We start from the raw sequence: 54,415 nt of genomic DNA on the forward strand, positions 1-54,415 counted from the left end.
CAATCACTTCACCTCCAGCGCCAGCAACTGCGCATCCTCGAGGTAGCCTTCAACTTCATCGCCCACCACCAGTTCGCCTACACCTGCGGGCGTACCGGTGAAAATAAGGTCGCCGATATTAATGGAGAAGAATTGCGAGATATAGCTTACCAGGAAATCGAAGGAAAAGATCATTTGAGAAGAGGCGCCTTTCTGTACCTGCTCCTTGTTTTTGAACAGGCGGAAAGGAATATCCTTACGATTCTTGATTTCGGCAATGGGTACCCATTTGCCGATGGCGGCCGAGTTGTCCCAGCTTTTCGCTTTCTCCCAGGGCAGGCCTTTTTCTTTTAATTGCGCCTGAATGTCGCGGGCAGTGAAATCGATGCCAACGGTAATGGCATCGTAATATTTATTGGCGAACTTCTCCTGGATGTATTTACCGTTTTTGCAGATGCGCAAAACCAGTTCACATTCGTAGTGCAGTTCGTTGGTAAATTCGGGGTAGTAAAAAGGCGTATGCGGTTGCAGCAACGCGCTTTTTGGTTTCATAAAAATAACGGGTTCTTCGGGTACGGCATTACCAAGCTCTTTGGCATGCTCCGTATAGTTTCGTCCTACGCAGAAAATTTTCATTACAGTAGTGGTTTAGAGTAAATACATTGGATACCAACTAGGTTAGGGTCGTTAATCCTATATATTCAATGGTTCGTCTGCTCACCAGTATTGGTGTTGGCACGCTAAAGTAAGTATTTACACTCACTTGTCATACCGCAAACTCAACATTATTGATCCGGTTCATAGTGGCGGGCAAACCCACCGTAGCTAAGCTTTCTATGGTTTCTACAGCCTTCCCGATCTTCAGTTTTACCAACGGCTGCTCTTCAGCCGTCCATTTGCCCAACACAAAATCTACCTGTCTGCCTTTGGCAAATTCATTGCCGATGCCAAAACGGAGCTTGGGGTAATTGGTGGTACCCAAACTTTCCTGGATGCTCTTCAGGCCATTGTGTCCGCCATCCGAACCGCCGGGCCGCAGCCGCAACTTGTTCAGCGGAATAGCCAGGTCGTCAAAAATCACCAGGAGGTTTTCAAGGGCGATCTTTTCCTTGTCCATCCAGTACTTCACTGCCTTTCCGCTCAGGTTCATAAAGGTAGTGGGACAGATGACGATGAAAATACGTCCTTTCCACCGTATTTCGGCTACCGATGCCAGGCGGTCGGAGCGAAACTGGCCGCCGTGCTTTTGTACAAATGCTTCGGCTACATCAAAACCAATATTGTGGCGGGTATGAGCATACTCGGCGCCGATATTACCGAGGCAGGCGATGAGGTATTTCATAAAACGGTTTTTGGTTGGTGGTTTTTAGTTTTTTGTTTTTAGTAAACCAGGCTCATGTACAAAAACAAAAAAACCAATAACTAGAAACAGAAAAGGCCCACCATAGGCGGGCCCTCTCATAAAATAGCATCACTTACTTCTTGCCTTTGGCAGGAGCGGCGGCCGCTTCTTCCTGACGGAGGGCACGGGTAGTAACTACAGAAGCGATGGGAATACGGGGGGAGTTCAACACCTCGTAGTTCTCAGATTTCACATCTTCCACGCGGATGTTGTCGCCAACATTCAGGTGTTCGATATTCACTTCGAGTTGTGCTTTCAGGTACTTGGGGAAGGTTTTCACCTTCAGGGTCTTCATTTTGGTTTCCAGACGACCACCGGCACGTACACCAGCAGGGGTACCTACGTAAGCCAGGGGAATGTCGGCTACTACTTTCTTATCTTCAACCAGTTCCAGCAGATCTACGTGGATCAGTACGTCGGTTACTTTGTCAAACTGAAGGTCTTTCAGGATGGTACGGTAAGTTTTACCGTCCAGGGTAACTTCAGCGATCTGGAAGTTAGAAGTGTAAACCAGGCTACGAAATGCTTTTGCAGGAGCAGCAAAGCTGATTTCCTGGGCACCGCCATAAATTACACCAGGCACCAGTTCCTGAGAGCGCAGTTGGCGGGTGGCTGATTTGCCAAAGGCGGTCCTCAGTTGTCCTTCGATTGTAATTGTTTTCATTGTTTGTTATTGAAATAGAAAATAAAAAAACTCGTACCCCTATCCCCCTAATGGGGAGACTTAGGTCCAACAAACCGGTTTGTTTTGAAGCTATTCAAAGCATCCGGTTGCTGAAAATATTTTAAGTAAAAGCTATCAAGCTTAAACCGCATTGTTTGTAAAAGAACATATCCCCTTCCAAAGTAACTCAGACCTAGGTTCCCCCTTTAGGGGGACAGGGGGTGTGCTATTTATCTCTGCGCTGCGAATGAATAAAGAGGTTGTTGATGCTCTTGTTTTCATGCGCATTGCGGATAGCTACTGCAAAAAGGTCAGCGATATTCAGCACTTTAACCTTTTCGGGGGCGCCGGGTTTCAGCGGAATGGTATCGCACACCACCAGTTCTTCCAGCACGCTGCCCGCGATGTTTTCGTAGGCCTTGCCGCTCAGTACGGGGTGGGTTACCAGGGCACGCACACTGCGGGCACCTTTTTCCTTCAGCAGTCCGGCTGCTTTTGCCAGGGTTCCGGCCGTATCGGCAATGTCGTCGATGATCACAATGTCTTTATTGGTCACATCGCCAATCACCACCATGGAGGCGATCTCGTTGGCACGCTTGCGGTGCTTGTCGCAGATCACCATTTCGGCGTTAAAATAGCTGGCAATTTCCCTGATGCGGTTGGTAGCACCCACGTCAGGGGCCGCAAAGGTAAGGTTTTCCAGCTTTAGTTGCTGGATATAAGGAATAAAAACGGCAGACGAGTCGAGGTGATCCACCGGGATGTCGAAATAACCCTGGATCTGGGGGGCGTGCAGGTCCATGGTGATGACCCTGTCGGCGCCCGCGGCGGTAAGCATATTGGCTACCAATTTGGAGCCAATGGCTACACGGGGTTTGTCTTTTCGGTCCTGGCGCGAGTAGCCGTAGTAAGGCAAAACAGCCACGATCTTGTAAGCCGATGCCCGGCGGGCGGCATCAATCATCAGGAGCAGCTCCATCAGGTTGTCGGCAGGAGCGCAGGTGCTTTGCACCAGGAAAACCATGCTGCCCCGGATGCTTTCTTCAAAAGTGGTCTGAATTTCACCGTCGCTGAAACGTTGAATTTTAATGCGGCCGGGTTCGCAACCATACCTTTCGCAGATCTGCTGGGTAAGATGTTGGGAGCCGGTTCCGGAGAAGATTTTAAGGGAAGGCTGCATGACAGGTTGAATGTGCGGCGAAGATATGGCTTCACCGCACATGATGGTTCAGCCTTTGCCATTTTCAATGGCTGCTAACCGGCAGGCTTGCATGCGCAATATCGGTAGCCGCACGCCCCTGTGCTACCAGCATGCTACCGCTGCCTGGATTGAGGTGCGCATAAAGGGCGTTGCCTATAAAAAAAGCCATAAAAAGGGTGATGACACAAACAACGAGGAAGAATAATACGGGGTGCATAGCGCCCATAAAGGACCGGCGTGAGTAATAGCTCATAGGGATTGGGTTTGGACGGTTTTGAAATAGGATTAGGGACGTATTGACAAGCCTAAAATTATTGCTTAGTATTAGCGCATGCAAGCGCAGAACTACTCTATTAAGCAATGGGCAAAAGACGACCGGCCACGCGAAAAACTACGTACCAAGGGTGCCACGGCCCTCTCCGACTCCGAGCTGCTGGCCATCCTGCTGCACCACGGCACCCGTGAAAAAAGCGCGGTGGACCTCGCTAAAGACATACTGCTGCTGGGTAAAAACAACCTCTCTGAACTGGGCCGCCTGTCCATTGCCGACCTTTCGCGCATCAAAGGTATTGGCGAAGCTAAGGCCATCACCATTATGGCCGCACTGGAACTGGGCCGCCGAAGGCAGGCCAGTGCCTCGCTCGATAAACCCATCATCGCCTCTTCGGGCGATGTAGCCCGCTATCTGCAAAGCCTCCTGCGCGACCACCGGCACGAAGTGTTTGCCGTGCTTTTTCTCAACCGCGCCAACAAGATCAACCACTTCCAGGTGGTGAGCCAGGGCGGCATTACCGGCACCGTTGCCGACCCGCGCATTATTTTGAAAAGAGCTTTGGAAGAAGATGCCGTCTCCATCATCCTCTGCCACAACCACCCCTCCGGCGCCCTGAAGCCCAGCCGCGCCGATGAAGAGCTGACCCTTAAAATAAAAGAGGCAGCCCGCTACTTCGATATCAAAGTACTGGACCACCTGATTGTAAGTGAAGAGGGGTATTTCAGTTTTGCGGATGAGGGGTTAATATAAACCCCCTGTCCCCCTGGAGGGGGAACTTAGGCCGGAAAGCATGATTATGAATAAAATCTCTTTAGCACAAAGCTTTTTGTATGAAAAGGAATATGTTTTCGGGGGCAGAAAGAGGCATATTTGAAAGGGCTAAAGCGTTGCGAAAACAGCAAACACCGGCCAAGGAAATCTTATGGTCCTTTTACGGCAAAAGCTACTGGGCTGCAAGTTCAGCAGGCAACATCCTTTTGGTATTTACATTTTGGATTTTTATTGCCATCAACTTCATTTAGCAATAGAAGTTGATGGCAATATTCATTTACTGGAATCGGTACAGAAAAACGACAAAATGAGGGAAGAGACTTTGTCAAAGCTGGGGCTGCAAATCCTGCGATTCACAAACGAAGAACCTACCCATAAACAAGCAACAGTTTTCCAGTCCATCACCCACTTCATCCTCCAACAGCTTCCAACCTCACCAGGTATCCCGACCTAAATCCCCCCTTTAGGGGGACAGGGGGTGGGTTTACGCCTGACCCGCCGGCCCAAAAGTAAGCGGCAGTGCAATCTCCTCCAGGTCTTTGATGGGGCCGTTGGCGGCTTCGTAGCGCTGTACGTTTTCGGCCAGGGCATTCATGAAGCGCTTGGCGTGTTGGGGGGTAACAATGATGCGGCTCTTTACCTTGCTTTTAGGGGTGCCGGGCATCACGTTTACAAAGTCGATCACAAACTCGGCGTGCGAATGGGTAATGATAGCCAGGTTGGCATACTGTCCTTCGGCCACTTCTTCCGATATTTCAATATTGAGTTGATTCTGTTGTTGCTGGTCGCTCATCGTTTTGTTTTGTAACAAATGTAAACGGAAAAAGGCAGCGCCTGCTGCCTGCCGCCCTATTTACCCGTTCCAGGTTTAGCGTTGCGCATCGGCTTTTGCCACCACCTGTAACAATGCACGCATATCGGCTGCCTGCGTAAAGTTCACAGGATGGCTGTCAAGGTAAGCCTGCACCGAGGGGCGCAACTCCGATCGAACGGCCTTGAGCAACTGCTTGCGCGAATCTATTTCTGCCAGGCTTCCCTTATGCTCGATCCAGAAGTGCGGCATGGCCTGCATTTGGGTGCGGCTTTTATAATTGCGGCTTACGTAAACACCGGTAACCGTATTGCTTACTTCGTTGTTGGCTTTTTGCACGATGCCTCCATGATCAGCAGTTGCGGTAAGGGGTACCAATTTGCCGGCATAGGTGGCCAGCAAATGGTAAGGGCCCTCGGTGGCTACCAGTTCGCACACCCTGGTACCAACAGGCAGAAACCTGCGGCCCTGCAGGTAAACGGTATCTACAAGTTCCAGCCCGGTGAGCAGGAGGTACTGCCTGTTCTGGATAAAGACAATATTCTGCTGTTCGATATTATAGTTCAAAGGAGTCGTTTCCATTGCCCCATTTTTCATCAATACTTTACCGGTAACAAATTCAGGGAATAAAAGCATCTCGCGGTTGATGCTATCAGAGGTGGATTGGGCATTGGCACTGTGCAAAAAAGAGCCGAAAAACAGCAGGATTCCGATACGTAAGAAAGCAGTCATGAGCTTGGTTTGTGTATTGAAAATAACAAAGGCCGCTGATTAACTCAGCGGCCTTTGTTATTTGAAAATTAAATCAGCGTTGCCCTTTATAGGTAAACTTCTCTTTAAAATAAGTGCGGGGAGCGAAAGGGCTCGCTACACTTTGTGTCATGATATAGCTCACTTCAATCTGTTTAACCGAACCATCAGCGTTGAAGGTAATTTTGTTTACGCCTGTTGGATCCAGCATGCCGGAACGCTTATTACCACCTGACTCCTGACCATAGTAGTTGCTTACGCTGGTTACTTTGCCACTTGCATCAAAGGTAAAAATTGGCGAAAAGCTACCATAGGCAGATACGCTTGTACCACCACTTACAATTGGATGGAAGTAGTTTTTAGAGTAAACACCATCGGCATCAAACAAAGCCACTGAATTTCCCGAATAAGTAATCAAATACATATTCAAGGGATAATAGCCGGTGAGTGCAGCACTGGTCACATCAACCATAGGTCCAGTTGCTTCCATTACGTACAAACCATCATACTGGTTACGTGCAGAAAAAGAATACACTGCTTTACCCAAGTTGGAGCTGATAGCACCACTCGAAGCACTGGTTATCTTCAGGGGAAGCGCGTAGTTTTTGTTGAAATCAAAGCTGGCGTTATTGGTAACTTCAACTTTAACCTGTGTAGTACGCGTTCCTTTTTTAATTACAGCTGTTGCTGGCAATTTGAAAATAGAAGCATCAGGCACAACATAGTTGGTTCCATTTTCTGAATTGAATTGGGTTAACACCTCAGTATCTACCGCCAGGTTAAGTGTAATATCTGCAGGTGCCTCATTTTGCCCCATATAGCTCACATTTACAGGGAAGCTTACCGTCTGATTTGCTTTAAGAGATCCAAGGTCAGAGGTAAAACGAGAGTAAACAGAAGAGCTACCTGCTACATCATCGCCGCTGTAGGTAAAACCCAACATGTTGGCCACGCCTTTTGCAGGGTCGATGTTCATATCACGCTCTTTGATACAGGATACCAACGTAGTGGCAACTGCAGCAAAAAGGAATAGAGATTTTATTGTTCTTTTCATTGCTTGTATAGTTTGGTAATTAGCGAGCCCAGAAGATCTTGGAAGTGTACACATTGATGTTCTGCGGAACATTAGCAGTGTTGTACGAAGCTTCTGTTGTTGGATACAGAATACGGGTAGGCAGCTTATCTGGTGCGGTAGACTGCGAAACAGACGAAGCGAAGGTTTGTGTGCCAGTAGCACCAGCAGTGTTAACAATAGAAGGATAGCCGGTACGCCGGTAATCGTTCCATGCCTGATCTGCATTCACCATATTCAAGGCGATGTACTTCTGGGTGACGATTGCTTCAATTTGAGCCTCGGTTGAAGCAGCCAATGCAAAGTTTACCAACGGGCTGGTAGCATTGTCGGTAAGATACAATGCAGCATCGGCAGCAGGCGTACCTATAACAGAGCCATCAGGCTTGGTATATAAATAGGTAAACGAAGCTTCGATGCCCTTGTTGAACAAGGTAGCAGCACTACCACCAGTAATGATACCACGCACAGCAGCTTCAGCCTGCAGGAAGAAGCTTTCAGCAGCTGTGATCAGCGGGAAACCGGCATTGGGTCCTTTCAGCACACCGGTGGCATCGCCAGCCGATTTACCATCGCGGTTGGTGCTTGGATACCAGAAGCTACCCGAAGGGCTCGAAGCAATGTTGTTGCTTTCTACACCCAAACGGTTGGTGGGTGTGCTGGGGTATTGATAGTAGATGGCTGCACCACGCTTGGGATCACTCAACTTTTCACCATGATAAAAACCAAAAACAAAAGTGTTGGGCATCCAGCTTTTGGTTGCATCCGAACCAGTGTAGCTAAAGCCCCAGTTGCTCCACTTTGGGTTCTGGCGGTTGTTGTCGCGGGTATAACCAGGATTGATGAGCGCGTCTTCGGTAAGGAAGCCGGCAGCATCAAAGGTTTGGTTGCTGAACTGTACTTTACCATTACCACGTACCAGAACACGTAGTTTAATGGTGTTAGCCAGTTGTTTCCACTTGGTCATGTTGCCTTTAAATACCACATCGGAGTTGCCTATAGGAGTGATACCGGGAGTAGTAGCACCTGTGTTGATAGCAGCAATAGCCTTATCCAGCTCGTCGGCCAGGCTCTTGTAAATAGCTTTTGCGTCATCATAAACGGGCGTCAGGTTATCGGCGCCTTTCAGTGCCTGTGTGTAGGGCACATCGTTGTAGGTATCTACCAGCAGCTGATAGCTATGTGCTTTCATAATGCGGGCAGCTGCATTGAAGTAAGCCAGCTCGGGTTTTCCTTCGGAGCTGTTCAGGATGGTCTGGTAGTCTTCAAGGTTATCGAAAGTGGAAGACCAGCGGCCCGAAAAATCACCAGCAGAAAAATTGTAGGTGATAGAGGTACCGAAACCACCAAATCCTCCGGCATTGGCCATATAACCTACCAGCTGTGCTCCGTAGGAGTTGAAGCCGTTGAGGTTGGAAGCGGTAGTAGTAAGCGCCTGCGGCAAAATGAGCGCCGGCGTTGCGGAGGTGGCCGAGTTGGGGTTCTGGTTGATATCCAGATATTTCTCGCAGGAGGTACCCAAAAGCGTTACCCCCAGTAATAAAAAGGATGTTATCTTTTTCATGTTCAATTATTTGTGGATGCTGTTGGCACCAGGTGCTGCTACAGCATTTCAATGTTTAGTTCAGCCGATCATTAAAACTTCAAAGACAGGGTAGCACCATAAAAACGCGAAGGAGGCGTTTGGCCAATACCGGTCAAACCAATACCGTTGCTGTCGTTACCGGCATCACTGTACTCAGGATCGGTGTAGTAGTTATCCTTAGCCATCCACATAAACAGGTTACGACCCTGTACGCTGATGCGTGCACCTTTCAGGAACTTGGTTTTTGCAACCAGTGCCGTGGGCAGCTGGTAGCTAAGCGACAGTTCGCGGAGCTTCCAGAAAGCACCAGAAGTAACATAGTTCGAAGTAACATCGCGGTTGATACCATCGGTCCAGAAACCGTTGTTACCATTACCATTTTTGATCATTACGTCTTTGTTCTCTACGTACTTATCACCTTCTTTATACACAGAATTGGGGAATACAAAAGACTGGCGATTGTATACGGCAGTACGGTAGCCAGTACCCGACCAGTCGAGTTCAGAACCCATAGCATTGAACACCTGGTAGCCACCGCGGTATTCGAACAGGCCACTCAGGGTCAGCCCCTTGTAGCTTACCGAAGCGTCGAGGCTCAAACGGTGCTTGGGGGTAGCGGTACCAAGTATAGAAAGGGTATCGCTCTTAGTAGGCAAACCGGTCAGCTTGTCAACAATTACACGGCCTTGGGGGTCGCGCTGGTAATCGAAGCCAAGGATGGCGGGAAACACCTGGCCAGGTACTGCATAAGAACCAACACCGCTACCATAAGTAGCCAGCGACAGGCGGGGCAGTGCGGCAGAGATGAAGTTTACTTTGTTGTCCAGGTAAGTATAGTTACCACCAAAGGTTACGTTCCAATCGCGGCTGCGGAGGGGTGTAACGTGAGCGGTAACTTCCAGGCCTTGGCTCTGTGTTTGACCAGTGTTGGTACGCAGGGTAGTATAACCGGTAGTGCTGGATACGCTGGTAGCTACAGTCTGGTTGTCCGTCTTGGTGCTGAACAGGGTAACAGTAGAAGTAAAGCGGTCCTTGAACAGGTTCAGGTCAAAACCACCTTCGTAACCTTTGGTGATCTCAGGACGCAAGTTGTTCGACACCAGGGTATTGTCCACAGTGTAACCGGGCAGGCTGCCGTAAGGGAAACCGCTGGCTGAAGCACTGTAGGTAGGCAGCAGGTAGTAGGCACCAAAGTCGCCGGAGCCACCCAGGTTCACCTGGCCAACTTTCGACCAGCCGCCACGGAGCTTCAGGTAGCTGATTACATTGCTGCTCTTGATAGCAGAAACGGCGTCGCTGGCAATAAAGCTCAGGTCAACAGCGGGATAGAAGAAAGAACGGTTGGCAGTAGACAGTATAGAAACCCAGTCGTTGCGACCCTGAACGGTCAGGTAAACAAAATCTCTGTAACCAAAGGTGGCTTTACCATAAGCACCAATGGAGCGGCTCTTGTAGTTGCTTTCGCTTACCGAAGGCGTACCTACACCGTTGCTAACGTTGTACAGGTCGGGAACAACAAGGCCGTTGGCAGTTACACCCAGGTACTTGGCCTGGTTTTGTGTCCACTGGCCACCGCCAATTGCGTTTACGCTAAATCTGCCGAACCTGTTGATGTACTGTGCAAAAAGGTCGCTCAGCAGCTGGGTCTTGTAGTTGGAACCATCCGATACAGAAGCAGCGATATCCGACTTGGAGCTGGCTTCGGTATGCTTGGCATATTCTGTAAAGTTAAAGGCACCCACGGTATTCTTATTCGAATAGTTACGGGTGGTAATACCCTGGCGGGCAACCAGGTCCAAGCCTTTCAAAGGCGAGAAGTGCAGTTCCACGTTACCGGTCAGGTAATCGTTGCGCTGGAGGCTGCGGTAGTTATCAGCAGTGAAATAGGGGTTCTGGTACCAGGGGTTGTAATAACCGTTGGGGTTAGCCATGGGGTCAGTACGCCAGTTCTTGTACCGGGTAATATCTACGTTGGAGGGCATGTTCAGCATATTGGCGTACATGCTGCCTGTTTGGGTAGTAGTGTTGTAACGGTTTTGGGTGTAGCCCAAGGAGTAGGTGGCGTTGATCTTTTGATTGAACTTACGGGTACCGTTTACACGCATAGAAGTACGGTTGTACTTATCGCCAGGAGTGGTACCGGTAACATCGGCATACTGAGCCGACATGTACAGGGTTGAGTTATCGTCACCGCTCGACAGGTTGATGTCGGTTTGGTTGGTCAAACCTTTTTCCCAAAACTTGAAGTGACCGTCGTTATAAGCATAAACGGCAGAGTCCTGAGTGCCATCTTCCAGGGGCGCACCCAAGGGGCGCTTGGTACCGTCGAAAGCAGGACCATAGCTCTGGTTCTCGAGGTAAGAGAACGGTGCCTGGCCATTGACATCCATGCCATAAGCCGAACCACCCGCACCAAAACGCTTTTGAATTTTGGGGAAGAAAGCTACGCTTTCCAGGGTAGTGGTATGCGAAATACCAATATTGGTTTGTCCACGGCGGCCTTTCTTGGTAGTAACAATCAGGGCTCCGTTGGAAGCCTGCGAACCGTAGAGGGCGGCAGCACCAGCACCATTAAGTACTACTACTTCTTCAACATCTTCGGGGTTGAGGTTACCCAATACGTCGTTAGGAACGATTACGTTGTCCAGAACCAGCAAAGCCTGGTTGTTACCGGTGAGCGAACGCTGACCACGCAGTACCACGCGGAAGTTGGGGTTCACACCGCCTGAGGTAGCATTGATCTGCATACCGGCAACTTTGCCTTGCAGGCCACCGGCCACGTTTACGGCACGGCCAGTAGTGAGGGCTTCCGCCTTGATCACAGAGTTGGCAGTACCCAGTTCTTTACGCTTAGCCTTGATACCACCTGCAGTAACAATCACTTCATCCATGCTCGATACGGTGCTTTCAAGTGCGATGTCGTAAGCAACACGGTCATTGATGGATACTTCCTGCTTTTTAAAGTTAACGGCGGAGACCACCAGGATGGCGCCCTGGTTGGTGTTCAGGGTAAAACGGCCATTCTGATCGGTAGTAGTACCGGTTTTCTTGCCAGCCTCGCTGATGGAGGCAAAAGGAACAGGATTACCATTCGAATCCCGGATCACACCCGAAACCGTACGGGCCTGACCAAATGCCAATGCACTGGTGAGCATCAGCACTGGAAGCAGTGACGCGACTTTTCTCATGTAAACAAAAAAGGTTTAAATAAATAAAAAAGCTTCGGGCTCATTTTTAAGAGCAGGTCTCTCTGGGAAAGAAAACACCCTTAAAGCAGAGCTTAAGCCCGGCTAATTTAACTTTCTTTTTTGTTAAGTGCCAACCTTTGTTTTACGCATCAATACAAGTATTCATACAAATAACTTCTTATTTCACCACTTTTTTGGGAATGAGTTGATTATCAATCAAATTTTCTTTCAGCTTGGCCATTACTTATAGCCATAAACACAATAATTACTACATATATATTTTAATATAATAAAATTTTTTTGCTTCATATTAGCGTTTAAACATTGTATGGGCAAATTTCTGCACACTCCTCCCCTAACCATAGCTGCCATTTTCGCAGCATTGCAGGATTTTCTCTTCAGAATGAATAGTCCTAAAATAAGTTGACAGTTTTTAGAAGAAGTCCCGGTTGCCTCAGGTGGCCGGGATTTTTGTTTTATGCACCTGATCCGGTGTTTTCATTTTCAGGGCCAAGTGTGGACGTTTGCTGTTGTATAAAGCTATGGATTCTGAGAGCAGGTGGCGCAACTGCTCCTTGCTATTCAGGGTTCGGTCCATACCAAACTCCTCCTTGATGGTGCGGTTCATGCGCTCAGCCAGTGCGTTTTCATATGGATCACCGTTTTGAGTCATGGACAGCAAGACATTGTTTGTACTACTCATAGCCACATACTCCTTGCAACAGTACTGTACCCCCCTGTCGGAGTGGTGGATGGTTGGCTTTTGCGGGTTCCTGCGCTGCGCAAGGGCCATCTGCAAAGCTTTGATCATGGAATTGGTTTCCATGTTCTCAGCAACTGCATAGCCTACAATACGGCGCGAAAAAGCATCGGTAACCATGTTCAGATACATCGTGCCTTCTTTTGTTCTCAGGTAAGTAATGTCGCTAACCCAGACTTCATCAGGACCCTGCACCGCTTTGTCCTTCACGAGGTTGGGCCACTTGTGCAGCCAGTGTTTGCTATTGGTGGTTTGTACATACCTGCGCCGGGGTTTGATCAGCAGCCCGTAGTGCCGCAGGAGCGAAAACAAACCATCTCTGCCCATCTTCAACCCTGTACACTGCAACTCCTTTGCAATAAGATGGTGCAGCTTACGGGTGCCCACTTTAGGCAGTACCTTACGCTGCTGGTCCACCAGGGCTTTTACCCTTTGCTGCCTGTGCCGCTGTGCGGCCTCGCGTTTGGGTAGTTTGTAGGCGTACTGGCGGCTGTAACCCAGCGTAGCTGCTATTGTTCCGACTGGCTGCCTGCTTGCCCCTGGCCTGCGGAAGCTGCTTGTGACAGGGGCAAGTACTTTTTTCTGATCTCGGTTTGCAGCATGCCATCAGCAATGTCAATGGCACGGTTGAAGATATCCTTTTCCGCTTCCAGACGCCTGATCTTTGCCTCCAGTTGCTGAATCTGTGTTTTAGGCGGTGCTTTCTTCTTCATGGGTGCTTTGCTCCTCCAGTCCAAAGATCCGTGTTTACGTAACCACACCAAAACAGTGCTTCTGCCCTGGATGCCGTACTTGACCTGCGACTGCTTCCAGGTGAGCTGCCCTTTTTCGACTTCATCTACTACCTGCAACTTGAAGGCTAAACTATAATCCTTCTGAGTCCGCCTGCGATAATCCTTAACACCAGTGTTACTCATATAAGTCAACTTTTGTGTCAACTTATTTTAGGACGAGGCAGAATAGTGCATAAAAAAAGGGCCTCTTTGCAGAGGCCCTTTTTTTATGCTGTATCAACTGTTTAAAACTTATCCCAGAACAGCTTTGTTTCCACCACATCGCCACCAATTTTGGAAGAGGCAGCTGTATAGTTGGTACCGTTCAGCTGTTGCTCGTTGGCAGGATAGGTAAGGCGGTTGGGAAAACCCGATTTAGCCAGCGTGGGTGCAGGCAGTGCCGGGTAATCGTAGCGGCGTACTGCTGTCCAGGCATCATAAGGACGGTTGTACAGCGCAATCCAGGATTGTAGCCCGATTTTCTGCTTGAAGGTGCCGGGAGCAGTAGCATAAGCCACTGCAGGCTGGGCCAGGTAAGCAGTAGCCTGTGCATCGGTACCACCCCAATACAGGATGGAAGCACGAACGGCATTGTTGTAATGATCGGCAGCAGTACCAGCCACATTGAATCCACGTTCTTTTGCTTCGGCACGCAACAGCTCCAGTTCATCGTAGCTCAGCAACAGCGCTGGCAAGGCGGGATCTTCCAGCTTGGTGCCAGGCTTTGCAAACAGAGAATAAGTGTTGGTAGAGCCAGCTTCACCACCCACATACACACCGGCATCATTAGCCTTGAAGTACTGCGCTGTGCGGGGATCGTTCAATCCGTTAAGCGTATTGACAAAAGTGGCAGCGGCCACAAAGTCCTGGCGCTTGCTCTGGATCAGATCGGCCCAGATGGGGTTGTTGTTGGGCGTAGTAGCAAAGTACTTGATCACGGCATTATCCGCAGCGGAGCTAAATGAACCCGCATCGGCTGCCTCAACAATAGCCTTGCTCTTGGCAGCATCAGCATCGGCCAGGATGATACCCAGCTTAAACTTCAGGGTATTGGCAAACTTTACCCATTTGGCCACACTGCCGCCGTACAGGATATCGGCATTGGCCGTAAAACCTGCTGAAACAGGATTAAGGGCTGCAATGTCCGCATCGATACGGGTGAGCAGGTCGTTATAGATGGTTGCCGCATCATCGTACTTGGGAAACAGCTTGTTGTAATCGAGCGCCTCGGAATAAGGCACGTCACCAAAACTATTCACCAGCACGCTATAAGTATACACCTCCATCAGGTCGGCAATGGCGATCTGGTTTTTCTTTACGTCCTCCGCAATGGTGTTATCTGTTGGAATGAGCCGCTTCGACTCTTCCAGATTGGCCAGCACATCGCGGTACAAACGGGTCCAAAAGGTTTGGGGAATGTTGCGGGTGGTAAAATCATAACGGGGCTCATCCGTATACGTGGTGGTAGTCCAGTGCTGAACGGTGAGGCGCAGCACGTTTACGTTTACGCTGGGGCTTGCCAGGGCATCGCTCAGGTTGCGCACACCGTTGGAAAACAAGGTGCTTGCGGGCACTTTGGCGGCAGCCTTGGTTTGCTCGTTGAGCGTTTCAATATCCTTGGTGCAGCTGGTAAGGGCCAACAGTGCCAGGGATGGTATAATCAGAAACTTCTTCATGTTCAATTTCCAGTTTAGAATCTAAGTTTAAGGTTAACACCCATACTGCGGGTAGTAGGGTAAGCACCACTCTGGTAGCCCTGGGCATTGCCCGAGCTCAGGTTTTCTTCGGGATCGGCAAAAGGCAGGTTCTTGTGGATGATCCACAGGTTGCGGCCAACTACCGAAAGGTCGATCCCCTTGAATGCACGCAGTTTGCTTACAATGGACTGGGGCAGCGAGTAGCTGAGGTTCAGTTCGCGCAGCTTTACATAGCTGGCATCGTACACAAAAGCGGCTGCGGGGTTGTAGGCATAGCCATAAGTACCGTAAATATTCTCTACACGGATCGTGTTGGGTTTACCATCGGCAGTAACACCGGGCATGATCACACCGCCGCCATTGGCAATGGTATTGCGCGAAGGATTGCCTTTATCGTTGAGGGCAACGGTTTCGGGCGACACACCGGTAGCCAGGCCGTAGTAACGGTCGAGCGAGAACACATCGCCACCCTGCCTGATGTCAACCAGGAAGTTGAGGCTAATGCTTTTGTACTTCAGGGTATTGGCGACACCACCAATCCAGTCAGGGTTCATATTACCGATCACGTTGTTGGTAGTGGTAGAAATGGCATAGCGGCCATCGGCATTTACCAGTTTCTCACCGTTCTGCATTACCCATGTTTTACCCTGGATGGTGCCATAAGGCTGGCCCACGGTAGCGTTAACTGAAACACCACCCTGGTAAGAGGCGATCTGCAGGTTCTTAGAACCTTCGTACAGCGACAACACCTCGTTGCGGTTGCGGGTCCAGTTTACGTTTACATCCCACGAGAAGTCGCGGGTACGTACCGGGGTTGCATACAGCGATACCTCAAAACCTTTGTTCTGGATGGTACCGGCGTTTACAAACTTGCTGCTGTAACCGGTAGCAGTAGAAACGGCTACGGGGAAGATCTGGTCGTAGCTATTGGTGTGGTAGTAGCTCACGTCAAAACCCAGGCGGTTCTTCAGGAAAGCCATTTCCAGGCCCAGCTCCTTGGAGCGGGTACGCTCAGGACGCAGGTCGGGGTTGTTCTTGGTGGTAGGCAGCGAGAACAGGTTGGCTGTTCCAAAAGGAGTAGGCTTGCTGTAAATATCGCTGGTAGCACCAAAAGGCGCACTGTTACCCACTTCGGCGTAGTTGGCGCGGATCTTACCACTGCTCAGCCAGCCATACTGGGGCAGGAACTTGGAGAACAGGAAGCTGGTAGAAACCGAAGGATAGCCAAAAGCATTATTGCTCTTGGGCAGCGTAGAGCTGCGGTCCAGGCGGTAAGTACCGTCCAGTGTCAGAAACTCCTTGTAAGTAAGGGTAGCACCGGTGAAGTAACCGTCAACCGCTACCTTCTGGGCAGTTTCGGTAGGTGCGTTGATGGGGTTTACCGAGTTGGAGATGGCGTACAAACCGGGAACCACCAGGCCACCGTTGGTTTCCGCATAAATAGCGTTGATGGTGGTGCGGCGCAGGTTGGTACCCACAAGGGCACGCAGGTTCAGGTCGTTGGACAGATCCTTGGTAACCGAAGCGATCAGGTCGTAGTTCAGCTCGCGGAAGGTGCGGTTGAAACGTGAGTAGGCAGAAACACGGTTGCTGCCCACTGCAATACGCTCTTCCTGCAGTTCGTCGTAGGAGTCGAGTGAAATACGGCCCAGGATGTTCAGCCAGGATGTGGGATTGTATACCAGCGACGCATTGCCGAAATACCGGTTGCGGCTGTCGTTCTGGTAATTTTGGTAGCGGGTCCAGTAAGGGTTGTCGGTGTAAATAGGATACAGGCCCGACTCCTTGCTGGGATCAGCCCAGTTCCAGGTCATGTTCTGGCCGCTACGGAAATAAGCTTCCTTCAGTTCCTGCATGTCTACGTTTACAGGCCACCACTGGCGGAAGCCCTGGTTTACGTTGCCACCGCTGTAACCCGTACCATAACGGCCCAGGCCAGTGATGCCGGAGAAATTGATGCTCGCATTGGCGGTCAGCTTCTCGGTGATCTTGTGGGTAGCACCAAAGTTCACCAGGTTCTTGATCAGTTTTGAGTTGGGCAGAATGCCACGCTCATCGCTGCGGGTATAACCTAGTTTAAAGGTGCTCTGTTCGTTGCCTCCATCCAGCATAATGCTGTTGTTGGTAGAAACAGCAGTTTCAAAAAATGAAACCGGCGTATTGGCAGCAGCCACCCAGGGGCGGGCAGTTTTATAATAAGGCGAAGTGCGGTCAAACGCATCCCAATGGTAAACCATCAGGCTGGGGTCGAACTTCTGGCCATAAGAGGCATCCTCAGTTGTAGGCGTTACCAGGTCTTTTACACCATCACCATTCACGTCGAAATACATAAACCCGTTATTGGGCGCAGGGGCACCATAGCTGGAAGAGTAGCCCATACCATACTGGTTCTGGTACTTCACATAAGTGCTCTTGTCAATTTTACCAACGGTTACACCCGAGTTAACGGTAACACCCAGGCCTTTGCGCCCTCTTTTGGTGGTAATTACCACCACACCATTGGCGGCACGGCTACCATACAGGGCCGAAGCGGCAGCGCCCTTCAGCACAGTGATAGAAGCAACATCATCGGGGTTGATATCAGCGGCGGCATTACCATAGTCGTAACCACCCCTACCCGTTTGCTGGTTGGCGCTGTTGGTATTGGAGTTGTCCACCGGCACACCATCCACCACAAAAAGGGCCTGATTACTGTAAGAAAGCGATTTGTTACCCCGGATTACCAGGTTGGTAGAAGCACCCAAAGCATTACCTGTTTGTACCTGCACACCCGAGAGTTTGCCCGACAGGGCGCCCACCAGGTTGTTGGTACGGCTTTGGGTAACGGCATCGCCGCTGATGGTTTGTGCGGCATAGGGCAGGGTATTTTTTTTACGTTGAATACCCAGGGCCGTAGTTACGGTAACCTCGCTGAGGCTACCCTGGCCACTTAAAGAAACTGCAACTGAGGATTGATTTCCGGCAGCAACTTCATAATTCTGAAAACCGGCGGCACTTACCACCAGTACGGAATTGGGTTCTGCCTGAATACTGAAATTACCATTCTGATCGGCGGAAACGCCTTTGCGGGCGCCTTTTAAAGAAACCGAAGCATAAGGAACGGGATTGCCCTGAGCATCGGTTACACGGCCGGTAATGGTCCGGGCCTGACCAAATGCCAATGCACTGGTAAGCATCAGCACTGGCAGCAGTGACGCGACTTTTCTCATGTAAACTTTTGTGTTTTAAAAATGTAAGGCGCTACCCGGCAGTAAGCACCATTGATTATTAATCTATAAGTAGAAATACTGCCGAACTTAAGCTCCGCTAATATATGGCTTTCGTATTATTTAAATAATAAATAGATAATATAAATCATACACAATAAAGTACTATTCATTCCTGTAAATGGATCGAAAACCATTGCGTATCAGCCAAAACGATGCAAGTCAAATCTTATTTTGGCCTTTACCTTATAACTTAAAAAAATATACTACAAAGATTTACCGGTTTCAGCCCCCTGCACAATGACCAGTTGATCCCACTTGCATACCTGACAAAACATAAATAGTATCACCAACCTGGAATGTTCGGGTACTGCCTGAGCAATTTTCAATGAGCAAGGATCACATTCAAAACGAGCAGCTGCCATAAAAAAAGGCTGTCGCAAGGACAGCCTTTAAAAGTACAATCAAGAAGTTGGGTAATCAACAAGATACCTTGCCGGTATTACCGGTCCTTTACAAAACGCCAGGTTTCGTTAAAGCTTGCCCTGATGTTTGGCGGTGCAGGTACAGCACTAGGCTGCAACATGAAGTATTTGATATTGATGGTCTTGGAGCTGGCATCATACTGGTTTGCACCGGTAGGATCCAGTTGTGCAGAACGGGTATTAGATGCGGGCTGTCCGTAATAATTGGTAACGCTTACGATCTTATCCGTTACCGGGTCAAAATTCACCAGAAGGCCGAAATTGCCGTAATAAGAAAAGGAACCAGAACCAGCTGCGGTTTCAAACAAAAACCCGGGAAAACCAAGATTTACATTATCCACTACCATACACTGGTTAGGGCCTGTTGTTTGCAGTTCCCATTCATAAGGGTATGCGGCAACAAAGGCACCGTTGGTTGCATCCACATAACTTCCGGTTACCTCGTAAATACCATCATACTTGTTTTTAACCGCCAGGAACACCATCACATCGCGCTTGCCTTCGGTAATGTTCAGGCCGGCAGAATCTGCAATGGTAAAGGCCATGGCATAAGAATGCGACAGGTCCCATTTAGCGCCGTTCAGCTTAATGGAAAACTCCTTGGCCGCCTGGCCTGCAGCCAGGTCAAACTTATACTCAGTGGCCGACACCTTTGTTGCGGGGTCTACCAGGGTGTACAAAGAGTCGGGCAGCACTTCGAAATGGGTGCCGTTTTCAGCATTGTAATCTTCAATGGCTGTAGGATTCATGGTAACCTTAACCGAAGAAGCGGTATTTAGGCTTGCACTGTTAGCCGCATCTTTTCTCAGGCTGAAAAGGTCCACTGTACGCACATCGGTAAATGGCGAAAAGAACAGTTTCTTTTCGGGCGACTCCAGGATCTTCACGAAGGAGTCACCTTCCGTGGTCAGGTCATCCACATCATCCTTGATACAGGAGGTCAGCGCCAGGGAAGCCGCCAACAGGATGGAAAAAGTATTTAAGAGTTTGTATTTCATGTTATCTGTTTTTTACGAATGGTCAATTATGGGCGGTCCCACCATACACGGGCATCCTGAACATCACCACCCTGGAACCGGCCGGCAGCTTCCGTGGTAGCGGCATTGTTGGTGCCATACTCCGATTGGCCATAAGTATAGCGGCGGGGAATCTGCTTGGTAGCATTGGTGGCATCGGGTGCGGGGGTGAGCACGGGAAAACCCGTTTTACGCCAAACACTCCAACCTTGGATGCCATCGGGGTAAAAAGCGATATAACGCTGGGTAGCGATCTTCTGCAGGTTGGCACCTGTACCGGGAGTGGCACTAACTGCTACAGCAGCCTGGGCGAGGTAAGCATTGCTGGGTGCAGGCAAACCCCACTGGGCAAAAGACTGCTCGATACCGAGGCGGTAAACAGCAGCCAGGTTATCGGCAGTCCAGCCATAATCGGCAGCTTCGGCGCGTGCCAGAGAAATATGGGCAGCACCCAGTATTACCTGTGCACTGTTCTCCAGGCGGAAATCGCCACGCAGGATACGTGCCCAGCCGGCATTGCCATTAGTGAAAGCCTCTGTACGGGCACGTGTGAGGCCATAGGGCACACCCAGGTTAGAGCTTTGCAAATAGTCGGGGCTGGTGGGGTCTTCGCTTCTGCCACCAAATGCCTGCTGGCGGGGATCGGAAAGGTTGGAAGCCAGGTCGGTCATGGTCTTGCTTTCAGCATAGTCCCTACGACCATTGTACAGGTCATACCAGGGATTGCGGAAATTACCACCGGGGTAACGGAGCACCATGTTCTCGCTGTTTTCATCAATATAACCAGCGGGGTCGTTGAGGGCAGCCTTGAACTGGGTGGCGGCATAGTCATTGGCGCCACGGAATACCTTCGACATGCGCAGTGCTACCAGCATCCGGATAGAGTTGGCAGCCTTTTTCCAGGCAGCCACATTGCCATTGTAAATAATATCACCGGTAATGGGTGAGGCATTATCCATTTTCGCAACTGCGTCGGTAAGGGTGGTCAGAATGCCGCGGTAAACCTCCTCCTGGGTGTCAAACTTAGGCGTGGTATTACCCTGAAGCGCTTGTGAGTAAGGAATATCCCCCCAACGATCGGTGATGGTCCAGAAGGAATACTGCAACAGGATGCGGGCTACCTGCGTTTGGTTATTGCTGGAGTTGGTATTGATAATAGTTTGCAGGTCAATCAAACCGGCACCATTATAACCAGTAGCATCGGCGTTGCCACCAGCAAACTCGCCACTAAATGCCAATTGAGGTGTTGCATACAAGGAAGCGTCAGTGTATTGGGTTTCAGAAAAGTATTGAGCATACAATCCTGAGCGGGGATTAGCAGCCAGGTCACCAATATAATTAGCTTCCACGTTGGTGAGCAGGGCACCTACCGAGGGGGTTGATGCACCATTCGGATTCTGGTTGGTATCACCAAAATCGTCGATTTTATCGCAACCTGTTGCCGCAAAAACCAAGGGCATCAGGAGCATGGGAACATATTTTCTAAGCTTCATTATAATTCTTTTTGAATTAGGTAATTAGAATCCTACACGCAGGTTGAAACCCAAACCACGGGTACCAGGCAACTGACCAGTCTCACCACTTAGGTTGCTGATTTCAGAAGGGTCGAAATCCGGGGTTTTGGCGTAGATCAACAGCGGGTTGCGGGCAACTACCGAGAAAGTAGCACGGTTTGCAAAGCTTGCCCACTTACCGATTTTGTTCAGCGGGATATTGTACCCAATCGAAAGTTCACGCAGTTTGATAAATGTGAGGTCGTACACATAATCATCAAATGCAAGCTTGTTGTATAGGCCATGGAAATAATCTTGTGCCTCTACATAATATTCAACAGGTTTGCCATCAGCATCTACACCGGCAACACGCACCCCACCGCCATCGGCAACGGCATCCCTGATGGGATTACCCTTGGGGTTGGTCGTAGCGGTACGGGCAGTAAGGCCTGAGTAAGATCCCCACATATTAGACAGGGAGAAGAATTTACCACCAAACTGGTAGTCAATATTGGCCTGAACGTTAAAGTCTTTGAAGATGTTGAAATTGTTCTGGATACCACCGGTGTACTTAGGCAGAACACTACCGAAGTAAGTATTAGGATCGTTCACATACAAACCATCTTCGTCAAGTACAGGCTGGCCGTTGATGCGTTTGATGCCATTACCAAACAACTGACCCCACTCGCGGCCTTCGGCATGCACCATGTAAGGACCTGTGGTTCCCCAAGCAGCATCCACACCGGTTGTACGTTCTACACCAGGTGCCAGGCGAACCACCTTGTTCTGGATCAACCAGCCCAGGGTACCACTGAATTCCCAGCGAACATTCTCGCTCCACACAGGACGCACATTCAGTTGGATATCCAAACCTTTCTTAGCCAACTCGCCGGTGTTGATCAACTTGGAAGTAAAACCGCTGGCACCGTTGATGGGCACGGAACGGGGAATATCCCTTTCGGTACCATCCCAGTATGTAGCGGCAATACCGAGGCGGCTTTTAAGGAAGCGGAGTTCCAGGCCCACTTCACGCTGGGTTTTCACGGCACCACGGATGGCGCTGTCTACCAGTTCGTTGGGAGCACCCATCATAAAGTTGCCGTTCCACTGGAACTGGTTTACACCATATATAAATCCAGGATAGCGATACGCACCAAAGGTAGTAGAACTGGTACCGAGGGCCTGTGGAATCTCACCCCAGGAAGCACGCAGTTTACCATAGCTCAGCCAGGGCTGCTTTACAATATCGCTGAACACAAAGGATGCACCGAACGACTTGGACAGTACATCGTTATCAGCTGTAGGCAGGGTTGAAAACCAGTCGTTGCGGATGGTAAAATCGGCAAACAAGAAATTGCGATAGCCTACATCACCACGGGTAAGAATTGCGCGGTATTTTTCTTCCAGGCGGTTGTTCACCGAACTGGCCGGGTTTTTAGAGTTGGACAGGGTAAATACGTTGGGCAGGTTGAGGCCCTGGTTGGTATTACCACCTGTTTCTTTCGACAACCAGCGGAAGAAGTCGGTACCTGCGTTCAGGTTTACATTGAAGTCACCGAATTTCTGGGTATAGGTAGCCAGCACTTCTACGTTCTCGCGGTTGCTGTTGCTCTGACGGGTAGAGTAGTAACCAAATGCACGGGGCTCGTTACCGGTAGTCTGGGTAGCGCTTTCTGCCAGTTCCGAACGGAACTTTTCTTCAAACCACAAGTTGTTCTGCTGTTTGCGATAAGTACCACGAACGCTGAAATTGTCGTTTAGGCGGTAGGTAAGCGATACATCCCCAAAAAGACGGTCGCGGTTGGTAACACTCTTGGCCAGGTCAAACCAGGTGAAGAAGTTGTACCAGTAGTTACCGGCATAAAATCCACGTGGGTTGTTGGGATCGTAAGTCTCCGGATCTGAGTGGTTCCAGCTGGCATAAAGGCCCTGGGGCGTGCGGTAATCCTTCAGTTCCTTCATTACATTCATATCAATGTTGCGGTGAAACCACTGGTTGAATGAACCCGAAGACTGGTTGGAATAGGCATCCGAAATCTCACCATTAATAATCTGGTTGATATAGTTGATGTTGGCACCAACAGTAAAGTGCTCATTCAGGTTTACCGAACCATTGATATTAAAGGTATTGCGCTTCAGGCTGGAAGTAGGCAGCAAACCCCTTATATCCACATTACCATACGAGAAGCGAATATTCATGTTCTCGGTGGCCTTATTGAAGCTGATGGTATTGTTGAGCGTCAAACCGGTTTGGAAAAAATCGCGGGAGTTGTCGGGCTGGGGCAACAGGCGCTCGGTAGTAAAGGAGCGTTTGTGGCCGGGATACCAGCTGTACCAGGGAACGTACTCCTGTCCTACCATTCGGGGACCCCAGGAGGCATCATCCGAATAGTTGTGGTAGTATTTTCCATCCAGCGCTTTCCACTCTTCTGGATGGCCTTCACGCCAGGTATACTTCTTCAGGTCGGCGGAGCTACCACCGGCATAAGAGTTCTGATAGTTGGGCAGCACGTATACTTTATCCCACTGTGCACCAATGTTCAGGTCAACACCAATACCACGGCTGCGGGTGCCTTTTTTGAGGCTGATGACAATGGCACCATTAGCACCCTGCGGACCGAATTGAGCGGCAGCGGCGGGGCCCTGCAGCACAGTAACATCGGCTATATCATCCAGGTTAATGTCCTGGATATTGGGCAGGATGGTACCATCTACTACATAGATCAGGTTTTCATCACCACCCAAACCAGAGGCGCCACGGAGGCGGATGGTGCCTTCGCGGCCAAGTGCTGCTGCCGACTGGCTGCGCACCTGCAAGCCCGAAACCTTACCGGCAAGAGCGTTGTTGAGGTTGGTTTGGCGAATGGTGTTCATCTGGTCGCCGGTAACCACCTGGGCATTGTAGGAAGTACTACGGGCGGTACGGCGGGTGTTGTAGGCACCGGTAACCACCACTTCCTGCAGTTGGTTTTCGGCACGGCGCAGCACTAAGTTGAGGGCATCGCCGCTGAGGGACACCCCGCTTTGTGCAGTAAAGCCGTTTGCAGAAACCGACACGGTGTTGTTTCCGGTAACATTGAGGCGGAAATTACCATTGATATCAGCGGTGGTACCATTACGGGTGCCGCTTTCGGTAATACTTGCAAAAGGAACGGGATTCCCGTTTTCGTCACGAACAGTTCCCGTAACTGTACGGGCCTGTCCAAATGCCAACGTGCACAATAGCAAGAGCACGGGCATCAAGGATGCGACTTTTCTCATGTGGACTCCTGGTTTTATAGTTAAAGCGTTAAAGCAAAATCAGCACAACGTCCTTGAGGGCTGCAGCACTGTTTATTGTTGCGCCGGGTGGCCGCAACATTGTGTTCAAGAATAAAAGGCAATTTTAAAGGGCGGATTGCTGCATGGCCCGTAACTCCTACTACCACCTCCGGAGGTAGCAAGACATAATACAGGCAGGTTCATGCGTTCGTTAAGTGGGAAAAAAGGAATGGCGGCAATGCAATCGAGGTGCGCTTCAATGTCATACGGATGTTTCGGGTAGGCTTTTAGTTTCATGTAAACTACTTCTTTTGTAGTCCCTAGCCCTGTTTAAAACCACCAATTCGTAGAGGTGAATTCAAACCTGACCCATGGGTTAAAGGTCACCAAATATATTTTTTTCTTAAGACAAACAAAAAATTGTTTACAAATATTGGTTTTTAACAATATAAAACGGTATGGGAAATTAGGCTATTATAACAACCCCGGTGTTTTACCATTGCCACACCAACTGGAGCTTCAGATCCGTCCGGCTTTCCCTGCCAAGGTCATTGGCTGACATGGGCTTACCTGCATTTTTCAGGGTATGTGCCACCCGCATCCAAACATCCAAGTCCTTACCCGCCTTCAGGCGCATATTTATATATCCACGCCAACCTTTACCCACAAAACCCGGAATGGAGTAGCTATACAGCACATCCTGTTCGTAAGCGAAAATACGGGCATTGGCATCGGCGGCATCAAACCAGCATAGCCGCAGATCGGCCGTAACCCAGCGCGGAGGACGGTATTGCAGGTCGGAGAAAAATAGGAAGCCATGGGTTGGCGCAAAAGAACCCAACCTTGCAGCAACCCCTTCGGCACGGCAGCGCAACTGCCAGCGGTTGCTGAGCGCATGGCTCCACTGCAGCCTTGCCGACTGGCGGTGCCGGCCAAGTACAATAGGAACAGCAGCATCTGCGGGCAAATAATTGGCAGGCTTGTTTTCACTGCGCAACAGCAGAAGTCCTTCCGAGCCACGCTGTGGTTGCACCTGCACCTGCAATAAATAATCGCTTCCCGCGCCAGGTGCCGCCACCCGGAAGCGCAGCCAGGGCCACCGATACAGGTCGGCATAGGCCTGCATCCTGATGCGGTGAGGCAGGCGTACCTGCATGCCCATGTACCATCCCTGTTCGTTGGTTGCACTGCCGGTTTCGGCAAAAACATTGGGAACCAGTGCCGTATACCCGGCGGGCAGGTGGCGGGCCAGCAGGGATAGATCTACCTGCGGGCGCAAGGACAATACAGCACCCTGCACCAGTGCTATGTTCCTTTTATAATCAAGTGCGGCTTCGCCAAAAAGGTGGAGGTTCCGAAAAGTATAGCTAAAGTCGGTACCGGCATTTCCAAAACGGGTGCCTGCCGGCGCATACAGGTTGTAAGGCTCGGCCTGCTTTTCAATGGGCAGGGCATACCCATACAGCAGGCCATTCAGGCCGGCATAGAAAGCCCCCGACCGATACTGTACGACCGCTCCCGCAACCGTTTGCCGCACCGATCGGCGGCTGGCATACTCGCTGGCAGTGCGGTGCAACCCAGAGGTTGGGAAACTGGTAATTACGGCAGTTCCTTCGTTACCCATACCGGTGATGGCATCGGTTTTTTGACGGGCACCAAAAAAGGTTGCCTCCCAATGCCCCCTACCTATGGTAAGACCGGCGCCCCGGAGAAAATACAATTCGCCTGCAGAGGCATAAGGCCTTAAAACCGGCCCCTGCCTTTTGATGGCCAGCACCTCGGGACCCTTACCAAAAGCAAGCGCCTGCCATTGTACCAGGCCCTGCCCTATGTTTGTGGTAAAATCACCCAGCGCCAGGGCTTTGAGCCATCCTTTGGGCCGGGCAAATAAATGAAAGGAAGTAAAGTCGGGGCTGCTCCTGCCCTTCTTTGCCAGGGTTTCACCGGCATCTTTATCTGCCACTACTCCATACTGAAGGCCTTGAGGATGCCGGTACAGGTAACGCACCAGCAACTGGTTGGGGTCGCCGGCAAAACTGCCTGCTTCGCTTTGCCCATAATCTTCCGTTTTAGGAAAACTGCGGCCCCAACGTATTTGCAGTAAATGTGCACCCGATGCCAAACGCTGCCGCCAGCTGGCCCAGCTTTCCGGAGCGGTTACCGTAATATATGGCAGCAGGCTGCGGATCAGGGATGGCTCCCATCCGGGTACCGCTTGCAATTCATGAACAGCTACCAACGGACCTGCAAGGCTGCGGTAGCGCAACAACTGCTCGATGAGTAAGGGCGAAAGAAATGGGAACAATTTGAGTTCATCAGCACTTGCTGTATTCAGGTTGAGTGGGTGGCGCTGCCGGTACTGGAGTTGGAGCAGGAGGGTTTCATCGGGAGCTACATCCGACAGTGCAGCTAAATTTTCCAACTGCTGCCCCAGGTTGGGTGGCACCTCCTGTGCAGCAAGCGACAGGCAAGCCAGCCCCAGCATCAGTATGATGTACCAACGCTTCATTTCTTTTGTATTGGCTGGTACACTAACTGCAAGCCGGGGCTCAATCCAAGTTGTGTATGCAGGCTGCTGTAAACATCAAGCCGCAGGGGACCGAAGAAATAACCAATGCCCAACACCACCTGGCTGCTGCCGCTGCCCAGGCCTGCCCGGAGGAGCGCTTTGCCGCCAAACTGGTACTGCAGGGCCGCCAGCACTTCAGGGCTTGCGTCCTCCGTTTTACCCAAATTAAATCCAAGAAATAGAGCATCGGAAACATCCGCAGCAATCCCCAATTGGTAACGGGCAACCTGTCTATCCAATCCTCGCTTACCGGTACCTAGGTTTGTAAGACTGGCCAGTGCCTGTACACCCGTAGCCAGCTGCAGTTGGCTGCTGAGCGTATATCCCATTGTTCCTGCAGCGTCATACCCCTGTGCCAGCTGCCCAAGGTATTGCACCTGCAAACCCAGGCTGGCAGCCGGGCCCAGTTGCTGTGCAAAGCACATTGCATAACAGGTTTGCCGCAGGCTTTCTCCTCCCTGTTGTTGGATAAAGAACCCTGCTGCCTGCTTACCAAAACCAAAGGCTGCCGCCATACCGGCACTATGCAGGGAAGGAATCATAAATGGCCGGGCGCCATACATGCCGGCACTAAACCCGTTCATGTTGGACAGGGTAGCCGGCTGGTAAAAAATACCCAGCACTTAAGGCTGTTTGCGGCTTCCGGCAATGAGATTTTGGTAAAAAGTTTCGGGAGACGCTTGCTGCCCCCAGACAATGACAGTGTATAAAACCAGGAAGCCACTAAAGAGGGACCGCATGGCAGTTAGTTTTACTTAATGTACGCTTATTGCAGTGCTTATGCAAGCGCCTGCAGTAAAGGACCATGGCGTTCTGAAAAAAAGGTGTTTTTGCCTGTACCCTGCCCGCTCAATCCTTAACGTTTAAACTTTGTGCGGTACGGGGCACACCGTTACCTTTGCGCCATGCAAATTTTAAACGGCAAAGAAGCCGCTCAGGCCATCAAGGATTCCCTGAAATTAAATGTTGCCCAGCTCTCCGCACAGGGCAAGGAAGTACCCCATCTTGCCGCCATCCTGGTGGGTAATAATGGTGCCTCTGAAACCTATGTAGCCGCCAAGGTGAAAGCCTGCGAAGAAGTGGGCTTCAAAAGTACCCTGGTACGCGCCGAAGAAAATATCTCTTCGCTGAAGCTGCTGGATATGATCCGCGAGCTCAACCTTGACCCTGATGTGGACGGCATCCTGGTGCAACTGCCCTTGCCCAAGCACATCTCCGAAGAGGAAGTGATCAATACCATTGACCCCGCCAAAGACGTGGATGGTTTTCACCCCAGCAATGTAGGCCGCATGGTACTGGGCCAGAGCACCTTTGTGCCGGCAACGCCTTATGGCATCATGCTGCTGCTGGAACACTACAAGGTAGAAACCAAGGGCAAGCATGCCGTAGTGATCGGCCGCAGCCATATTGTGGGCCGCCCCATGAGCATCCTGCTGAGCGGCAGTGGCAACCCCGGCAACTGCACCGTTACCATTTGCCACTCGCATACGCACAACCTGAAAGAAATCTGCCAGAGCGCCGATATCATTGTTGCAGCCCTAGGCCGACCCGAATTTGTAACCGCCGACATGGTGAAAGACGGTGCCGTGGTGATCGACGTAGGCATCACCCGTGTGGAAGACCCCACCAAAAAATCGGGCTTCAAGCTGAAGGGCGATGTAGACTACGAAAATGTTGCGCCTAAATGTTCGTACATCACACCCGTACCGGGTGGCGTAGGCCCCATGACTATTGCAGCGCTGATGAAAAACACATTTAAAAGCTGCGCATTGAAGCACTACGAAGAGAGCCAGTGATCTGAACGCAGTCGCATTCATCGATAGGAAAAGAGCAGGCCGGTAGTTCTGAGCTGGAAAACCCAACGGTTTTATTTAATGAACAGCCCCGAACTGCCGGCTCTTTTCTTTATTTGCCATAAAAAAAGATTTCGAAGCAACCCCAATTTCCCACAGTAAGGGTTGGTTTTGTTCTGTTCCAATTTGCAACAATGGAAAATATCATTACCCGGAAAGTAACACCTGAGGATGTAGCCCAATTACAACAGATTGGCCGGTCAACATTTGCAGAAACCTTTGCTGCCAGCAACAGCGAGGAGAACATGAACAAATACCTGGAAGCGGGTTTTGCTACCGAAAAGCTGGCGGCAGAAATAAACAATCCTCATTCGCAATTTTACTTTGCGGAAGTGGATGGCAGGGTGATTGGTTATTTAAAACTCAACACCGGCCAGTCGCAAACCGAACTCCAGGACCTTGGAGCACTGGAAATAGAGCGGATCTACGTGCTGCAGGAGTTCCAGGGCAAAAAAGTAGGCCAGTTGCTGTACGATAAAGCCATTGAAGTGGCCCGGCAAACCGGTGCCAGATATGTATGGCTGGGCGTGTGGGAAGAAAACCCCAGGGCCATCCGCTTTTACCAGAAAAATGGTTTTGTTGCTTTCGACAAACACATTTTCAAACTGGGTGATGACGAACAGACCGACATTATGATGAAACTTGAACTGGCAGGCAACTGAAACCGAAAGGAGCATTGCGCCAGTTTCAAGAGCACAAATCGAAACTCTTTACCAACCATACCTGTTTCCAGGCAAAAGCGATCAAACTAAAATGGCAGCTTTTGTACAAATCCAATTAAGCACCTGTGAACAATCCGATATGACTGAATTAGCAACAAAGACGACCACCCTTCCTGTTATGGAGCACTTTTACACCCTGCAGGGTGAGGGTGCCTATATGGGTAAGGCAGCCTACTTTATCCGCCTGGGCGGGTGCGATGTGGGCTGCGTGTGGTGTGATGTAAAGGAAAGCTGGGATGCGGCAAAGCATCCGCAGTGGGCTATCGCAGACCTGGTAGCTACCGTTAAAGCAACCCCCACAGAAATAGTAGTGATTACGGGCGGCGAACCACTGATGCACGACCTTACCGAGCTTACCGGGCAACTGAAAGCCGCCGGTCTGCGCACCCACATTGAAACTTCGGGCTCTTCGCCCCTTTCGGGTACGCTGGATTGGATTACCCTTTCGCCCAAAAAATTCAAGCAACCCCTTCGCGGGGTATTGCCCCATGCACACGAACTCAAGATCGTGGTGTTTAATAAATCTGATTTTGATTGGGCCCGCCAGTGGGCTGCCCAGGTAGGTCCGCACTGCCGCCTGTACATCCAGCCCGAATGGAGCAAGGCCGCGCAGATAACGCCCCTGATCATCGAGTTTATTAAAGAGAATCCCCAATGGCAACTGTCGTTGCAGGTACATAAGTATATCAATGTGCCCTAGGCCAACACCTAACAGGTTTTGGTTCTACACCTAACAGGTTTTTAAAACCTGTTAGGTGTCACCTTCTCCAAGCAGGTTTTACCATCCCCTTAGCGCTTTAGCACTCCCCATCTTGGTATCTTCATTTTATGAAGCGACTCTGCGCCCTGCTGCTTTGCAGCGCCCTGCTTTTTGGCGGAGCAAGCCATGCCCAATACAATCCCGAAAAGATCAATAAAAAAGCGGTTGCGGCCTACAACCAGGCCATGCAACTTGCCGAAGGTGGCTCCTTTACTGCCGCCGTTCAACAACTTCAGGAAGCCATTAAAAGAGACCCCGCCTATGTGGAGGCTTACCTTTCGCTGGGTGGTGTGTACGGCCAGATAAAAGCACACGAACAAAGTGTTGCCGCCTACGAAAAAGCGTTGGCCCTTGACTCCAATTACAGTTCCGATTTCCGCCTCCCCTACTCCATTAACCTGGCTGGAATGGGGCAGTTTGAAAAAGCAGCACAAACCATTGAAGCCCTGCTGGCCCGCCCCGCCCTGGGCGCCAATACCCGCAAGGCTGCCGAATACCGCCGCAAGTCGTACCAGTTTGCACTTGATTATGCCCGCACCCATGCAGGCGGCAACTACGTGTTTCGGCCCGAAAACCTGGGCGATGCCATCAACAGCCCATATTCTGAGTACTGGCCTTCGATGAGTGTGGAAGGCACGGAGTTGATCTTTACCCGTAAAGAGCGGGACGAAGATTTTTTTATCAGTGAAAAAGGAGCCAGCGGCTGGCAGCCTGCCTTCCGCATCAACGGCAGCCTCAACACCCCCGATAACGAAGGCGCCCAGATCCTATCCCAGGATGGCCAATGGCTGGTATTTGCCGGCAAAGACCGCCCCGGTGGCTATGGCGGCTTCGACCTGTTTATTGCCTACAAAACACTCGATGGCTGGAGCCAGGCCATCAACCTGGGTAGCAAGGTCAATTCGGAGCATTGGGAATCGCAGCCCTGCCTGTCGCCCGACAAACGCAGTATTTATTTCTCCAGCAACCGCCCGGGTGGTTTTGGCGGCGAAGACCTATGGGTTTCGCACCTGCAGCCCAATGGCCGTTTTGGCGAGCCGGTCAACCTGGGACCAACCATCAATACCACGGGTAATGAATCCTGTCCTTTCCTGCACGCCGATAACCAAACGCTTTATTTCTCTTCGGATGGCCACCCCGGCTATGGTGCCGGCGACCTGTACCTGGCACGCCGCACCGATAGTGCATGGAGCAAACCCGAAAACCTGGGCTATCCCATCAACACCATCAACAACGAAGCAACCCTTTTTGTAGCTGCCGATGGCCAGACGGCTTATTACGCATCTGATAGGGCTGATGGCAAGGGCCGCCTGGACATTTACCGCTTCGAATTACGCCCCGATGTTCGTCCGGTTAAAACCCTGTGGGTAAAAGGCAAGGTGTATGATGTAAAAACCAGCAAGGGCCTGCCTTCGGGTGTAGAACTGATAGATCTTGCCACCGGCCGCCCGGTATCACGGGTACAGACAAACGAAAACGGTGAGTACCTGGTAACCCTGCCTATTGGTAAGGACTATGCATTTAACGTGGCTCGCAGAGGGTACCTGTTTTTCTCGGATAACTTTTCACTCAAACAAAAACCTTCCGACGCTACTTACCGAAAAGATATTCCCCTGCAACCCATAGAAGTTAATGCTTCGGTGGTGCTCCGGAACATTTTCTTCGACACCAACAAGTTTGACCTGGAGCCGGAGTCGGCAGCCGAACTGGACAAACTGGTACAACTGCTCCAGGAAAACCCGACGGTTAAAATCCTGATTGAAGGACATACCGATAATGTGGGCAATGCAGCAGACAATGCAACGCTGTCGCAAAACAGGGCAAAGTCGGTAGTGGCCTACCTTACCGGCAAAGGCATTGCAACTGCCCGCCTGCAGGCAAAAGGCTTTGGCGCCAGCAAGCCCATTGCCGATAACAACACAGAGGCAGGCAGGGCGCAAAACCGCCGGACGGAAGTGAAGATTATTGAACGATAGTTTGAGCGGAGGGTTGAGAGTTTGGAGTTGAGAGTTTGGGGTTACTAAAGACGCAATGTGAAACGAAAAGAACTGCAAGGAACAATCACCCAGGATAAAATACCTGTGCAATAAGGCCTGCACATTTGGTCTTGGGTTGATAATAATAAGCGCTTGCAACACCCAATGCGCTAACTGAAAAAACCAGGCAGCCGCCTGGTTTTTTCAGTTAGCGGAGCAACCTTGTATAAAGACAACCAGAACTAATTTTTATTATTTTCAAAACGGATGTTTACCAATGATCTGTTATACCAACTGGCCCTAACGCAGGTACCACAGGTAGGGGATATACAAGCCCGCCTGCTGGTACAGCGCTTTGGCTCAGCCGAAGCCGTATTTAAAGCCCGGAAACACCAACTGGAAACCATGGAAGGCATTGGCAGCATCCGGGCGGAAAACATCTGCCGGTTCAGCAACTTTGCGCCCGCAGCAGCCGAAATCAACTTCCTGGAGCGCTACCAGATCCAGCCGCTTTTTTTACCGAGGCCTGCTACCCGCAAAGGCTGCTGCAATGTCCCGATGCACCCCTGCTGCTTTTTTACAAAGGCACAGCCAACCTCAATGCACCCAAGGTTCTGGCCATAGTGGGCACTCGTTTTCATACCGATTATGGCAAACGTTTTACCGAAACACTGCTCAACGACCTGGCCGCCCATGGCGTGGTCATCGTTAGTGGGCTGGCCTTTGGCATTGATGCCATTGCCCACAAAGCAGCCCTTAAATCGGGCTTGCCTACGGTAGGCGTAGTTGGTCATGGACTGGACCGCATCTATCCCAAAGCACACAGCGCTTTGGCTAAAGAAATGATTCTTGAAGGTGGCGGCCTGCTTTCAGAATTTTGGAGCGGCACCGAACCCGATCGCTTTAATTTCCCGTTACGCAACCGCATAGTGGCAGGTATGGCCGATGCCACCCTGGTGATAGAAACCGATGTCCGTGGGGGCAGCATGATCACGGCCCAACTGGCTGATGGCTACAACCGCGATGTGTATGCCCTGCCGGGCAGGGTGAGCGACCCAAAGAGCAGGGGTTGCAACTACCTGATCCAGTACAACCGGGCTGCGATGCTTACCGATGCCCGCCAACTCATGCAAAGCCTGGGTTGGGATGTAGCGCCCCAAAAGAAAAAACAGGTACAGGCTTCCTTATTTGCCGACCTTTCTGATGAAGAGAAAATGGTGGTGGATATGCTCCGTGAAAAAGAAGTCCTCCACATCGACGAACTCAATTTGCGCAGCACCCTCAGCAGCAGCGCCATGGCGGCAGCCATCCTCAACCTCGAGCTCAGTAACTTGGTGCTAAGCATGCCGGGAAAGATGTACAAATTGAACCAGTAAAGACCGCAGATTTGTATGATTGGAAATGATTTGTATGATCAAAGGACATGCACTTACTCTTTAATGACTGATGTTGAAATAATTTCTTCATCTGGCTTAAAACTATGGATGATCCATATTTCCGATTAATCATCAAACATACAAGAACATCATAGGTGCCAACTTATGTATTAAAACTTCAAGCTGACATATTCCGCAGTACCATCTCTTTGTTATTACAACACATCATACAAATCATTCTAAATCTTACAAATCTGCGGTTCCTGTTCCCTTATCTTTGCGCATGGCAGTAAACTCCAACCCCTCCCAACGTAATTTCCTGGAAGGTCTCACCTTCGACGACGTACTGCTGGTACCGGCATACTCGGAGATCCTCCCCCGCGATGTAGAAATCAAAACGCGCCTCACCAAAGACATTACCCTCAACATTCCCATGCTTTCGGCAGCGATGGATACCGTTACCGAAGCTTCGCTGGCTATTGCACTGGCACGTGAAGGCGGCATTGGCATCCTGCACAAGAACATGACCATCGAGCGTCAGGCCGAGCAGGTGCGTAAAGTAAAGCGTAGTGAAAGCGCCATGATCATCGACCCCATCACCCTGTTGCACGACGCCACCATTGGCGATGCCAAAAGGCTGATGCGCGAAAACAGGATCGGCGGCATTCCCGTAGTGGATGGCAATGGCAAGCTTACCGGTATCCTCACCAGCCGCGACCTGCGTTTTGAAGACAATATGCAGCGACCCGTAAGCGAGGTGATGACCACCGAAAACCTCATTACCGCACCCGAAGGCACCGACCTGAAAAAGGCGGAGAGCATCTTCCGGAACAACCGCATTGAAAAGCTGCCGGTAGTAGATAACAATGGTAAACTCATTGGCCTCATTACCTACCGCGATATCCAACAGGTAACTTCTTTCCCCAACGCCAATAAAGACAGCAAGGGCCGCCTGCTGGTAGGCGCCGCAGTAGGCGTTACCCGCGACCTGCTGGACCGCGTAGCCGCACTGCAAAGTGTAGGTGTGGATGTGATCTGCCTCGATAGTGCACATGGCCACTCCAAGGGCATCCTTGATTCGGTACGTGCCGTGAAACAAAACTTCAAAGACATCAACGTTATTGCAGGCAATATCGCCACCGCCGAAGGTGCACAGGCACTGGTAGACGCCGGCGCCGATTGCGTGAAAGTAGGTATTGGACCGGGCTCCATTTGTACCACCCGCATTGTTGCCGGCGCAGGTGTGCCCCAGCTCACCGCCATCATGCAGGCACACAGCGTGCTGAAGAAAGCAGGCATTCCCCTCATTGCTGATGGCGGTATCCGGTATACAGGTGATATGGTAAAGGCACTGGCTGCCGGCGCCGACTGCGTGATGATGGGTTCCATCTTTGCCGGCACCGAAGAAAGCCCTGGTGAAACCATCATCTATGAAGGCCGCAAGTTCAAGGAATACCGCGGCATGGGCTCGCTGGGTGCCATGGCCACCGGCTCTTCGGACCGCTATTTCCAGGACCCCGAAGCCGATGTAAAGAAATATGTACCCGAAGGCATTGAAGGCCGCGTGGCTTACAAGGGCTCTCTGCGTGAGATCGTGTACCAATACGTTGGTGGCCTGCGTGCCGGCATGGGTTACTGCGGTGCCAAAAACATCGAAGAACTGAAGACCGCCACCTTTGTAAAAATTACCAATGCCGGTATGCGCGAAAGCCATGCCCACGATGTGGAGATCACAAGGGAAGCGCCGAACTATAGCAGGAAGTAAAAAACAGCCACACCCCTGTTCACACCCCCTTTTCACACCCCCTGTCCCCCTAAAAGGGGAACTTAGGTCAGGGTATATCTTGATAGCAACGCCACCCAGTAACAGGGTGGCTTTTTTTTTACAAAGATGTCGGTTATTAAAGGCAATCTTAGCCCACGGTTTCAACCGTGGGGATATAGCAATAGGAGATTGTTGGAGCAACCGTTTCAACGGTTTCCCTGCAACTTACTTACTGGTATAATAAGAGCAGCATAAGGATCAATATTTGCACGTCTTAATATCTCTTCAAAACATTCCTTTAAAAAAAACATATCATGAAAGCAATAGAGAACGCTGACCTAGGTTCCCCCTTAAGGGGGACAGGGGTTGTGGGTACTCGCGTAGAACACCGTTTTATCCTCCGCGATGGCTTTACTCCTGCAGGTGCAACGGCCATGCTCCTGGGCACTTTTCCCTCTGTGTTGATCCGGGAGGCTTTTGGCAGGGTGCGGCAAACGGACGTTGATTTCTTTTACGGTAGCGCCGATAATAATTTCTGGAGAGACCTTTCGATCGTTTACAACCGGCCATTATCCTTTACCCGCACCGAAACAGCTATTGAAGAACGCAAGCAACTGCTCACCGATCTGAACCTGGCCTTATCTGACGCCATCTTTGCCTGCACCACTTCGGGCAGTGCCATGGATACAGCTTTACAAAATATTGAACTGAACGAATACATCATTGCCACGCTTGACCAACACCCGACTATTTCCAGGTTGTACTTTACCAGTTCGTCCGGCAAGGTGAATGCAGAAAGCCTCACCCTCAAACTATTGAAAGAAAAAGGCCGGATCAGCGGTATGCGCATCATCCAGCAAAGCGGCCCGAGACGCCGCAATTTCCAATACCGCGATGCGGCAGGCAGCATGCGGATGATGGATACCGTTACCCTCATCTCTCCATCACCCCTTGCCGAGCAAATGGCTGGTATCAAGCCGGAACAAAGAAGGGCATTGTACCAGCAGTGGCTGCCAATAATGGCTTAACACACTCCACCAATAATTATATGCACCCAAAAGCGCAAACCCTAATATCCTATCACCATAATATCCCAATACCCAATACCCCCTCTCTCCTACTCCTCAAACCATTTTTGCCGGAACTTCTGGTAAAAGAAAGAAACCACCAGCAACAGCAATCCTAAGGTGATATAAGCTGCTACCTTTTGCCCGGCAGTAAACCTTTGGCTGTCCAATAGCAGCAACTTTAATAATGTAAGGGCCATCAGGCCCAGGGAAGCCAGCCGCCACCATTTATCTTTCAGCGTTACACCCAGGAGGAACAATCCTACCGAAAGCAGCAGCCATATAAAGGTTACCTGCAGGCCATCAAAATACCAGGCTATGGCCATTACCAGCAACCCGGTTGCCAGCAAGTAATGGGTATTTGCCAGGGAAGGTGCCTGGCTGAAACGTTTTTGAAAAAAGAAACCCTGCACCGCTGCCACCAGGGAAAATACCAGGGCTACCGGCGCCAACTTTTCCACTTGTAACGCTGGGCTTACCACAAAAAGCGCGGACCAGAAAGCAGCCAGGTTATTTGCCAGTTGCGTGTAGATCACCAGTCGGTCCATAGGCTGCTGCTGCCTGCGCGGTCCAAGATTTACCAGGGAAAAAAGCAGGAAGAAAGCCGTGAGATAAAGGAAAGCAACGCCTGCCTGTTCGGTACGGTAACGGGTACTGGCCCATCCCAGGAACAAAAGCCAGGTAAGCAGTTGCGCCACCTGCCCCACCAGGTTCCAGCCCTTGCGGTAACTGAGAAACCACACCCCGGAGTTGATCAGCAACATGTAAGCGAAAAACAGGTCGGCACGTTCGGCATTGCGGCTGATGAGGAAAGGAATGGCATAAGCACCCACCATACCCAGCAAGGCAATTTCACGCCGGTTGTAGCGCAGGGCCTGGTAGGCGGTAAATACGGTAAACAGCACCATCACGGCAAACACCACCCCAAAGGACAGGAAGCCATAGTAAACATGTGCCGCATAAGTGGTAAAATAAAGCGTAGCCATAGCGCCGCTAAACAGGATGGCGCTAAAGCCCTGGTACTTTTCTTTTAGCCGGAAGCTCAGTCCACCCAGCACCAAACCTGCGGCATAGGCCAGCAGGATGCGGGTGGTTTCAGAAATCAGGTTTTGATCGAACGCATATTTTACGCCAATGGACAGGCCGATTACCAGCACAACAATCCCTACCAGGTGAATCAGCTTCAGCCCGATAAAGTTCTCCACCGAACGGCTGGCAGGCGCTTTACCCGGAGCCTTCCATTGATTGGCCCCCTGTGGGTCTATTTGTTCCAATTGCTGCTGCACCTGCTGGAGCCGGGCATATTGCTGGCGCAGTTCCTGCTCTATTGACACCAGTTCGCTCCGCAACTGCCGAACCATATCCTGTTGATCCATGAGTGAAAGTTAAACAATCAGGCATTTCTCCATAGCACCTGCCTTACAGGGCAACTCCCTTTTGCCTATATTGCCCACAAATCCCGCAGTTTTGATTCGCTTTCTCCTGGCTATTGTTTTCCTGTTTGTAGCGCCAGCCTCATTTGCACAGTCCGACTCCTGCGGGTTGCGCATCACCCTGCTTACCTGCAACCCCGGCGAGGAACTGTATTCCACTTTTGGCCATACCGCCATCAGGGTGCAGCACGGGCCCAGCGGCACCGACGAAGTGTACAATTACGGCATGTTTGAATTTGCTCCCGACTTTTACCTCAAGTTCATCAGGGGCAAACTCCTATACTCGCTTACCATTGAAACCTACCCCGATTTCCTGTACACCTACCAGTACGAAAGCCGCAGCGTGGTGGAACAGGAGGTACTGCTCGGCTGCAGCCAGAAACAAAATCTTTGGGCTGCCCTGCGGGAAAATGCAAGACCTGAAAACCGTAACTACCGATACGATTTTTTATTCGACAACTGTACTACCCGGGCACGTGATATGATTGCCCGTTATGCCGGCAAGGGCCTGCAATGGCGCAACATACTGCCTGCCGAATCCCCCACCTTTCGCGAAATGCTGCACACCTACCTGGATGGCGGCGGCCAGTACTGGAGCAAGTTGGGCATCGACCTGCTGCTGGGTGCCCGCCTGGACCGTACGGTAAGCAACCAGCAAGCAATGTTTCTGCCCGACTACCTGCTGAAAGGGGTGGACAGTGCCCGCCTGAACGGACAAAGGCTCGTGAGCCCGCCCCGCCCTATTTTGCAATTGCCTTCTCCCATCAAAGGCGCATCCGCATTGCAGCCAATGGTGGTGTTAAGCATCCTTTTGCTGATCGTTGGGGCACTTTCCTTCCTGCCCCAAACCCGTGCCTTGCTGAAGATCTTTGACCGGCTCTTTTTCCTGCTATTGGGGCTTGCCGGCTTTTTATTGCTGTTTATGTGGCTGGGCACCGATCATAAGGTTTGCCGCGACAACCTCAACCTGCTGTGGGCCCTTCCAACACATGCCGTTGCAGCCTGGTACACCGGTCGCAATACCGACCGCACCCTAACCTATTTCCGCATGGTTTGCTGGGGTATGGTGGCCCTGGTTGGCGCATGGTTTTTTATGCCACAGGCACTTAACCCCGCATTGCTGCCCCTGGTAGCCCTGGTAGCGCTACGCAGCTGGCGGCTTTCCCAACCCAATGCTTATGCACACAAAAAATATTGAGCGCAACAGCGCTTCCCTTTACCTCCGTACCATTGGCGAAGGACCTGAAGTAGTACTGCTTCACGGCTTTGGCGAAACCGGTGACATCTGGCAAAACCAATGGCCTGCGCTGCCGGGGTTCCGCCTGCTGATACCCGACCTGCCCGGCAGCGGCCGCTCAGCGGCAACGCCTGACTTGAGTATGGACGGCATGGCAGCAACCATCTGGCAAATGCTTGCCGCCGAAGGGGTGCAGCGTTGTACCATCATCGGCCACAGCATGGGAGGTTATATTGCCCTGGCTATGCTGGAACAGCAGCCTCAAAATATTGCAGGCCTTGGCCTGTTCCACTCCTCGGCATTTGCCGATACCGAAGCCAAAAAGGAAACCCGCACCAAGGGCATCGCCTTTATGCAACAACATGGCGCCCCGCTCTTTTTACAAACTGCCACACCCAACCTGTACGCACCCGCCTCGCTGGAAACAAAAAAGGAACTGATCACGCAACATATCGATAGCGTAAATGCCGCCGATACCCCTGCACATGTGGCATACTACCGGGCAATGATGGACCGGCCCGACCGCACCCACCTGCTGCGGCAAACCGACCTTCCCTGGTTGTTTGTGCTGGGAAAATACGACCAGGCCGTACCGCTGGATGATGGGTTGAAACAGGCACATTTGCCCCGGCAAAGTTTTGTGCACCTGCTGCAAAATTCAGGGCATATGGGAATGGTTGAAGAACGGGAAATATGCAATAAATTGTTACTTCAATACCTGCAAACAGGTACGGTAACTTAACCCTGGTCTATGCGCAAACTGTTGGCCTTTGTGCTCTTGCTCTTGTTGGGATTGGAAGGTTTTGCCTCGCACATTGTAGGCGGCGAAATGATCTATCGATACAAAGGACCCGGCGCTGCTCCCAATACAAGCCAGTATACCATCACACTGCGTCTTTTCCGCGACGAGCTTTGTCCGCCACCCTGTGCGCCCATGCCTAACGAGGTTTTAATCGGCATTTTTGATAATGATGAGGGTAGCCAGTACCTGGCTACCGAAGTACGCCGAACATCCGTGGACCGGGCCAATACGGGGCAGCCGCCACTTTGCGTGGTCAACCCGCCTACCCTTTTGTACAATATTGCCGAATACACCCAAACCTTCGAACTGCCCAACAATGCAAAAGGCTATACTGCAGCCTACCAAACCTGTTGCCGCGTAAGCCCGCTTACCAATGTTTTCAGCACAGGGGCACCCAATTCGGGCACAGGCTCTACCTACTCCTGCAACATACCGGGCTCCGATGCCATTGGCACCAAATTCAACAACAGCCCGGAGTTCACCAAGGCCGTTTCGCCTATTTGCGAGGGTAAGCCTTTTACCATGGACTTCAGTGTGCAGGATCCCGACGAAGGCGATTCCATCGTATATACTTTTTGCGAGGCCCACGATGGCGGCAGGGCGCTCAGTTCGGCTCCCATCAACCCCGATCCGCCGCCCTACAAATCCGTTCCCTATATCAGCGGGTTTTCGGCTGGCAGTCCCATGGGTTCCGCTGTCACCATCAACGAAAGTACAGGCATCATCACCGGCGTTGCGCCGCAGTTGGGCCGCTACGTAGTGTGCGTGTGCGCCTACGAATACCGTAATGGCCAACTCATTTCCATCCACCGCAAAGACTTTATCGTAAACGTTGCCAGTTGCGACTTTGCCGGCGCCCAGCTCGACCCCGAATACAACTTTTGCAACAGCCTGACGGTAGCTTTTCAAAACCTGAACAGCTCCACGCTCAACCAATCATTTTTCTGGGATTTTGGTGATGGACAAACCTCTACCGAAGCAGCACCCAGCCATACCTATAGCGACACCGGCACTTATGTGCTGAAACTGATGGTAAACAAAGGCCAGCCTTGCGTTGACTCCACACAGGCCATAGTGCGGGTTTATCCAACCATGTCGGCCGACTTTTCATTTGCCGGTGGCTGTGTAGGAAAGCCCACCCAGTTTACCGACCGGTCGGTGACCACCCACGGCAGCATTGCCGCATGGCAGTGGAATTTTGGTGACACCACTTCCACTGATCCCAATCCAAGAATCACCTTCCGCAACATGGGTGCACGCAATGTGCAACTGATTGTAACCAACTCGAAAGGGTGCCAGGAAACCATTGTCAAAGCCATCGATATCACCAACAAACCCACCATGGACCTGCGCTTCCGCGACACCCTTATTTGCCGAAACGACCAGGTACAACTGGAAGCATTTGGCCTGGGCAAATTCAGCTGGACGCCCAACATTAATATATCAGGTGCCAATACCGCCACGCCCATTGTAAGCCCTGCCAGTACAACCACCTATACCGTTCTACTGGATATTGATGGTTGTATCAACACCGATTCCGTAAAGATCAGGGTTACCGATGGCGTTACCGTCAGTGCCATGGCCGATACCCTTATCTGCGCTACCGACAGCATCCGGTTGATGGCCACCACCAATGGGTTAAAATACCAGTGGTCGCCGGCACCCAGCCTCAGTGCCTCCGACATACTGATGCCCAATGCCGCTCCCACTGAAAATACCACTTACCGCATCACCGCATCTGTTGGCAGTTGCAGCGCCTTTGATGAAGTAGAGGTTCGGGTTGCGCCTTATCCCCTTGTATCCGCAGGCCGCGATACGCTGATTTGCTATGGAACAGAAGCGCAGCTAAACGGCAGCACAAACGCCAGCCGGTATTCCTGGACCCCTGTTGCCCCTGCACAGGCCGGCAATCTTAACCCAAGGGTGCGTCCTTTTTCAAGCCAGCAGTACATCCTTACGGGCAGCAATGCTATAGGCTGCACTAAAGGTGTAAGAGATACGGTGTCGGTGGTAGTGCTCCCGCCTGTAGAAGCATTTGCAGGCAATGATACCGCGGTGGTAGTAGGACAAAACCTGCAACTACAGGCCACTGGTGGTATCACCTACCAGTGGCAGCCGGCTACGGGTTTGAGCAATGCGAATATCGCCAACCCGATTGTACAATTTGCTGCGCCTACAGACAGCATCAGGTATACCGTGCTGGTGGCAAATGAGGCGGGTTGTATCGATTCAGCCAGTATGATGGTTCGGGTATTCCGTGCCGACCTGCGCTTTTTTGTCCCCACCGCTTTTACCCCCAATGGCGACGGGCTCAACGACCTGTTCAGGATCACACCTGCAGGTATAGCCAATGTTACCGCACTGCGGGTATTCAACCGTTGGGGCCAGCTGGTATTTCAAACCAGTGATGTGCGGAAAGGATGGGATGGCCGCATCAACGGCGAACTGCAAAAAACAGGCACCTATGTATGGACGGTGCAGGGTGTGGATTATACCGGTAAACAGTTTGCAGAAAAAGGTACGATTACGTTGATCAGGTAGTTAGAGAGCTATTAGCTTTTAGCTGCTAGCTGGTTACTTAGGTAAAAAGCAACATAAGGTTTCCGCACCTTTTTACACATTCAATAAAATTCCTACAATAAAAAACACCGGCATGCCTGGTGTTTTTTATTGTAGGAATGGTCTAAAAAATGAGAAACAAATTATGTATATCCAGCTGTCAAAAGCTTGCAGCTTGCAGCTATAGGCTTGCAGCTATCACCTTGCGGCTCCTCCCTTTATCCCTTAAAAAAATGGCTCGCATTGGCCTGTGCCGTGCAGGTTACCACCAGGTCGTTGATACACACATGTGCGGGCAGGGTGGCAGTATAGTAAATAATTTCAGCAATGTCTTCGCCCACCAGCGGCTCGTACCCATCATATACTTTACCGGCAGCTTCTGCATCACCTTTAAACCGCACAAGCGAAAACTCCGTTTCGGCAGCACCTGGATGAATAGCTGTAACCTTGATTTTATGCCGTAGCAAATCGATGCGCATACCACGGGAAAGAGCGTCTACGGCATACTTGCTGGCGCAATAGGCATTACCCCTTTCGTATACTTCCTTTCCGGCAATAGAACCCAGGTTGATGATGTGACCGCCGCCCTGTTTTACCATGTAGGGCACAACCGCTTTGGATACATACAACAGCCCTTTCACATTGGTATCGATCATGGTATCCCAGTCATCCAGCGAAGCTTCATCGAAGAGGTCGCGGCCAAGGGCCAGGCCGGCATTGTTGATCAGGAAATCGATCTGCTGCCATGCTTCGGGCAGGTTTTCGATAGCCTCGGTAGCGGTGGCACGGTCGCGTACATCAAAGGGCAGCAGGAGGCTTTCCGTTCCGTACTGGTCTTGCAGTTCTTTTTGCAATTGCTCCAGCCTTTCTACCCTGCGGCCGTTAAGGATGAGGCGGTAATTATTGGCGGCAAATTTCCGGGCACAGGCTTCGCCAAAACCTGCAGTGGCTCCGGTGATGAATACAGTTTTTTTCACTGGGCAAATGTAAGGTTTGGAGTTAAGGGTTTGGGGTTTGGAGTTTGGGGTTAGGAGTTTGGAGTTCAGGGGGAAGTTTTTGGTTTTTTGTTTTTGGTTTTTTGTTGGAGAGAGCTAGCTCCTATATCAATAATCTATAAAAGCATTGGTTTAAAACAAACGGCGTGCACCTGCCTGGTACACGCCGTTTGTTTTAAACCAACTAAAAACCAAAAACTAAAAACACCCAACACCAAACTCCTAAACCTAAACTCCAAACCGTTTATTGCGCCAACGAAATACGCACCTGCGCACCCGCCCTTGTAGTGGTAATGGGCGCAGAAGTAGCAATCTTGGGAATGCTGCGGTTCTGCTCGAAGAAAAGGCGGAAGTTGATGCGGTTGTTGATCACGTAATCGATGGCAGGCGCAATACGCACCACCTTTTGGCCTGCAGTACCAAAAGCGGTATTCTGGTCGAGGCGGCTGTTGGCAGTGGCATCATCCCGCAGGCTGAAGTCGAAGCGGAAGGTAACATCGTTGTTGAGGGTTCGTTCCTTTTTGCCAATCTTCAGGTTCTGCAGGAAAGGCACACCGCGGCGGCGCCAGTTTAATCCCAGCGTGTATTCGGTGCTCCGGTTTTCGGCCAGCTGGTAATCTACCAGGCTCAGGCTCAGCTGCCTGCTCTTGCGGTATTCGAAGCGGGTGCTCAGCTGGTTGGTAAAGGTCATATCCAACTCGATGAGCGGATTGAACTGCTCCGAAATGGTGATGTTGGGCACCAGGAAATAAGGCACATAGTTACCTGTGAGCGTATCGCGGAAATAGGGCATCCCGATGCGCAAAGGATCCTGGAAGAGCAGGGCCGTATTGAACGAGTTCATGCTCAGCGTGCTGCTATAACCATGACGGATGCTGAAGTTGGTAAATATCTTTTCCATACCCGGTATCCGCGACAGGCCATTATAGGTCACGTTCCAGTTGGGCCGCGGCAGGAATCCTTTGAACGGGTTGCTGCGGAGGCTGGGGTTCGAATTGGCTACCAGCTTCACACTCGAGGGGTCCTTCTTGGTATAAGCTGCAATGAAAGATGGAATTAACACATCCTGCGCATAGCGGCCATAGCCTTCCACATAACCATCCGTCCCCGGGGTATTGCCAGCATAATCGTTCAATTTGCCCAGCCTATCCGACAGCACCGTGCGGTTGGCTTCAAACTGGCGGAAGGTTTCCGACACTTCGTTGGGATTGAACTTGGTGAACATGGTCTGGTAAGAAATGTAGCTAACGCTGAACGATCCCATTGCATAAGGGTTGTAGCGGCGCAGCATATCGGTACCGCTGGTATCCTTGTACAATTCGGAGTACTGCTTTTCGTAGGTCTTGTCAATATTCACGTCGATGTTCAGGTCGCGGATGGGACTGAGCTGCGCCGTGATATTGAGCTTCTGGCTGTATCGCTGTTGGATCAAGGCATTGAACAGGGCACTGCGCGTAAGCAGGCCTTGCTGACCAAAGCGGTTGATATCCGAAGTATCGGGCTGGTAGCCCATGATGTACTTCCAATTCGGATTTTGGCTGCGCAGGTTCATGCCCAGGAACTGGGTGCTGTCGAGGTAGCCAGGCAGCAGGGTACCGAGGTCTTCGGTGTACTGCACCCCTACCCTTTTCAGCGAAGTGGCCAATTGCAACAAAGCCTTAGGCAATGCACCCAGTTGGGCGGGCTCACCGGGCTGGCGCTGCTTTTTCACTTTCGTTGTATCGCCGGGCTGCTGCGGCTGTTGCTGCTGCGCGCCTCCACCTGCATTGGCATTTGCCAGTAGCCGCCATTTGTTATACAACTGGTCGAAGTTGAACTCACCGGTAAGGTTGCGGGTCTGGCCGTTGGTGAGCGTGTTACCCAGCTCGCGGGCCAGCAAGGAGGCCGCCACCCAATCGTACCGTGCCGTGAAGTTTGCCCGCACCGATGTCCAGTCCAGCAGGGGCAGCTTGGCCGTTGGCAGGGTATACGACAGCGTAATATCATGGTGATAGCGCGTGGTTCGACCACCATTCAGCAGGTTGGTCCGAATAGAGTCCTTCTCTCCTTTTGTATCCAGGCGGCCTGCGGGTTCATCCACACGGCCGTTGTTTACCGCGTTAAAGTCCAGCGTCAGCGAACGGGTAAGATCCCAGCGCATGGTATAGTAGCGGTCGAAGTAGAAGAACTTGTTATAGGTCTCCGGGACCTTGTAGGGACCGCCACCCACATTGCGGCTTTGCAGGGCACCAAACTGGCGGAACAGGTCGGCCTTTAAGGAAATGAGCGAAGGCTTATAGTTGAAATTAAAATCACGGATCAGGGCCAGCCAGGGCGATTGCGATTTTACCAACCTTTTCAAGGGCTCCACAAACTTAGGCTGCGGTGCAAAATTGTACCCCAAGGCGGCCCTTGTGCTGGTGAGCTCATCGCGTTCGATGATGGGGTTGGTACGCACCTGCTGGGTCATGCTATAGTTCAGGTCCAGGTTGGAAATATCCCAGGGCTGTGCCGGCTTATTATTGGTCTTGATCTTTTTTACATTGGTAAAATTCACCGTCTTGATGGTGAGCTCGTCCACCGCGTTCAGGCGGATGGAGTCGCGGTCTTTGGCAGCAGCGGCGGCCAGCTTGGCATCCAATTCGATGTCGAGGTCGTACGGATCGTACTCCGGCGTGCTGGTAGTTTTACTCACTCCCGCGTATACCGGCACCTGCAGTCCCGCCTGCTTGGGCAGCAGTTTGCCCAAGTCCAGGTTGGCACTGATATCATACTGGGTGAGGTCTTCGCGGCTGCGTTCGTTTACCCTTTGCTCCAGGGTACCAAAGCCCCGGCTGCGCTTGCTGCCGGCAAAGGTCACATTACCCAGGTCGGCCAGGCGCAGGTCCACCCGCCCGATGGCCGCATACCCGCCCTTTTCATCCAGTCGCGAGAGGCGCAATTCGTTGAACCACACTTCGGTATTCACCTTTTGGGCACGGGCATTTTGCACCGCCAGCAGCATACCCCGCACTTCTCCCAGGTTGGGATTACCCAAAATGGAAATCTGCTTTCCTTCAATAAGTTCACTATAATATACCGATGGCTGGGCACCGCTGGAGTTGCGGCGCAGCTTGACATCGGTCAAAAGGTTCATGTCGAAATCAAAGTAGTTTGCCGCAGGCCAGATATCGGCGGAGTCGATGGCACCCCAAGGCGTCATCTTCAGCGGAATCTTGATTTCATAATAGTTGGAAACAAAGTCGTTACCCAAACGCATGATGCCATACACTTCACCATCCTTTATATCGGTAGGCGTGGTCACCGATTCGGCGTGTACAAACATCTGCATGCGGCCATACTGGCGCAGGTCGAGGTTGAGGGTTTTGAACACCCCACGCGACTGCTTCGATTCCAAGTTGGCCACCTTGAGGCTCAGCGACTGCTCGTTCAACAGCAGTTGGATATTGTTATTCGAAATCTGCTGCTGGCGCTCGATGCCGGGCGGTTGTACATATTTAACCGGCTGGCGTTGGTCGTTTTCTTCCAGGTTCACCGCCAGTATCTCGGTAATGGTAGGATCGTTGGTGGGCAGGGGCTTGTAGTTGCCGGTAGTATCGGTTTCGTAGGCAAACTTGCGCCACTGGTTGCGCACCAGTTCCAGTTTACCAAAACGCAGCACCGCGGTATCCTCGAAATTGGTGAGGAACATCCGGATAAAACGCACCGACTTGAAATCGGGGATATTGCCCACCTTGGCATCGTAGTTCTGCACGGGAATGCGGAAGAGGTACCAGGTTTCATCGCGGCGGCTGCCATCGGCGAGGTCAACGGTTACCGTACGCTTATCGGTAATCAGTCGGTTGGTGAGCGGATCCATGTTGGGACGCAGGTCAACACGGTACTGGAAATACTCCTCTGTTTCGTTGAGGGTATTGTCGCGGTTCAGTTCTTCCTGGTCGGGGTAAAGCGTAAAGGCCGAAGTAAACTGGTCGGTATTGTTGGCCACCGGCGAGTTGCCGTGCGGGTTGTTGATGTTCTTATAACGGGCCAGGATGCCTGCTCCGGTCTTATCAAACTCACCGTTTCTGTATCCAATAAAATTATCATTAGAAGGATCGGTAGCAGCACTTTGGTAAAATTCCGATCCCGCACCAAAGTTGCGCTGGATGTCCGCCAGGTATGGGGCAAACTTCCGCACTTCAGCAGTATCGGTCAAACCATCAAAGCCAACGTCCTGCGAGGAGCGGTCGGCAGGGTCGTTACTAAATGCATTGGTTACCTGTACCGGGTTGCTGGGTACCACGCCCCACACCGAAGGATCGATGGGCAGTGAAGGACTGCTGGGTGCAGGCAGGCCATTTTCGTACAGGCGCTTGCCGTCTTTCACTACGTCTTCCGACACATTACCCAGGTTGAAATACAGCTCACCACCGCGGCTGCCCGGCTTATTGATAAAGGGGTCCTGCAGCCAGAACTCGATGAACTCAATATTGCTGGTTTCAAAATCGGTCTGGTCGATGCCGCGCATGATACCGCCCCAAGCCCTGCGGGGGTTTACCAGCTGACCCTTACTATTAACGGCGCTGGGCAGCGCGTTGAAGTTGTAAGGCCCTTTTTCGTTGGGGTAATAGGCCATGTCAAACGTAGTGAGCAGGGCTTGTCCCAGGTCGTTGGTGCGCTTGGGGAAAATCTCGCGTTGGAACACCTGGCGGGTTTGCGGCTTTGACAGTTCGGCACGGTTGCTCGCCAGCGGGTTGTTGGGGTTGTTTCGTTCCTGTAGTTGCGGCTCAATATTATACCAGGCCAGCTTGCCCCGGTTGTACCCGCTTTGGAGGTTGTTGTTCAGGTCGGCTTCGGGGAAAAGCACCTGCCCGTTGGCATCCACGGCCCCCTTGGGCACCGAAGCCAGCGTCCAGCTCACCAGCGGGAAACGCAGGTCGATGGAAGAACGGGTACCTTCAAAATCATCTATATATATAACACCGGTATTGCCCTTGCCAATTTGTGGCGCATGTCCAGGCTTGAGCATGGCAGCTTCGCCATAGGCGGTGATATTGGAGACGGCATTGGTTTGGTAAAACGGCAGCTTGTCCAATAGGCGCGTCAGGCGGGGAATGTCTCTGCGGTAGTCGAAGTCCACGCCATACATGGTATTGCGGATGGGATCATCGCCATAGCTCTGCTTGGTAAAAAACGGCCTTTCGCCCAGGCGCACCATGGTAGCACCTACCGTCAGGTTCCTGTTCCACAGGTAGTCGGCGCGAAAAGCCATATAGTTCCGCATCTGCATGCCGAAAGTCGCGTTGTTCTCGTACTGGATTTGTACCGGCAGGCCTGCACTAACAATGGCAGGGTTGATCACCCGAAGGGTACCCAGGTCGTAGTTGATCTCGTAGTCGATATTTTCTTTCAGGATCTGTCCGCCGGCGGTAACGCTTACCGAACCCCGGGGAATATTGAAGCCCAGCTGGTAATCGGTATTGTTGGCCGAGCGGCTGCGGCCCGAAATCTCAAAGCGGTTCAGGTTGGCATAGGTCTGCGCAATGGCCTTGATGGTATCGTAAAGCGGATAGAACAGGTACTGCGAAGAAGTGGCACTATCGGGATACACATATTGCAGGTCGCGGCCGAAAGGCTCCAGCAGCGGGAAAATGATCCGGCTTTGGTTGGACAGTACCGTATAGCCTTCCAGGTAGTCGAACAAACCATCCGGCTGGGGGTCGTTCTGGTTGTTGAGGCGGTCGAGGTTTTGCAGGGTGATTATGGGTACACCTTTATATTCCTGCTTTACGCTTTCCTCGGGCAGGTAGCGCTTTTCGCCTTTGCTGGGCTCTTCGTAGGTAACATTCAACTGGAAATCCTGGCGCTCCAGCTGGCCATAGCCTACGCTGTACACGTTCTTCATCATCAGGTCCCAGATGGGCAGGTTAGGGCGTTGCGAAGTAGCCTTGAGCAATTTCAGGAATAGGATATTCTGGGTATTGCCGGTGCTGTCGGGCGGCACGTCCTGCGAAAATTCACCCACCTGGTACACCTGACCGTTATAAGTATACTGGTATGCCACACCCAGCACTTCATCGGGCTGAAGCGGCTGGTTCAGCGACAGGAAACCAATCTGGGGATTATAATAGAAGTCGGTAGGCTGCAGCTTGCGGGCAAAGGTTTTTTCAAATTCCTGCACAGGCTGCATACCCAGGCCGGTCAGCACGCTTTGGATTTGCGTAGCGTTCCGGGCACCCGGTGTGTTGATCAGGGTGCGGTACAAATCGTTCGACCCGTTGTTGGGATACAGGATGGGCGATGCACCCCAACGGGGATTGAACGGCTGGTTTTCGCCCAGGTCCATAAGGCCCACCACGTTGCGGGTTTCGGTAGTGGCACCGGTGCGGTTGGTCACCCACACTTCCACACGCAGCACCTGCACATTGCTGTTTACAATGGGCAGGTTGCTCATGGCTTTATTATAGTTATTCCGGAAGTATTGCGCTAAAAGGAAGTGACGGTTTTCCTCGTACTCGTCGGCCTTGAGGTTGAACTGTTGCGAAGCGCTGCCGCCCTGCAATCCAAGGGTCTGGCGCTGCGAACGCTGGTTGGCCAGCATGGCAGTGAGGTATAATTTCCCAAACTGCAGTTGTGTTTTTACCCCAAACAAGGACTGGGCACCCGGGATAAGGGTACCCTTGGAAGCAAAAGATATATTACCCGCCTGCAATTGCTTGAGCACCTCATCGTCCTTGCCCTGGTAATCGAGCTTGAGTTGGTTCTCGAAATCAAAATTGGCAAGGGTATTATAGTTAATGGGCAGCTTGATCTTATCCCCGATATTGGCATTAAGCTGCAGCTGCGCATTCATGGGAAAATCAAGACCGCCAAACTTCCTTGCCCTTTCGGGCAGGGTAGGATTCTTGATGTTCTGCCCCTGGTAGCCCAGGCCGACATCCACATACCCTGAAGGCTTGATATCAATTTTTCCGTTGCCGGTAATGCGGTTGACCCAGTCGTTACTGAACCCAAATGCCGGCCGCACATTGCGCCGGTTAAGGTTGGTGAGCAAGTTGGCCCTTTGTTTGAAGTATTCCTGTTCGTCCCTTTTGCCCTGAAGGTCCACAAACTCGCGCATCGAAAAGGTCATGGGCGTGCGGTAATCGCGGCTACCCAGCTTTTCAATCACATAGTATTGTTTTGTTTGGGGATCGTACTCGATGCGGCGTTTGACAAAACCGGTATCCTTCAGGTCGAAGCTATTTCGGGAAGGATAGGTATAAGGATCACCCCTGCGGTCGCGAAGGGGATAACGGCTGGTATCGGTTGTTGCATTAGCAGGCTGAGGTGCAGTACTTTGCGCCTGCGCCCCCAGTGTTGCAGCAGCCAACAAGAGGGCCGCTACCAACGTACGGAATGTATGGGTAGAATGATGTGCCAAAGTCAGATTTCCTCAACTAACAGGGTTTCCAAGGGGTAATTACAGATTCTTCAGTGCGGATTTGATCAAATCCTCCACCGACAGGTCGGGGTGCTGCGCCGAAGACTTCTTGATGGCGCCTTCAGCAGCGGCCCGGTTAATGCCGAGCGCTATCAGGGCATTTAACGCATCTGTTTGCAGTGTATTGCTTTGCGGCAGCGAAATATTTAGGTCGATGGGATGCTTCGACAATTTGTCTTTGAGCTCCACGATAATGCGTTCTGCGGTTTTTTTACCAATACCCTTGATGGCCTCCAGGCTGCGGGCATTGCCCCCGGTAATGGCGGCTGCAATTTCCTCGGGTTTCATATACGACAACATCACCCGGGCTGTGGAAGCGCCCACACCGGATACACCAATCAACTGGAGAAACATCTCCTTTTCTACGGCATCAAAAAAACCGAACAGGATGTGGGCGTCCTCGCGCACCAGCATATGGGTGAGCAGGGTACCGGCTTCGCTGCTTTGAATGCGGCTATAGGTGTTGAGGCTGATGTGCACATCGTAGCCAACACCGTTTACATCAACAATAACGGAGGCAGGCGTTTTATGGGTGAATTTACCCCTGAGGTATGCGATCATGTGCACGAAGATAAGCGCACAGGGGAAAGCCCTTATTACGATAACGATGGACAAGGAACCAAAGCCGGCGGAAGGGTTTATATATAAGATAAATAAACCAGGTGACGAGGTTTGGAGTTAGGGGTTCAGAGTTAGGGGGTTTTGGTTTTCGGTTTTTAGTTTTTGGTTGGGATGAGCACCCGGACCGTTTTGGAGCCTTTGACAAATGATTGCCCAACAACTCCAAACTCCTAACCCCTAACTCCTAACCCTAAACGCCCAACCAAAAACTAAAAACCAAAAACCCCTCCCCCAAACCTCGTCACTCAGTCTTTCCTATCTTCGCAGCCGTTTTCTGAAAAAACCGCAGTACATGATCGAGAAAAAAATAACCGCCGCCATCACCGCCGTGGGTGGCTATGTGCCCGAATACCGACTCACCAATGCCGAACTGGAAACACTGGTGGATACCAACGACGAATGGATCCGCAGCCGCACCGGTATTGAAGAGCGCCGCATCCTCAAAGGCGAAGGATTGGCTACTTCCGACATGGTAGTGCCGGCAGTAAAACAGTTGCTGGAAAAACGCGGCATTGGTGCCGAAGAAATAGACTGCATCATTGTGGCCACCGTTACCCCCGATATGGTGTTTCCGGCCACAGCCAATATCGTTGCCGATAAAATTGGCGCCAAGAACGCCTGGGGTTTTGACGTGAGCGCCGCCTGCTCGGGTTTCCTCTATAGCCTTACCCTAGGTGCTTCGCTCATCGAAAGCCGCCGCTACAAAAAAGTGGTAGTGGTAGGCGCCGATAAAATGAGCGCTATCGTTGATTACACCGACCGCACTACCTGTATCATCTTTGGCGATGGTGCCGGCGCCGTACTGCTGGAACCCAACCATGATGGTTTTGGCGTGCTGGACAGCATCCTGAAAAGTGATGGCAGCGGCCGCGAGTTCCTGCACATGAAGGCCGGTGGTTCGCTGCGCCCGGCTAGCAATGAAACCATTGCCAATAAACAGCACTTTATTTTCCAGGACGGCCAGCCTGTATTCAAGGCCGCTGTTAAGAGCATGGCCGACGCCAGCGCCGACCTGCTGGAGCGAAACAACCTGACTGGCGATGATATTGCCTGGCTGGTACCCCACCAGGCCAACAAGCGTATCATCGATGCCACAGCCAACCGCATGGGCCTGTCGCACGACAAGGTGATGCTCAACATTCACAAATACGGTAATACCACCGCAGCCACCATTCCCCTATGCCTGTGGGAGTGGCGCCACGAACTGAACAAAGGCGACCTGATTGTGCTGGCTGCTTTCGGCGGCGGCTTTACCTGGGGCGCTACCCTCGTGAAGTGGGAGTATTAAGACAGTTAGTAGTTAATAGTTTATAGTAGCCCTTGCACTTAGTGCAGGGGCTACTTATTTATAGTAATAATGGGTGTAAAAAACCATAACAAACCTCTTACCTGTTATAATTATACGGGACGGTATTACCGGTGTTAACGACAGACTACTTGTGACAGACAACTCATCGCTTTTTGTCCGTAACCATTTTTTGAAATCGCGTTCGGATTGACACAAAAGCCCTTAGGGCTTTAATTTAAATAGCCGCCGGTGAAACCGGCGGTTACGAATCCCCGACGATTTCTTCATCCAACCCTGTAGGGGTTGAACCTTCTACTTCCTAGAGATTCTACCCCTACACATTTTATGATCGGGTTCGCTTTGCTTACCACCGGTTGCACCGGCGGCTATTTAAATTAAAGCCCTAAGGGCTCCTAACCAAGACATCCCTTGTGCAGCTATCAAAACATGGAAAACCCAATGCGCAGAGTACGGGAAAAAGCACTGCATCCGGCTTATTAACCTTCCTTAAGAAAGGCCGTGTTAATTAGCTAAAACCCACTGCTCCTTAACAGGTTACGGCACAACATTAGCGCTAAGTGAAACACCAATCAACAAGGAGCTAACAAATGAAAAACTTACTTTTTTTACTACTTAATCTTTGCCTCGTTGCAGGTGCCAGTGCACAGCAAACAAGGCCGGTAGGCAGCCACCAGGCACCTGCCAACTGGACACCAAACACCCAAACCAATTTTGCCTCAGCGTCGGATGCAAAACTGTACGCACAGCAGATTGTGGATGTGGTGGGCCTGAAAGCCAATTTTGAACTGATGCCTGCAAGGGTGGACAATGCCGCCGCCGTAACCTATGGCGGCAGGCGTTATGTTTTATACAACCCCAATTTCATCAATGCACTGGTACAAAAAACCGGCAATAAATGGGCAGCTATTTCAGTGCTGGCGCACGAAATTGGCCATCATCTGAATGGCCATACGGTAACTATGAACGGCAGCCACCCTGCTACCGAACTGGAAGCCGATGAGTTCTCGGGTTTTGTGCTGCGCAAAATGGGCGCTTCTCTAACCGATGCACAGGCAGCCATGCAGCTTTTGGCCAGCCAGACTGCCAGCCGTACCCACCCTGCCCGCCAGGACCGGTTGGCCTATATTGCCAAGGGCTGGCAGAACGCCGGCGGCAATGCCATGCGGGATGTAGCCGTTCAGCGTACACCGCAGTCCGCACCCGTTCAGGAGCCTGTTTACCAGCAGGCACCCATTGAGCGGCAGCCGGCAACTGCCAGCCGCAGCATCATTGGCACCGTGCGCTTCGACGCCAGCCCAAACAGCCGGTATTTTGTTACCGACAACTACCAGGTGGTGCAGGTGCAAAACCAGGTTGCCAAGCCTGTTGCCAAAGTGGCGCGGATGAACGATAGCCGCTTCCCCTATGTTATTTACGACGAACAGAACACCAAACTGATTGTAAGCGCTACTGGCGCCATCTATACCACCAATGGCCGCCAGGTAGGCAGCATGCGTGCTTACAACGGATAGTCCCTTTTACAAGCCCCGAAAAAAAAAA

The 54,415-nt window shown here is 51.4% G+C and carries 38 protein-coding genes; 15 read left to right on the top strand and 23 right to left on the bottom strand.

Annotated elements, in window-relative coordinates; translation table 11 throughout:
* Positions 1-3: 3 nt before the first annotated feature.
* The 5 genes from BUE76_RS18110 to BUE76_RS24245 all read right to left on the bottom strand — a co-directional run bounded on the left by BUE76_RS18110 (position 4) and on the right by BUE76_RS24245 (position 3,499).
* Positions 4-615: a fumarylacetoacetate hydrolase family protein gene (locus BUE76_RS18110; protein WP_073043444.1), complete on the bottom strand. Its 612-nt coding sequence runs from the start codon at positions 613-615 to the stop codon at positions 4-6.
* 130 nt (positions 616-745) lie between these two features.
* Positions 746-1,321, bottom strand: coding sequence for an aminoacyl-tRNA hydrolase (pth, locus tag BUE76_RS18115; RefSeq protein WP_073043446.1), 576 nt, complete (start codon positions 1,319-1,321; stop codon positions 746-748).
* Between the two features lie 133 nt (positions 1,322-1,454).
* Positions 1,455-2,045: a 50S ribosomal protein L25 gene (locus tag BUE76_RS18120; protein WP_073043448.1), complete on the bottom strand. Its 591-nt coding sequence runs from the start codon at positions 2,043-2,045 to the stop codon at positions 1,455-1,457.
* 226 nt (positions 2,046-2,271) lie between these two features.
* Positions 2,272-3,225 (bottom strand): ribose-phosphate pyrophosphokinase, encoded by a 954-nt coding sequence (locus BUE76_RS18125; protein ID WP_073043450.1) that lies wholly within the window; start codon positions 3,223-3,225, stop codon positions 2,272-2,274.
* Positions 3,226-3,289: 64 nt separating this feature from the next.
* The gene (locus tag BUE76_RS24245; RefSeq protein WP_143157306.1) at positions 3,290-3,499 is read right to left on the bottom strand and encodes a hypothetical protein; all 210 of its coding nucleotides are present in this window, start codon (positions 3,497-3,499) and stop codon (positions 3,290-3,292) included.
* A gap of 78 nt (positions 3,500-3,577) precedes the next feature.
* Here BUE76_RS24245 and radC point away from each other — a divergent pair, with 78 nt between their 5' ends.
* Together radC and BUE76_RS18140 are read left to right on the top strand one after the other, a co-directional pair.
* Complete coding sequence (radC, locus tag BUE76_RS18135; protein ID WP_073043455.1) at positions 3,578-4,270, top strand: RadC family protein; 693 nt, start codon at positions 3,578-3,580, stop codon at positions 4,268-4,270.
* 172 nt (positions 4,271-4,442) lie between these two features.
* Positions 4,443-4,745: an endonuclease domain-containing protein gene (locus BUE76_RS18140; RefSeq protein WP_083596520.1), complete on the top strand. Its 303-nt coding sequence runs from the start codon at positions 4,443-4,445 to the stop codon at positions 4,743-4,745.
* 30 nt (positions 4,746-4,775) lie between these two features.
* Here BUE76_RS18140 and BUE76_RS18145 read toward each other — a convergent pair whose 3' ends face one another.
* The 14 genes from BUE76_RS18145 to BUE76_RS18210 all read right to left on the bottom strand — a co-directional run bounded on the left by BUE76_RS18145 (position 4,776) and on the right by BUE76_RS18210 (position 27,580).
* On the bottom strand, positions 4,776-5,084 hold the full coding sequence (locus tag BUE76_RS18145; RefSeq protein WP_073043457.1) for a DUF3467 domain-containing protein: 309 nt from the start codon (positions 5,082-5,084) through the stop codon (positions 4,776-4,778).
* Between the two features lie 75 nt (positions 5,085-5,159).
* A complete protein-coding gene (locus tag BUE76_RS18150; protein WP_073043459.1) occupies positions 5,160-5,834 on the bottom strand; it encodes a hypothetical protein in 675 nt (224 codons plus the stop codon).
* Between the two features lie 73 nt (positions 5,835-5,907).
* On the bottom strand, positions 5,908-6,906 hold the full coding sequence (locus BUE76_RS18155; protein ID WP_158069999.1) for a DUF1735 domain-containing protein: 999 nt from the start codon (positions 6,904-6,906) through the stop codon (positions 5,908-5,910).
* 19 nt (positions 6,907-6,925) lie between these two features.
* Positions 6,926-8,488: a SusD/RagB family nutrient-binding outer membrane lipoprotein gene (locus tag BUE76_RS18160; RefSeq protein WP_073043463.1), complete on the bottom strand. Its 1,563-nt coding sequence runs from the start codon at positions 8,486-8,488 to the stop codon at positions 6,926-6,928.
* A gap of 71 nt (positions 8,489-8,559) precedes the next feature.
* A complete protein-coding gene (locus BUE76_RS18165; protein ID WP_073043464.1) occupies positions 8,560-11,697 on the bottom strand; it encodes a SusC/RagA family TonB-linked outer membrane protein in 3,138 nt (1,045 codons plus the stop codon).
* A 454-nt stretch (positions 11,698-12,151) separates the two neighbouring features.
* Complete coding sequence (locus tag BUE76_RS18170) at positions 12,152-12,970, bottom strand: IS3 family transposase (protein ID WP_143157307.1); 819 nt, start codon at positions 12,968-12,970, stop codon at positions 12,152-12,154.
* A complete protein-coding gene (locus BUE76_RS25355; protein WP_073043468.1) occupies positions 12,967-13,374 on the bottom strand; it encodes a transposase in 408 nt (135 codons plus the stop codon). Before BUE76_RS25355 ends, BUE76_RS18170 begins: the two co-directional genes overlap by 4 nt.
* Positions 13,375-13,475: 101 nt before the next feature.
* Positions 13,476-14,906, bottom strand: coding sequence for a SusD/RagB family nutrient-binding outer membrane lipoprotein (locus tag BUE76_RS18180; protein ID WP_073043470.1), 1,431 nt, complete (start codon positions 14,904-14,906; stop codon positions 13,476-13,478).
* Positions 14,907-14,920: 14 nt separating this feature from the next.
* The gene (locus BUE76_RS18185; RefSeq protein WP_073043472.1) at positions 14,921-18,136 is read right to left on the bottom strand and encodes a SusC/RagA family TonB-linked outer membrane protein; all 3,216 of its coding nucleotides are present in this window, start codon (positions 18,134-18,136) and stop codon (positions 14,921-14,923) included.
* Positions 18,137-18,635: 499 nt separating this feature from the next.
* Positions 18,636-19,616, bottom strand: coding sequence for a DUF1735 domain-containing protein (locus BUE76_RS18190; RefSeq protein ID WP_073043474.1), 981 nt, complete (start codon positions 19,614-19,616; stop codon positions 18,636-18,638).
* 26 nt (positions 19,617-19,642) lie between these two features.
* A complete protein-coding gene (locus BUE76_RS18195) occupies positions 19,643-21,127 on the bottom strand; it encodes a SusD/RagB family nutrient-binding outer membrane lipoprotein (RefSeq protein WP_073043476.1) in 1,485 nt (494 codons plus the stop codon).
* A gap of 24 nt (positions 21,128-21,151) precedes the next feature.
* Positions 21,152-24,388: a SusC/RagA family TonB-linked outer membrane protein gene (locus tag BUE76_RS18200; protein WP_083596523.1), complete on the bottom strand. Its 3,237-nt coding sequence runs from the start codon at positions 24,386-24,388 to the stop codon at positions 21,152-21,154.
* A 493-nt stretch (positions 24,389-24,881) separates the two neighbouring features.
* Positions 24,882-26,897 carry a ComEA family DNA-binding protein gene (locus BUE76_RS18205; protein ID WP_073043480.1) on the bottom strand — a complete coding sequence of 672 codons (2,016 nt, stop codon included), beginning with the start codon at positions 26,895-26,897 and terminating at the stop codon, positions 24,882-24,884.
* The gene (locus BUE76_RS18210) at positions 26,894-27,580 is read right to left on the bottom strand and encodes a hypothetical protein (RefSeq protein ID WP_073043482.1); all 687 of its coding nucleotides are present in this window, start codon (positions 27,578-27,580) and stop codon (positions 26,894-26,896) included. The genes BUE76_RS18205 and BUE76_RS18210 overlap by 4 nt, the downstream gene beginning before the upstream one ends.
* 282 nt (positions 27,581-27,862) lie before the next feature.
* Here BUE76_RS18210 and folD point away from each other — a divergent pair, with 282 nt between their 5' ends.
* From folD to BUE76_RS18245, 8 genes are all read left to right on the top strand, one after another.
* Positions 27,863-28,753, top strand: a complete 891-nt coding sequence (gene folD / locus BUE76_RS18215) for a bifunctional methylenetetrahydrofolate dehydrogenase/methenyltetrahydrofolate cyclohydrolase FolD (RefSeq protein WP_073043484.1) — start codon at positions 27,863-27,865, stop codon at positions 28,751-28,753.
* 191 nt (positions 28,754-28,944) lie between these two features.
* Positions 28,945-29,472, top strand: coding sequence for a GNAT family N-acetyltransferase (locus BUE76_RS18220; protein ID WP_073043486.1), 528 nt, complete (start codon positions 28,945-28,947; stop codon positions 29,470-29,472).
* 139 nt (positions 29,473-29,611) lie between these two features.
* On the top strand, positions 29,612-30,232 hold the full coding sequence (locus BUE76_RS18225; protein ID WP_073043634.1) for a 7-carboxy-7-deazaguanine synthase QueE: 621 nt from the start codon (positions 29,612-29,614) through the stop codon (positions 30,230-30,232).
* A 128-nt stretch (positions 30,233-30,360) separates the two neighbouring features.
* Positions 30,361-32,268 carry an OmpA family protein gene (locus tag BUE76_RS18230; protein WP_073043487.1) on the top strand — a complete coding sequence of 636 codons (1,908 nt, stop codon included), beginning with the start codon at positions 30,361-30,363 and terminating at the stop codon, positions 32,266-32,268.
* Positions 32,269-32,535: 267 nt separating this feature from the next.
* Positions 32,536-32,892 (top strand): helix-hairpin-helix domain-containing protein, encoded by a 357-nt coding sequence (locus tag BUE76_RS25200; RefSeq protein ID WP_245798358.1) that lies wholly within the window; start codon positions 32,536-32,538, stop codon positions 32,890-32,892.
* Positions 32,838-33,644 carry a DNA-processing protein DprA gene (gene dprA / locus BUE76_RS18235; protein ID WP_245798362.1) on the top strand — a complete coding sequence of 269 codons (807 nt, stop codon included), beginning with the start codon at positions 32,838-32,840 and terminating at the stop codon, positions 33,642-33,644. Before BUE76_RS25200 ends, dprA begins: the two co-directional genes overlap by 55 nt.
* Positions 33,645-33,927: 283 nt before the next feature.
* The gene (guaB, locus tag BUE76_RS18240) at positions 33,928-35,409 is read left to right on the top strand and encodes an IMP dehydrogenase (RefSeq protein ID WP_073043488.1); all 1,482 of its coding nucleotides are present in this window, start codon (positions 33,928-33,930) and stop codon (positions 35,407-35,409) included.
* Positions 35,410-35,723: 314 nt separating this feature from the next.
* The gene (locus tag BUE76_RS18245; RefSeq protein ID WP_073043489.1) at positions 35,724-36,437 is read left to right on the top strand and encodes a hypothetical protein; all 714 of its coding nucleotides are present in this window, start codon (positions 35,724-35,726) and stop codon (positions 36,435-36,437) included.
* An 89-nt stretch (positions 36,438-36,526) separates the two neighbouring features.
* Here the strand turns inward: BUE76_RS18245 and BUE76_RS18250 are convergent, their stop codons facing one another.
* Positions 36,527-37,852: a DUF2339 domain-containing protein gene (locus BUE76_RS18250; protein ID WP_083596524.1), complete on the bottom strand. Its 1,326-nt coding sequence runs from the start codon at positions 37,850-37,852 to the stop codon at positions 36,527-36,529.
* Between the two features lie 91 nt (positions 37,853-37,943).
* On the opposite strand from BUE76_RS18250, the gene BUE76_RS18255 reads away from it, so the two are divergent.
* The 3 genes from BUE76_RS18255 to BUE76_RS18265 are packed head-to-tail and all read left to right on the top strand — an operon-like array spanning position 37,944 to position 42,489.
* Positions 37,944-39,107 carry an Lnb N-terminal periplasmic domain-containing protein gene (locus BUE76_RS18255; protein ID WP_073043491.1) on the top strand — a complete coding sequence of 388 codons (1,164 nt, stop codon included), beginning with the start codon at positions 37,944-37,946 and terminating at the stop codon, positions 39,105-39,107.
* Positions 39,088-39,888 carry an alpha/beta fold hydrolase gene (locus tag BUE76_RS18260; RefSeq protein WP_073043492.1) on the top strand — a complete coding sequence of 267 codons (801 nt, stop codon included), beginning with the start codon at positions 39,088-39,090 and terminating at the stop codon, positions 39,886-39,888. The genes BUE76_RS18255 and BUE76_RS18260 overlap by 20 nt, the downstream gene beginning before the upstream one ends.
* Positions 39,889-39,897: 9 nt before the next feature.
* Positions 39,898-42,489 (top strand): PKD domain-containing protein, encoded by a 2,592-nt coding sequence (locus BUE76_RS18265; protein ID WP_073043493.1) that lies wholly within the window; start codon positions 39,898-39,900, stop codon positions 42,487-42,489.
* 236 nt (positions 42,490-42,725) lie between these two features.
* Here BUE76_RS18265 and BUE76_RS18270 read toward each other — a convergent pair whose 3' ends face one another.
* The 3 genes from BUE76_RS18270 to ruvA all read right to left on the bottom strand — a co-directional run bounded on the left by BUE76_RS18270 (position 42,726) and on the right by ruvA (position 51,507).
* Positions 42,726-43,484, bottom strand: coding sequence for an SDR family NAD(P)-dependent oxidoreductase (locus BUE76_RS18270; protein ID WP_073043495.1), 759 nt, complete (start codon positions 43,482-43,484; stop codon positions 42,726-42,728).
* Between the two features lie 262 nt (positions 43,485-43,746).
* Positions 43,747-50,886 (bottom strand): T9SS outer membrane translocon Sov/SprA, encoded by a 7,140-nt coding sequence (gene sov / locus BUE76_RS18275; protein ID WP_158070000.1) that lies wholly within the window; start codon positions 50,884-50,886, stop codon positions 43,747-43,749.
* Positions 50,887-50,925: 39 nt separating this feature from the next.
* Positions 50,926-51,507 (bottom strand): Holliday junction branch migration protein RuvA, encoded by a 582-nt coding sequence (gene ruvA, locus BUE76_RS18280; RefSeq protein ID WP_073043499.1) that lies wholly within the window; start codon positions 51,505-51,507, stop codon positions 50,926-50,928.
* A gap of 352 nt (positions 51,508-51,859) precedes the next feature.
* Here ruvA and BUE76_RS18285 point away from each other — a divergent pair, with 352 nt between their 5' ends.
* Together BUE76_RS18285 and BUE76_RS18290 are read left to right on the top strand one after the other, a co-directional pair.
* The gene (locus BUE76_RS18285) at positions 51,860-52,855 is read left to right on the top strand and encodes a beta-ketoacyl-ACP synthase III (protein ID WP_073043501.1); all 996 of its coding nucleotides are present in this window, start codon (positions 51,860-51,862) and stop codon (positions 52,853-52,855) included.
* A 608-nt stretch (positions 52,856-53,463) separates the two neighbouring features.
* Complete coding sequence (locus BUE76_RS18290; protein WP_073043502.1) at positions 53,464-54,387, top strand: M48 family metalloprotease; 924 nt, start codon at positions 53,464-53,466, stop codon at positions 54,385-54,387.
* Positions 54,388-54,415: the final 28 nt, after the last annotated feature.

It is taken from the genome of Cnuella takakiae, assembly GCF_001953305.1.
Classification (GTDB): domain Bacteria; phylum Bacteroidota; class Bacteroidia; order Chitinophagales; family Chitinophagaceae; genus Flavisolibacter; species Flavisolibacter takakiae.

What these genes read in the sequence shown, in the direction of transcription:
- BUE76_RS24245 (WP_143157306.1), bottom strand. Translation starts at nt 3,499, where the DNA reads ATGAGCTATTACTCACGCCGGTCCTTTATGGGCGCTATGCACCCCGTA.
- radC (WP_073043455.1), top strand. Translation starts at nt 3,578, where the DNA reads ATGCAAGCGCAGAACTACTCTATTAAGCAATGGGCAAAAGACGACCGG.
- BUE76_RS25200 (WP_245798358.1), top strand. Translation starts at nt 32,536, where the DNA reads ATGTTTACCAATGATCTGTTATACCAACTGGCCCTAACGCAGGTACCA.
- BUE76_RS18140 (WP_083596520.1), top strand. Translation starts at nt 4,443, where the DNA reads ATGGTCCTTTTACGGCAAAAGCTACTGGGCTGCAAGTTCAGCAGGCAA.
- BUE76_RS18190 (WP_073043474.1), bottom strand. Translation starts at nt 19,616, where the DNA reads ATGAAATACAAACTCTTAAATACTTTTTCCATCCTGTTGGCGGCTTCC.
- BUE76_RS18145 (WP_073043457.1), bottom strand. Translation starts at nt 5,084, where the DNA reads ATGAGCGACCAGCAACAACAGAATCAACTCAATATTGAAATATCGGAA.
- BUE76_RS18225 (WP_073043634.1), top strand. Translation starts at nt 29,612, where the DNA reads ATGACTGAATTAGCAACAAAGACGACCACCCTTCCTGTTATGGAGCAC.
- BUE76_RS18265 (WP_073043493.1), top strand. Translation starts at nt 39,898, where the DNA reads ATGCGCAAACTGTTGGCCTTTGTGCTCTTGCTCTTGTTGGGATTGGAA.
- BUE76_RS18160 (WP_073043463.1), bottom strand. Translation starts at nt 8,488, where the DNA reads ATGAAAAAGATAACATCCTTTTTATTACTGGGGGTAACGCTTTTGGGT.
- BUE76_RS18125 (WP_073043450.1), bottom strand. Translation starts at nt 3,225, where the DNA reads ATGCAGCCTTCCCTTAAAATCTTCTCCGGAACCGGCTCCCAACATCTT.
- folD (WP_073043484.1), top strand. Translation starts at nt 27,863, where the DNA reads ATGCAAATTTTAAACGGCAAAGAAGCCGCTCAGGCCATCAAGGATTCC.
- guaB (WP_073043488.1), top strand. Translation starts at nt 33,928, where the DNA reads ATGGCAGTAAACTCCAACCCCTCCCAACGTAATTTCCTGGAAGGTCTC.
- BUE76_RS25355 (WP_073043468.1), bottom strand. Translation starts at nt 13,374, where the DNA reads ATGAGTAACACTGGTGTTAAGGATTATCGCAGGCGGACTCAGAAGGAT.
- BUE76_RS18220 (WP_073043486.1), top strand. Translation starts at nt 28,945, where the DNA reads ATGGAAAATATCATTACCCGGAAAGTAACACCTGAGGATGTAGCCCAA.
- BUE76_RS18180 (WP_073043470.1), bottom strand. Translation starts at nt 14,906, where the DNA reads ATGAAGAAGTTTCTGATTATACCATCCCTGGCACTGTTGGCCCTTACC.
- pth (WP_073043446.1), bottom strand. Translation starts at nt 1,321, where the DNA reads ATGAAATACCTCATCGCCTGCCTCGGTAATATCGGCGCCGAGTATGCT.
- BUE76_RS18110 (WP_073043444.1), bottom strand. Translation starts at nt 615, where the DNA reads ATGAAAATTTTCTGCGTAGGACGAAACTATACGGAGCATGCCAAAGAG.
- ruvA (WP_073043499.1), bottom strand. Translation starts at nt 51,507, where the DNA reads ATGATCGCATACCTCAGGGGTAAATTCACCCATAAAACGCCTGCCTCC.
- BUE76_RS18260 (WP_073043492.1), top strand. Translation starts at nt 39,088, where the DNA reads ATGCACACAAAAAATATTGAGCGCAACAGCGCTTCCCTTTACCTCCGT.
- BUE76_RS18165 (WP_073043464.1), bottom strand. Translation starts at nt 11,697, where the DNA reads ATGAGAAAAGTCGCGTCACTGCTTCCAGTGCTGATGCTCACCAGTGCA.
- BUE76_RS18250 (WP_083596524.1), bottom strand. Translation starts at nt 37,852, where the DNA reads ATGGATCAACAGGATATGGTTCGGCAGTTGCGGAGCGAACTGGTGTCA.
- BUE76_RS18290 (WP_073043502.1), top strand. Translation starts at nt 53,464, where the DNA reads ATGAAAAACTTACTTTTTTTACTACTTAATCTTTGCCTCGTTGCAGGT.
- BUE76_RS18155 (WP_158069999.1), bottom strand. Translation starts at nt 6,906, where the DNA reads ATGAAAAGAACAATAAAATCTCTATTCCTTTTTGCTGCAGTTGCCACT.
- BUE76_RS18185 (WP_073043472.1), bottom strand. Translation starts at nt 18,136, where the DNA reads ATGAGAAAAGTCGCGTCACTGCTGCCAGTGCTGATGCTTACCAGTGCA.
- BUE76_RS18205 (WP_073043480.1), bottom strand. Translation starts at nt 26,897, where the DNA reads ATGAAGCGTTGGTACATCATACTGATGCTGGGGCTGGCTTGCCTGTCG.
- BUE76_RS18200 (WP_083596523.1), bottom strand. Translation starts at nt 24,388, where the DNA reads ATGAGAAAAGTCGCATCCTTGATGCCCGTGCTCTTGCTATTGTGCACG.
- BUE76_RS18230 (WP_073043487.1), top strand. Translation starts at nt 30,361, where the DNA reads ATGAAGCGACTCTGCGCCCTGCTGCTTTGCAGCGCCCTGCTTTTTGGC.
- BUE76_RS18195 (WP_073043476.1), bottom strand. Translation starts at nt 21,127, where the DNA reads ATGAAGCTTAGAAAATATGTTCCCATGCTCCTGATGCCCTTGGTTTTT.
- BUE76_RS18150 (WP_073043459.1), bottom strand. Translation starts at nt 5,834, where the DNA reads ATGACTGCTTTCTTACGTATCGGAATCCTGCTGTTTTTCGGCTCTTTT.
- BUE76_RS18285 (WP_073043501.1), top strand. Translation starts at nt 51,860, where the DNA reads ATGATCGAGAAAAAAATAACCGCCGCCATCACCGCCGTGGGTGGCTAT.
- BUE76_RS18245 (WP_073043489.1), top strand. Translation starts at nt 35,724, where the DNA reads ATGAAAGCAATAGAGAACGCTGACCTAGGTTCCCCCTTAAGGGGGACA.
- BUE76_RS18120 (WP_073043448.1), bottom strand. Translation starts at nt 2,045, where the DNA reads ATGAAAACAATTACAATCGAAGGACAACTGAGGACCGCCTTTGGCAAA.